52 protein-coding genes and 2 tRNA genes are annotated in these 57,365 nt (G+C 59.1%); 19 read left to right on the top strand and 35 right to left on the bottom strand.

Annotated features, from left to right (window positions below):
• The first annotated feature begins 93 nt into the window (after positions 1-93).
• Positions 94-168 (top strand) — tRNA-Glu (locus DTW90_RS30140).
• A 57-nt stretch (positions 169-225) separates the two neighbouring features.
• Here the strand turns inward: DTW90_RS30140 and recJ are convergent.
• From recJ to DTW90_RS30120, 4 genes are all read right to left on the bottom strand, one after another.
• The gene (gene recJ, locus DTW90_RS30135; RefSeq protein ID WP_149343175.1) at positions 226-2,028 is read right to left on the bottom strand and encodes a single-stranded-DNA-specific exonuclease RecJ; all 1,803 of its coding nucleotides are present in this window, start codon (positions 2,026-2,028) and stop codon (positions 226-228) included.
• A 448-nt stretch (positions 2,029-2,476) separates the two neighbouring features.
• Positions 2,477-3,799: a homoserine dehydrogenase gene (locus DTW90_RS30130; protein WP_149343174.1), complete on the bottom strand. Its 1,323-nt coding sequence runs from the start codon at positions 3,797-3,799 to the stop codon at positions 2,477-2,479.
• A gap of 62 nt (positions 3,800-3,861) precedes the next feature.
• Complete coding sequence (locus DTW90_RS30125) at positions 3,862-5,082, bottom strand: LL-diaminopimelate aminotransferase (protein WP_132523932.1); 1,221 nt, start codon at positions 5,080-5,082, stop codon at positions 3,862-3,864.
• 229 nt (positions 5,083-5,311) lie between these two features.
• Positions 5,312-5,725, bottom strand: a complete 414-nt coding sequence (locus DTW90_RS30120) for a hypothetical protein (RefSeq protein ID WP_132523933.1) — start codon at positions 5,723-5,725, stop codon at positions 5,312-5,314.
• A 155-nt stretch (positions 5,726-5,880) separates the two neighbouring features.
• On the opposite strand from DTW90_RS30120, the gene phaC reads away from it, so the two are divergent.
• The 6 genes from phaC (at position 5,881) to sthA (ending at position 12,516) form a co-directional block, all read left to right on the top strand.
• A complete protein-coding gene (gene phaC, locus DTW90_RS30115) occupies positions 5,881-7,725 on the top strand; it encodes a class I poly(R)-hydroxyalkanoic acid synthase (protein WP_149343173.1) in 1,845 nt (614 codons plus the stop codon).
• A 45-nt stretch (positions 7,726-7,770) separates the two neighbouring features.
• A complete protein-coding gene (gene sfsA / locus DTW90_RS30110; protein WP_149343171.1) occupies positions 7,771-8,520 on the top strand; it encodes a DNA/RNA nuclease SfsA in 750 nt (249 codons plus the stop codon).
• A 3-nt stretch (positions 8,521-8,523) separates the two neighbouring features.
• Positions 8,524-9,354: a type I methionyl aminopeptidase gene (gene map / locus DTW90_RS30105; protein ID WP_149343169.1), complete on the top strand. Its 831-nt coding sequence runs from the start codon at positions 8,524-8,526 to the stop codon at positions 9,352-9,354.
• 8 nt (positions 9,355-9,362) lie between these two features.
• On the top strand, positions 9,363-10,214 hold the full coding sequence (gene radC, locus DTW90_RS30100; protein WP_149343168.1) for a DNA repair protein RadC: 852 nt from the start codon (positions 9,363-9,365) through the stop codon (positions 10,212-10,214).
• A gap of 197 nt (positions 10,215-10,411) precedes the next feature.
• Positions 10,412-11,008: a dual specificity protein phosphatase family protein gene (locus DTW90_RS30095; RefSeq protein WP_149343167.1), complete on the top strand. Its 597-nt coding sequence runs from the start codon at positions 10,412-10,414 to the stop codon at positions 11,006-11,008.
• Positions 11,009-11,109: 101 nt separating this feature from the next.
• Positions 11,110-12,516, top strand: a complete 1,407-nt coding sequence (gene sthA / locus DTW90_RS30090) for a Si-specific NAD(P)(+) transhydrogenase (RefSeq protein ID WP_132523939.1) — start codon at positions 11,110-11,112, stop codon at positions 12,514-12,516.
• A 38-nt stretch (positions 12,517-12,554) separates the two neighbouring features.
• Here the strand turns inward: sthA and DTW90_RS30085 are convergent, their stop codons facing one another.
• Positions 12,555-12,926, bottom strand: coding sequence for a VOC family protein (locus DTW90_RS30085; RefSeq protein ID WP_149343165.1), 372 nt, complete (start codon positions 12,924-12,926; stop codon positions 12,555-12,557).
• Between the two features lie 207 nt (positions 12,927-13,133).
• On the opposite strand from DTW90_RS30085, the gene DTW90_RS30080 reads away from it, so the two are divergent.
• A complete protein-coding gene (locus DTW90_RS30080; protein ID WP_149343164.1) occupies positions 13,134-13,937 on the top strand; it encodes an endonuclease/exonuclease/phosphatase family protein in 804 nt (267 codons plus the stop codon).
• 332 nt (positions 13,938-14,269) lie between these two features.
• On the opposite strand, the gene tig is transcribed toward DTW90_RS30080, so the two are convergent.
• From tig to DTW90_RS30060, 4 genes are all read right to left on the bottom strand, one after another.
• Positions 14,270-15,772: a trigger factor gene (tig, locus tag DTW90_RS30075; protein WP_149343162.1), complete on the bottom strand. Its 1,503-nt coding sequence runs from the start codon at positions 15,770-15,772 to the stop codon at positions 14,270-14,272.
• Positions 15,773-15,955: 183 nt separating this feature from the next.
• Positions 15,956-16,040: transfer RNA gene (locus DTW90_RS30070), tRNA-Leu, on the bottom strand.
• Positions 16,041-16,184: 144 nt separating this feature from the next.
• The gene (locus DTW90_RS30065) at positions 16,185-16,790 is read right to left on the bottom strand and encodes a GDYXXLXY domain-containing protein (RefSeq protein ID WP_149343161.1); all 606 of its coding nucleotides are present in this window, start codon (positions 16,788-16,790) and stop codon (positions 16,185-16,187) included.
• A complete protein-coding gene (locus tag DTW90_RS30060; protein WP_149343159.1) occupies positions 16,787-17,890 on the bottom strand; it encodes a DUF2157 domain-containing protein in 1,104 nt (367 codons plus the stop codon). The genes DTW90_RS30065 and DTW90_RS30060 overlap by 4 nt, the downstream gene beginning before the upstream one ends.
• Positions 17,891-18,759: 869 nt before the next feature.
• Between DTW90_RS30060 and DTW90_RS30055 the strand changes: the two genes are divergently transcribed.
• From DTW90_RS30055 to trmFO, 3 genes are all read left to right on the top strand, one after another.
• Positions 18,760-18,906, top strand: a complete 147-nt coding sequence (locus DTW90_RS30055; RefSeq protein ID WP_132516450.1) for a DUF1127 domain-containing protein — start codon at positions 18,760-18,762, stop codon at positions 18,904-18,906.
• Positions 18,907-19,205: 299 nt separating this feature from the next.
• Positions 19,206-19,349, top strand: coding sequence for a DUF1127 domain-containing protein (locus DTW90_RS30050; RefSeq protein WP_132516452.1), 144 nt, complete (start codon positions 19,206-19,208; stop codon positions 19,347-19,349).
• A gap of 97 nt (positions 19,350-19,446) precedes the next feature.
• Positions 19,447-20,880: a methylenetetrahydrofolate--tRNA-(uracil(54)-C(5))-methyltransferase (FADH(2)-oxidizing) TrmFO gene (gene trmFO, locus DTW90_RS30045; protein WP_149343158.1), complete on the top strand. Its 1,434-nt coding sequence runs from the start codon at positions 19,447-19,449 to the stop codon at positions 20,878-20,880.
• A gap of 12 nt (positions 20,881-20,892) precedes the next feature.
• Here trmFO and DTW90_RS30040 read toward each other — a convergent pair whose 3' ends face one another.
• The 5 genes from DTW90_RS30040 to yajC all read right to left on the bottom strand — a co-directional run bounded on the left by DTW90_RS30040 (position 20,893) and on the right by yajC (position 25,675).
• Positions 20,893-21,357: a hypothetical protein gene (locus DTW90_RS30040; RefSeq protein WP_149343156.1), complete on the bottom strand. Its 465-nt coding sequence runs from the start codon at positions 21,355-21,357 to the stop codon at positions 20,893-20,895.
• Between the two features lie 73 nt (positions 21,358-21,430).
• A complete protein-coding gene (locus DTW90_RS30035; RefSeq protein WP_149343155.1) occupies positions 21,431-22,291 on the bottom strand; it encodes a phytoene/squalene synthase family protein in 861 nt (286 codons plus the stop codon).
• Positions 22,292-22,308: 17 nt separating this feature from the next.
• The gene (locus DTW90_RS30030; protein WP_132516460.1) at positions 22,309-22,695 is read right to left on the bottom strand and encodes an Mth938-like domain-containing protein; all 387 of its coding nucleotides are present in this window, start codon (positions 22,693-22,695) and stop codon (positions 22,309-22,311) included.
• Between the two features lie 4 nt (positions 22,696-22,699).
• Complete coding sequence (gene secDF / locus DTW90_RS30025; protein ID WP_149343153.1) at positions 22,700-25,261, bottom strand: protein translocase subunit SecDF; 2,562 nt, start codon at positions 25,259-25,261, stop codon at positions 22,700-22,702.
• 63 nt (positions 25,262-25,324) lie between these two features.
• Complete coding sequence (gene yajC, locus DTW90_RS30020; protein ID WP_149343152.1) at positions 25,325-25,675, bottom strand: preprotein translocase subunit YajC; 351 nt, start codon at positions 25,673-25,675, stop codon at positions 25,325-25,327.
• Between the two features lie 202 nt (positions 25,676-25,877).
• Between yajC and DTW90_RS30015 the strand changes: the two genes are divergently transcribed.
• On the top strand, positions 25,878-26,750 hold the full coding sequence (locus DTW90_RS30015; protein WP_149343150.1) for an ATP-binding protein: 873 nt from the start codon (positions 25,878-25,880) through the stop codon (positions 26,748-26,750).
• 207 nt (positions 26,751-26,957) lie between these two features.
• On the opposite strand, the gene DTW90_RS30010 is transcribed toward DTW90_RS30015, so the two are convergent.
• Positions 26,958-27,728: an alpha/beta hydrolase gene (locus DTW90_RS30010; RefSeq protein ID WP_149343260.1), complete on the bottom strand. Its 771-nt coding sequence runs from the start codon at positions 27,726-27,728 to the stop codon at positions 26,958-26,960.
• Positions 27,729-27,898: 170 nt separating this feature from the next.
• Here DTW90_RS30010 and DTW90_RS30005 point away from each other — a divergent pair, with 170 nt between their 5' ends.
• Together DTW90_RS30005 and DTW90_RS30000 are read left to right on the top strand one after the other, a co-directional pair.
• A complete protein-coding gene (locus tag DTW90_RS30005) occupies positions 27,899-28,879 on the top strand; it encodes an AraC family transcriptional regulator (RefSeq protein ID WP_149343149.1) in 981 nt (326 codons plus the stop codon).
• Positions 28,880-28,987: 108 nt separating this feature from the next.
• Positions 28,988-29,224, top strand: coding sequence for a hypothetical protein (locus tag DTW90_RS30000; RefSeq protein ID WP_149343258.1), 237 nt, complete (start codon positions 28,988-28,990; stop codon positions 29,222-29,224).
• Between the two features lie 46 nt (positions 29,225-29,270).
• Here the strand turns inward: DTW90_RS30000 and DTW90_RS29995 are convergent, their stop codons facing one another.
• Both DTW90_RS29995 and DTW90_RS29990 read right to left on the bottom strand, forming a co-directional pair.
• The gene (locus DTW90_RS29995; RefSeq protein ID WP_149343148.1) at positions 29,271-29,543 is read right to left on the bottom strand and encodes a hypothetical protein; all 273 of its coding nucleotides are present in this window, start codon (positions 29,541-29,543) and stop codon (positions 29,271-29,273) included.
• Entirely contained in the window at positions 29,492-30,346 is an 855-nt protein-coding gene (locus DTW90_RS29990; RefSeq protein WP_149343146.1) for a PHB depolymerase family esterase, read from the bottom strand. The genes DTW90_RS29995 and DTW90_RS29990 overlap by 52 nt, the downstream gene beginning before the upstream one ends.
• A gap of 43 nt (positions 30,347-30,389) precedes the next feature.
• Between DTW90_RS29990 and DTW90_RS29985 the strand changes: the two genes are divergently transcribed.
• Entirely contained in the window at positions 30,390-30,998 is a 609-nt protein-coding gene (locus tag DTW90_RS29985; protein ID WP_149343145.1) for a TIGR00730 family Rossman fold protein, read from the top strand.
• Between the two features lie 152 nt (positions 30,999-31,150).
• Here the strand turns inward: DTW90_RS29985 and DTW90_RS29980 are convergent, their stop codons facing one another.
• The 13 genes from DTW90_RS29980 to DTW90_RS29920 form a co-directional block, all read right to left on the bottom strand.
• Positions 31,151-32,794, bottom strand: coding sequence for a peptidoglycan DD-metalloendopeptidase family protein (locus DTW90_RS29980; RefSeq protein ID WP_149343144.1), 1,644 nt, complete (start codon positions 32,792-32,794; stop codon positions 31,151-31,153).
• Positions 32,795-32,964: 170 nt separating this feature from the next.
• On the bottom strand, positions 32,965-33,618 hold the full coding sequence (locus tag DTW90_RS29975; RefSeq protein WP_149343142.1) for a protein-L-isoaspartate(D-aspartate) O-methyltransferase: 654 nt from the start codon (positions 33,616-33,618) through the stop codon (positions 32,965-32,967).
• Positions 33,615-34,388 carry a 5'/3'-nucleotidase SurE gene (gene surE / locus DTW90_RS29970; protein WP_132516478.1) on the bottom strand — a complete coding sequence of 258 codons (774 nt, stop codon included), beginning with the start codon at positions 34,386-34,388 and terminating at the stop codon, positions 33,615-33,617. The genes DTW90_RS29975 and surE overlap by 4 nt, the downstream gene beginning before the upstream one ends.
• A gap of 13 nt (positions 34,389-34,401) precedes the next feature.
• Positions 34,402-35,685, bottom strand: a complete 1,284-nt coding sequence (gene serS / locus DTW90_RS29965; RefSeq protein WP_149343141.1) for a serine--tRNA ligase — start codon at positions 35,683-35,685, stop codon at positions 34,402-34,404.
• 112 nt (positions 35,686-35,797) lie between these two features.
• On the bottom strand, positions 35,798-36,625 hold the full coding sequence (gene tatC, locus DTW90_RS29960) for a twin-arginine translocase subunit TatC (protein WP_149343140.1): 828 nt from the start codon (positions 36,623-36,625) through the stop codon (positions 35,798-35,800).
• On the bottom strand, positions 36,622-37,284 hold the full coding sequence (gene tatB, locus DTW90_RS29955; RefSeq protein ID WP_149343139.1) for a Sec-independent protein translocase protein TatB: 663 nt from the start codon (positions 37,282-37,284) through the stop codon (positions 36,622-36,624). The genes tatC and tatB overlap by 4 nt, the downstream gene beginning before the upstream one ends.
• A 55-nt stretch (positions 37,285-37,339) precedes the next feature.
• Positions 37,340-37,549: a twin-arginine translocase TatA/TatE family subunit gene (locus tag DTW90_RS29950; RefSeq protein ID WP_132516486.1), complete on the bottom strand. Its 210-nt coding sequence runs from the start codon at positions 37,547-37,549 to the stop codon at positions 37,340-37,342.
• 204 nt (positions 37,550-37,753) lie between these two features.
• The gene (gene scpB, locus DTW90_RS29945) at positions 37,754-38,458 is read right to left on the bottom strand and encodes an SMC-Scp complex subunit ScpB (RefSeq protein WP_149343257.1); all 705 of its coding nucleotides are present in this window, start codon (positions 38,456-38,458) and stop codon (positions 37,754-37,756) included.
• A 28-nt stretch (positions 38,459-38,486) separates the two neighbouring features.
• Positions 38,487-39,332, bottom strand: coding sequence for a ScpA family protein (locus DTW90_RS29940; RefSeq protein WP_149343137.1), 846 nt, complete (start codon positions 39,330-39,332; stop codon positions 38,487-38,489).
• A gap of 30 nt (positions 39,333-39,362) precedes the next feature.
• Positions 39,363-40,376: a beta-N-acetylhexosaminidase gene (gene nagZ, locus DTW90_RS29935; RefSeq protein ID WP_149343135.1), complete on the bottom strand. Its 1,014-nt coding sequence runs from the start codon at positions 40,374-40,376 to the stop codon at positions 39,363-39,365.
• Between the two features lie 228 nt (positions 40,377-40,604).
• Complete coding sequence (locus DTW90_RS29930) at positions 40,605-43,898, bottom strand: SPOR domain-containing protein (RefSeq protein WP_149343133.1); 3,294 nt, start codon at positions 43,896-43,898, stop codon at positions 40,605-40,607.
• A gap of 63 nt (positions 43,899-43,961) precedes the next feature.
• Positions 43,962-45,722 carry an arginine--tRNA ligase gene (gene argS, locus DTW90_RS29925; RefSeq protein WP_132516496.1) on the bottom strand — a complete coding sequence of 587 codons (1,761 nt, stop codon included), beginning with the start codon at positions 45,720-45,722 and terminating at the stop codon, positions 43,962-43,964.
• A gap of 52 nt (positions 45,723-45,774) precedes the next feature.
• On the bottom strand, positions 45,775-46,992 hold the full coding sequence (locus DTW90_RS29920) for a deoxyguanosinetriphosphate triphosphohydrolase (RefSeq protein ID WP_149343131.1): 1,218 nt from the start codon (positions 46,990-46,992) through the stop codon (positions 45,775-45,777).
• Between the two features lie 211 nt (positions 46,993-47,203).
• Here DTW90_RS29920 and erpA point away from each other — a divergent pair, with 211 nt between their 5' ends.
• Together erpA and xth are read left to right on the top strand one after the other, a co-directional pair.
• Positions 47,204-47,536 carry an iron-sulfur cluster insertion protein ErpA gene (erpA, locus tag DTW90_RS29915; protein WP_132516500.1) on the top strand — a complete coding sequence of 111 codons (333 nt, stop codon included), beginning with the start codon at positions 47,204-47,206 and terminating at the stop codon, positions 47,534-47,536.
• A gap of 152 nt (positions 47,537-47,688) precedes the next feature.
• Positions 47,689-48,480 carry an exodeoxyribonuclease III gene (xth, locus tag DTW90_RS29910; RefSeq protein WP_132516501.1) on the top strand — a complete coding sequence of 264 codons (792 nt, stop codon included), beginning with the start codon at positions 47,689-47,691 and terminating at the stop codon, positions 48,478-48,480.
• Positions 48,481-48,496: 16 nt separating this feature from the next.
• Here xth and exoR read toward each other — a convergent pair whose 3' ends face one another.
• From exoR to DTW90_RS29890, 4 genes are all read right to left on the bottom strand, one after another.
• Entirely contained in the window at positions 48,497-49,300 is an 804-nt protein-coding gene (gene exoR, locus DTW90_RS29905; RefSeq protein WP_149343129.1) for an exopolysaccharide production regulator ExoR, read from the bottom strand.
• A gap of 697 nt (positions 49,301-49,997) precedes the next feature.
• A complete protein-coding gene (locus tag DTW90_RS29900; protein WP_149343127.1) occupies positions 49,998-51,272 on the bottom strand; it encodes an OmpP1/FadL family transporter in 1,275 nt (424 codons plus the stop codon).
• A gap of 421 nt (positions 51,273-51,693) precedes the next feature.
• Positions 51,694-54,537, bottom strand: a complete 2,844-nt coding sequence (locus tag DTW90_RS29895; RefSeq protein WP_149343125.1) for a valine--tRNA ligase — start codon at positions 54,535-54,537, stop codon at positions 51,694-51,696.
• A 118-nt stretch (positions 54,538-54,655) separates the two neighbouring features.
• A complete protein-coding gene (locus DTW90_RS29890; protein WP_149343124.1) occupies positions 54,656-55,585 on the bottom strand; it encodes a DUF2497 domain-containing protein in 930 nt (309 codons plus the stop codon).
• 84 nt (positions 55,586-55,669) lie between these two features.
• On the opposite strand from DTW90_RS29890, the gene DTW90_RS37325 reads away from it, so the two are divergent.
• Positions 55,670-55,807 (top strand): hypothetical protein, encoded by a 138-nt coding sequence (locus tag DTW90_RS37325; RefSeq protein WP_188080102.1) that lies wholly within the window; start codon positions 55,670-55,672, stop codon positions 55,805-55,807.
• 16 nt (positions 55,808-55,823) lie between these two features.
• Here the strand turns inward: DTW90_RS37325 and DTW90_RS29885 are convergent, their stop codons facing one another.
• A complete protein-coding gene (locus DTW90_RS29885) occupies positions 55,824-56,495 on the bottom strand; it encodes a protein-L-isoaspartate O-methyltransferase (RefSeq protein ID WP_188080105.1) in 672 nt (223 codons plus the stop codon).
• A 353-nt stretch (positions 56,496-56,848) separates the two neighbouring features.
• On the opposite strand from DTW90_RS29885, the gene DTW90_RS29880 reads away from it, so the two are divergent.
• Positions 56,849-57,202: a hypothetical protein gene (locus DTW90_RS29880; protein ID WP_246665111.1), complete on the top strand. Its 354-nt coding sequence runs from the start codon at positions 56,849-56,851 to the stop codon at positions 57,200-57,202.
• Positions 57,203-57,365 lie beyond the last annotated feature (163 nt).

The raw sequence follows: 57,365 nt of genomic DNA, 5'->3' as shown, positions 1-57,365 counted from the left end.
CAAGTCTCACAAAAATCTCGCTAATCGGCGAATTTTTTCTCGTTTTTGCGCTTGCAGCATCCAAGGACCCTGACTATAAGGGCGCCACAGCACGCGCCCTTCGTCTATCGGTTAGGACGACAGATTTTCATTCTGTAAAGAGGGGTTCGACTCCCCTAGGGCGTGCCACTTTCTTCAAGCAAATTTCTGCAGCTTTGTGCTCGAAGAGCGTCCGTGCTCTACGAGCTATGGGGCCTTTGCCGCGTCTGTGACGCGCAGCTGGACGCGCCGCGAACCCTGCCAGTGATCGGCTCCGAGCGTGCCGGCGACATGAAGCTGTGCGCCACGGGAATTGAGCAGCAGATCGCCGAGCGGCGTCTCGGCAGAGCGGAATGCTATACCTTCCAGCCGGCCGCCATCCTGGGCCTCCAGCGTGATCTTGATGTGAGACTGGCCGACCAAGCGCGAATCGCGCAGGCGATGGGCGGGAATGGCAAATATTGGCTGCGGATGACCGGAACCATAGGGACCAGCCGTTTCCAGTTGATCGACCAGTTCGACTGTCGCACCGCTCGCACCGAGAGCGCCGTCGATCTTCAGGGTTTCGTTTGCCACAAGACCGGATACCTGCTTTTCGGCCTTCTCCGTGAAAAACGCGCGCAGCTTGCCGAGATTTGCACGCTCTACCGTCAGGCCGGCTGCCATCGCATGCCCGCCGCCTTTGACAAGTAGCCCGGCATCGACTGCAGCGCGCACCATGCGACCCATGTCAAAGCCATTGATCGAGCGGCCGGAGCCCGTTCCCTTCCCCGAGGGATCGAAAGCGATGGCGAAAGCCGGACGCCGAAACTTGTCCTTCAGCCTCGAGGCGATAAGACCGACTATCCCCGGGTGCCAGTTGTCCCTTGCCGTGATGATGACAGCGGCGCCGTCGCCATTGCCATATTCCGCCAGCGCTTCTGCCTCGGCTTCTTGCAACATGGCGGCCTCCATGGCCTGGCGCTCGCGGTTCAGGTCGTCCAGTCGCTCGGCGATCGCTTCCGCCTCGCCATTGTCTTCAAGCGTCAGAAGTCGGCTTCCCAGCGCTGCATCGCCAATACGACCGCCGGCGTTGATGCGCGGGCCAATCATGAAGCCGAAATGATAGGGCGTAACGGGGCCGCCGAGCCCCGCCTTGCGAAACAGTGCGGACAGGCCGGCATTGCCCTGGTGCCGCGCGGCAATCAGGCCCTTGACCACATAGGCGCGGTTCAGCCCTTTGAGTGGAACGACGTCACAGACTGTCGCGAGTGCGACGATATCGAGCCATGCGAGCAGGTCGATGGAGCGGACACGCGGATCGCCCGCTTCGCGAAGCATGCGCAGCGCCGCCACGAGCACGAGAAAGACGACGCCCGCAGCGCAGAGGTGCCCCTGCCCGGACAGATCGTCTTCGCGGTTGGGGTTGACCAGCGCATGGCATGGCGGCAGCTCGTGACCAACCTGATGGTGGTCGATGACGACGATATCGACGCCCCTCGCCTTCGCCGCTTCCAGCGCCTCGAAACTGGTGGTGCCGCAATCGACGGTTACGATCAGCTGGGCGCCATTGTCGATAAGCTGGTTGATGGCGACGGGATTGGGTCCATAGCCTTCAAAGATGCGATCCGGAATGTAGATGTTTGCAGCCACACCAAAATGGCGCAGGAAACGATAGACGAGCGCGGAAGACGCGGCGCCGTCCACATCGTAGTCGCCAAAGATGGCCACTCTCTCGCCCCTCTTTATTGCCTCAAGCAGGCGAAGGGCTGCCTTTTCGCAATCGGTCATGCTGTGGGGATCAGGCATCAGATTGCGGATCGTCGGATCGAGAAAAGCCATGGCTTCTTCGGCAGCGACACCTCGTCCGGCCAGTACGCGGGCGATCAAATCCGGCAAACCAAAGGTCTGGGCGATTGCCAGGGCTCTATTTTGCCCTGCCTGATCGAGACGCGATATCCAGCGGTTCCCCGAAACGGAACGCTCCACGCCCAAAAAAGCCCTCTGAACAGGATCTACCGCTTCAACCATTCCAGAATTCCGTTCGCATTGCTTCCTTTTTACAGGAGCGAAGCGAATAGAACAGGGGCGGTTTGCCTATTCAAAGCTTTATCCAAAGACCGACCATATCAGGAAGACGAGGCCGATAGCCCAGGAAACGATGATGGCGGTCAATATGAGCAGGACCGCCCAGTTGCGACCCTCGTGATATTCGTCGTCCACGGAGTCGCCCAGGATCTCCGTGCCCCGTTTTTGCCCATCACAATCGTTTTTCCTGCTCCCGGCAGGTGGCTCAGCATACGCTTTCATTCGATGAACGCCCCAACAAGCTCGAACAAGCCCGAATAAGGCATAGCCTATATTTTCGGAAATTGTAATATACAACTTATGGGGTATGGTTCATGCAAAAAAGTGCAGTCCGCCCGAAAAATTCAGGCGAACTTTCGTAAAATCAACCGTAATCGGACAGAATTCGCCCTTAACCGGCTTTCGGACGCTCGATCCGGATGACCTGTGGTTCGCCGACAAGATAGCCTTCCGTCTTGATCGCGGAAACGGCTTTGCGGATCGAATCCTCGGTGGTTGCATGCGTGACGAGGATGATCGTCTGATGCTCCGAGGGCGAGAGATGTTGCTTGGAGCGCTGTACGATTGATTCCAGCGAGATATGGTTTTCCGCCATACGCGTTGCGACGCTGGCGAAGACGCCGGTGCGGTCCTGAACCGTCAGACGGATGAAATAACCGCCCTCGTGGCTTTGCATCTGCGCCTTGCGGTAGGGCTCCAGCGCGGCAGCGGGATGGCCTAGAGCGGGCACACGCTGGGCGCCGGGCTGGCTCTTGGCGATGTCGGCGATATCGCCGAGCACCGAGGAGGCCGTTGCATTGCCGCCGGCACCGGGGCCGACCATCAGCAGTTCGCCGAGGATATCGGATTCGATCGCCACCGCATTGGTCACGCCATCGACCTGCGCGATCACCGAGTCCTGTGGAACCATGGTCGGATGAACGCGCTGCTCTATGCCTGTTTCAGTGCGTTGCGCGACGCCCAGGAGCTTGATGCGATAACCGAGATCTGCGGCCGCACGGATGTCGTCGATCGAAATATTGGTGATGCCTTCGAGGTAGATGTCGTCTGCCGCGATGCGATTGCCGAAGGCAAGCGTCGTCAGGATGGCCAGCTTGTGAGCGGTATCATTGCCTTCGATGTCGAAGGCCGGATCGGCTTCGGCGTAACCGAGACGCTGCGCTTCCTTCAGGCAGTCGGCAAAGGACAGGCCCTCCTTCTCCATCCGGGTCAGGATGTAGTTGCAGGTGCCGTTCATGATCCCGTAGACGCGGGAAATCGTGTTGCCGGTCAGTGACTCGCGCAGTGCCTTGATGACGGGAATACCGCCGGCAACAGCCGCTTCGAAATTGAGGAGCGCGCCCTTCTCTTCCGCGATCGTAGCAAGTTCGACGCCGTGATAGGCAAGCAGGGCCTTGTTGGCAGTCACCACATGGAGACCGCGAGCGAGAGCAGCCCGCACGGAGGCATTGGCCGCACCTTCGGCGCCGCCCATAAGCTCCACGAAGACGTCGATATCGGCCTTCTGGGCAAGATCGACCGGACCGCCATACCACTCGATACCGGTGAGATCGATGCCGCGATCCCTAGTGCTATCACGCGCCGTAACGGCAACGATCTTGATCGGACGCCCGCAGGTGACGGCAAGTTCATTACTGCGCTGCTGGATGATACGGACGAGCGAGGCACCAACGGTGCCCAGGCCCGCAATGCCGATTTTGAGGGCGTCTGCCATGGAATGATCCTGATAGTTCTGATGCGGCAGCCGCGAAAACGGCTGCCGGGAGTTTGATCGTCTTATGAACGGTGGGCGTTGAGCGAGATGACGTTGTGCATCGTCTCGTCGGCCGTCGAAAGGAATTTCTTGATATTGCGAGCAGCCTGGCGGATGCGATGCTCGTTTTCGACGAGCGCTAGGCGCACATAGTCATCACCCATCTCGCCGAAACCTATGCCCGGAGCGACGGCAACGTCAGCCTTTTCTACGAGCAGCTTGGAGAATTCCAGCGAGCCGAGATGACGGAACTTTTCCGGGATCTTCGCCCAGGCGAACATGGTCGCCTCTGGCGGAGGAACCTCGAAGCCGGCCTTGCCGAAGCTCTCAACCATAACGTCGCGACGACGCTTGTAGACGCTGCGCACTTCCGCGATGTCGGAGCCGTCACCGTTCAAGGCGTGGGTTGCCGCAACCTGGATCGGCGTGAAGGCTCCGTAATCGAGGTAGGACTTAACACGGGTGAGCGCTGCGATCAGCCGCTCATTGCCGACCGCAAAGCCCATGCGCCAACCGGGCATCGAAAATGTCTTGGACATCGAGGTGAATTCGACCGTCACATCGATCGCGCCCGGCACTTCGAGAACAGACGGAGGCGGTGCGTCGTTGAAGTAGATTTCCGAATAGGCCAGATCCGAAAGCACGATGATGTCATGCTTCTTCGCGAAGGCGACGACTTCCTTGTAGAAATCGAGCGTCGCCACATAGGCGGTCGGATTCGACGGGTAGTTGAGAATCAGCGCCAGCGGCTTCGGGATCGAATGACGTACCGCCCGCTCCAGCGGAGGGAAGAAGCTGTCGTCGGGCTCGACTGACAGGGAGCGGATAACGCCGCCCGCCATCAGGAAGCCGAAAGCGTGGATCGGGTAGGTCGGGTTCGGGCAGAGAATCACGTCGCCAGGAGCGGTGATCGCCTGCGCCATGTTGGCGAAGCCTTCCTTGGAGCCGAGCGTGGCTACGACCTGCGTGTCGGGATTGAGCTTCACGCCGAAGCGGCGTGCATAATAGGCCGCTTGGGCCCGGCGCAGTCCCGGAATGCCCTTGGAGGATGAGTAACGGTGCGTACGCGGATCCTGAACCACTTCGCACAGCTTGTCGACGATCGCCTTCGGAGTCGGAAGGTCCGGATTGCCCATGCCGAGGTCGATGATGTCAGCCCCACCCGCTCGCGCGCTGGCTTTCAAACGGTTGACCTGTTCGAAAACGTAAGGCGGCAAGCGTCGGACTTTATGAAACTCTTCCATCTCTTTCCTCATGGGACTCAGCCACTATGGCTGCAACGAAGTTCGTTCGTCTCCCGAACAGCCGCGACACGAACTTCGAAATCGCGGCGCCCGTATTCTCACCTGATGCAAATGGATGCGGTGAATCTGAGGCAGTCAGCCCTTCAGATTCGTCGTGAACCAGCAGGATACATCAAATTCAGCCTGTCGGAACGCTTTGCGTCCAAATTGCCGGAAAGGCAAGGCTATTTTACTGGCTCTGTTGCTTGATCTGATCGAGCGTATCCTGGCCATGTTCCGCGGCAAGCTTGCGCATCTCGGCGACGCGCTTGTCGTATTCGGCCTGGCTGATCGCACCGGATTTGTGCGCGGCGCCGAGTGCCGTCAGCTGTTTTTGCAGATCGGTGGCCTGATCGTTGCTGATCTGGACATTGGCGGCCGTCGGCGGATTGTTGAATGTGGGGAAACCATCCGAGGTATGATCGGTCGTCGATTCGTTCAGCGGCTTCCCGCTTGCCGACTTTACGATGACGGCCTGTGGCGCCTGGCGCTTTGCGGCCCAGGCCGCTCGCTCCGCCGGCGTCGAGCATCCCGCCAATGCCAGCATCAAGACGCCGCATACCAGGAAATATCGGTCGAACCCCGTCACCATACCGCCGCTCATAAATCGCCCTATCTGTCCTGCGCCCGCGTCGCAAACTGTTAGAGTTGTCGGCGCGGCAAAGCAAGAGTGTCAACTACCCGTCTTGGAACTTGTATTCCGTTTCCAGCAAGATGTACAAATAGAAAACAGACTGAGCTGCCGCCGGAGGAAGATGCGTGACCGACAGCAAGCGGGATTCAAGTGAGGGCAAAAGCTCCGATTTCGATTCGAAATCGCTTGAGGCCTATATCGTTAAAGATCCCGAAGCGATGGCCATGAATTTCGCGCGCGCGCTCGAAAATCTCGGCCAGGCTGCGTCCGCTTGGCTCGGCCCGCGCGAACGCGGGGAGCGGCCGGAAACGCTGGCCGACCCGATGACCGACATGGTCAAGACCCTTTCAAAGGTTGCGGAATATTGGCTCTCCGATCCCCGCCGTACCCTGGAGGCGCAGACCCATCTGCTATCCGGCTATTTCGGGCTCTGGACCCAGACCATGCAGCGGCTGGCGGGCAATGACACAGCATCCGAGGCAGACGAACCTTCCGTCAAGGACAGGCGGTTTGCCGACGAGGACTGGCGGAAAAACCCCTTCTTCGCTTTCCTGCGCCAGACGTACCAGTTAACGTCCGGCTGGACCGAGAAACTGGTCAATGATGCAGAAGGGCTTGACGATCACACGCGCCATAAGGCCTCCTTCTACGTCAAGCAGATTACCGCGGCACTTTCACCAACCAACTTCGTCGCCACCAATCCGCAGCTCTATCGCGAGACCGTCGCTTCCAATGCGGAGAATCTCGTCCGGGGCATGAAAATGTTTGCCGAAGATATCGGCGCCGGCGGCGGAGACCTTCGGCTGCGGCAGACCGACATGAGCAAGTTTGCGATCGGTACCAACATGGCGCTGACGCCGGGAAAGGTTATCGCGCAAAGCGACGTCTGCCAGATCGTCCAATATGAACCCTCCACGGAAACGGTGCTGAAGCGACCACTGCTGATCTGCCCGCCGTGGATCAACAAGTTTTACATTCTTGATCTCAATCCGCAGAAGTCCTTCATAAAATGGTGCGTCGAGCAGGGACACACGGTCTTCGTCATTTCCTGGGTCAACCCGGACGCCCGGCATGCCGAGAAGGATTGGACGTCCTATGCAAGGGAAGGTATCGATTTCGGACTTGAGACCGTCGAGAAGGCGACAGGCGAAAAGGAAGTCAACGCCATCGGCTACTGCGTCGGCGGCACGCTGCTCGCGGCGACGCTTGCTCTTCATGCCAAGGAAAAGAACAAGCGCATCAAGACCGCAACCTTCCTGACGACCCAGGTCGATTTCACCCATGCCGGCGATCTCAAGGTCTTTGTCGATGAGGAGCAGATTTCAGCGCTGGAAGCCCAGATGAGTGTGACGGGCTATCTCGACGGCTCGAAGATGGCGACGGCCTTCAACATGCTGCGCGCCTCGGAACTGATCTGGCCCTATTTCGTCAACAACTATCTCAAGGGCCAGGAGCCCCTGCCCTTCGACCTGCTTTTCTGGAATGCCGATTCGACCCGCATGGCGTCAGCCAATCATTCCTTCTATCTGCGCAACTGCTACCTCAACAACACGTTGAGCAAGGGAACGATGGAACTGGACGGCAAGAAGCTGTCGCTCAAGGACGTCAAAATTCCCATTTACAATCTCGCTACCCGCGAGGACCACATAGCCCCAGCGAAATCTGTCTTCCTCGGCAGCGGCCTGTTTGGCGGTCCGGTCGAATTCGTTGTAACCGGGTCGGGACATATCGCCGGCGTCGTCAATCCCCCGGACAAGCTCAAGTACCAGTTCTGGACCGGCGGCAAGCCGGCCGGCGACTATCAGCAATGGCTGGAGGAGGCGAAGGAGACGCCGGGCTCGTGGTGGACGCATTGGCAGGCGTGGATCGAAGCGCAGGATGCCAAGCGCGTGCCGGCCCGCAAACCCGGTGGCGGCGCATTGAACGCCATCGAGGAAGCGCCGGGCTCCTACGTCATGGAACGCGCCTGAGGCGCATTCTTTCGGTCATGCTCGCGCAAAACAGCAAGATATTTCATGCTCTTCGATAAGCCCCTCGTCCCTGCCCGTCTCATCTCCCGCTACAAACGCTTCCTCTTCGATGCAGAACTCGAGAGCGGCGAGATTATTACGGGCTCCTGTCCGAATACCGGCTCGATGCAGGGGCTGACGACACCCGGCTCGCGGATCTGGCTTTCAGAACATGACAGTCCAACGCGGAAATATCGCCATGTCTTCGAGATGATCGAAGCCGATGGAACGATCGTAGGCGTCAACACCGCAATGCCCAATCGGGTGGCAGCCGAGGCGATCACCCTGAGACAAGTTGCGGATCTCGGGGACTACACGACCGTCCGGCGCGAACAGAAATATGGCCGCAATTCGCGCATCGACCTTCTCTTGACCGATCCGCTCAGGCCCACCACCTATGTCGAGGTCAAGAACGTGCATTTCATGCGCACACCGGCTCTTGCGGAGTTTCCCGATACGGTGACAGTGCGCGGGGCCAAGCACCTGGAAGAGCTCGGCGACATGGCAGAGGCAGGTCACCGGGCGGTGATGCTCTATGTCATACAGCGCCATGATTGTGATCGCTTCCGGATATGCTCCGATCTCGACCGCGTCTATGCCAACGCATTCGATCGGGCGCTTGCACGCGGCGTTGAAGCCTATGCTCTCAAATGCCAGATTTCGCCGCGCGAAATAATACCTGCGGGATTGATACCGATAGACGAACCCGGCATAGCTGCATTATGTAAAAGTGTAGAAAAGACTGCTGAAAGCTGATCCATGGTGAATTACATCGAAGCGTCGACGGCGCCGTCTAAAAATACAGGTGCCATCCGCCTCTACGGTCCGGATGCGTTTGAAGGGATGCGTAAGGCGTGCCAGCTTACGGCGCGTTGCCTCGACGAACTCGCCGCACTGGTGCAGCCGGGTATGCCGACCGACGATATCGACCGTTTCGTCTTCGAGTACGGCATGGATCACGGCGCCTATCCCGCGACCCTCAACTATCGCGGATACACCAAATCGACCTGCACCTCGATCAATCACGTCGTCTGTCACGGCATCCCCAATGACAAGCCGTTGCGCGAAGGCGATATCGTCAACATCGACGTCACCTTCGTGCTGGACGGCTGGCACGGCGATTCCAGCCGCATGTATCCGGTCGGCCTCATCAAGCGTTCGGCGGAACGGCTGCTGGAAGTGACCTACGAATCGCTGATGCGTGGCATTGCCGCCGTGCGCCCCGGTGCGCGGACGGGAGCCATCGGCGAAGCGATCCAGATCTATGCGGAGGCGGAGCGTTGCTCGGTCGTGCGCGATTTCTGCGGACATGGCGTCGGCAGCCTTTTTCACGATTCGCCGAACATCCTGCACTATGGCCGGGCTGGCGAAGGACCGGAACTGCGCGAGGGCATGATCTTTACCATCGAGCCCATGATCAATCTCGGCCGGCCCCACGTCAAAGTGCTCGGCGACGGCTGGACGGCCGTCACCCGGGACCGATCATTATCGGCGCAATACGAACACACCGTCGGTGTCACCGCCACGGGCTGCGAGATATTCACATTGTCGCCCGCCGGTCTGGATCGGCCGGGCCTGCCTCCTCTCTAGGGTGACCCATGGCCAAGAGCCCCGCTCCATCTGCGGACTACGGCGACCAGCCGATCGACGATAGCGGGATTTTGGAAACGGAGGGCGATAAGCCACTCTTTGACGAGCGGTCGTTCTTTGCAGAGCAGGCTCCGAAAAGCAGCAGCCTGAAAAGGCCGGCAAAGCTTTCGGCTGCCCCTGCCGACATGGCCAACCATTATCACGGCCACCGCGAGCGCCTGCGCAATCGCTACCGCGACGGGGGCGAAGCTGCACTTGCAGACTACGAGGTCCTTGAGCTGCTGCTCTTCCGGCTTATCCCTCGCCGAGATACCAAGCCGATCGCCAAGGCGCTCATCGACCGTTTCGGAACGCTCGGCGGTGTCATTGGAGCACCGGCTGTGCTGCTACAGGAAGTCAAGGGCGTCGGCGAGGCAGTGGCGCTCGATCTAAAACTCGTGGCGACGGTTGCGCAGCGCATGCTGAAGAGTGAACTTCGCGGCAAGCAGGTTCTGGCTTCATGGTCATCTGTCATCGACTACTGTCATACGGCGATGGCCCACGAATCGCGCGAGCAATTTCGCCTCCTATTTCTCGACAAGCGAAACGCGTTGATCGCGGACGAGGTGCAGGGCCTTGGTACGGTCGATCATACACCGGTCTACCCACGCGAAGTGGTCAAGCGTGCGCTGGAGCTGTCGGCGACAGCTTTGATTCTAGTGCACAACCATCCATCAGGCGACCCGACACCGTCCCGCGCCGATATCGACATGACGAAGATGATCATCGACACCGCGAAGCCTCTCGGCATTACCGTCCATGATCACATCATCATCGGCAAGGACGGACATGCGAGCCTTAGAGGCTTGCGTCTGATCTGAAGATCAGATGTGCCGCGATCGTTATCGCGATAGCCTTCTCATCCTCACCTCATTTAAGTTTCAGGTATTCGTCAGCATGCTTTGGCATAGACTGGATGCTCCCGATCCGGTCCCATCCCGCCCCTGATGCTGGCAACCGACGGAAGCAACTACTGTGACCGTCGCCGGCTGTTTGGCGTGGTCTGCCCGGAGCTTCCATGCCCAAGACTGCGTCACGCCCTGCTTCGTCTGTCCGCCTTCTTCGCCAGGGGCTGCTTTGCACGCTTGCGCTGCTCGCGCTTCTGGTTGGCGGTTTCTATGGCTACATGCTCGCGACCACAAACTTCCACGCCGTCGTTCCAGGAGAGGTCTATCGCTCGTCGCAGCCATCCGCTTCGACGATCGCCGAATTCCAGAAGGACTACGGTATCAAGACGATCATCAACCTGCGCGGCGACAATAGCGGTAGCGACTGGTACGATGATGAAGTGGCAGCCGCCAGGAAACTCGATATAAACCACATCGATTTCGGCATGTCTTCCGGCCGGGAACTGACACAGCCGGAGGCCGCACGTCTCGTCGAACTGATGCGCGATGCGCCGAAGCCCCTCTTGATCCATTGCCAGGCCGGGGCGGACCGCACGGGTCTCGCCTCCGCTCTTTATCTCGCCGCGATTTCGAAGCGTAGCGAAACGGTTGCCGAAGGACAGATGTCGATTATCTACGGTCACATCCCGCTTTCGATCAGCCGCGCCTACGCCATGGACAGAAGTTTTGAAAAACTCGAGCCCTGGCTCGGCTTTTCCAGCTCTTGAGCTACCAACGTTAGACAATCTGTAACATTGACCGGCTACCGATTGATGAGCGACATTTACTGTCGCGATATTGTTCCAATTCAATCATTCGGGGCTTTTCGATGTATCAATACGATCTCGTCGTCGTGGGCAGCGGTCCGGCTGGACGCAGAGGCGCCATACAGGCAGCCAAGCTCGGCAAGCGCGTGCTGGTCATCGAGCAAGGCAAGCGCGTGGGCGGTGTCTCCGTTCACACAGGCACGATCCCCTCCAAGACCCTACGCGAAACCGCGCTCAACCTTTCTGGCTGGCGCGAGCGCGGCTTCTATGGCCGGGCCTATCGCGTCAAGCAGGAGATCAGCGCCGAAGATCTGCGCCGCCGGCTGCTCATCACTCTCGACCACGAAGTCGAGGTACTCGAGCACCAGTTTGCCCGAAACCGGGTCAGCCACATCAGGGGCAAGGCGAGCTTCGTCGACCCGCAGACGCTTGAGGTAACCAAGGACGACGGTGAAGTTCTTCATGTCAGCGCAGAGAGCATTCTTCTCGCCGTCGGCACGAAGCCTTTCCGCCCGGACTACATGCCTTTCGACGGAGAAACCATCCTCGACAGCGACGAGATTCTTGAGATGAAGGCGCTGCCGCGGTCGATGGTCGTCATCGGCGCCGGCGTCATCGGCATCGAATACGCGACCATCTTCAGTGCACTGGACACACAGGTGACCCTGCTCGACCCCAAGTCGACCATGCTCGATTTCATCGACAAGGAAATCGTCGAGGACTTCACCTATCAGCTGCGCGACCGCAACATGAAGCTGAACCTTGGCCAGAAGGCCGAGAAGGTTGAAAAGCTTCCTGACGGCAAGGTGGAGCTGACGCTGAGCAACGGCCGGCGCATCGTCACCGACATGGTACTCTTCGCGGCCGGGCGCATGGGCGCGACCGACACGCTCAATCTTCCCGCGGCCGGTCTGGAAGCAGACAGCCGCGGCCGCCTCAGCGTCAATCCGGAAACCTTTGCCACCAGCGTTCCCCATATTTTCGCCGCAGGCGATGTCATCGGCTTCCCGAGCCTTGCCTCCACCTCGATGGAACAGGGTCGTATCGCGGCCCGCGTGGCCGTCGGCGCGATCGCCAAGGAGCCGCAAAAATACTTCCCCTACGGCATCTATGCCGTTCCGGAAATCTCCACCTGCGGCCTGACCGAGGAAGAGGTCAAGGAACGCGGCATCCCTTATGAATGCGGCATCGCCCGGTTCCGCGAAACCTCGCGCGGCCATATCATGGGCCTGGATACCGGCCTCCTGAAGATGATCTTCTCTCTGAAGACCCGCCGCCTGCTCGGCGTCCATATCGTCGGCGAAGGCGCCACCGAACTCGTCCATATCGGCCAGGCGGTCCTGAACCTCAAGGGCACGGTCGAATACTTCGTCGAGAACACCTTCAACTACCCGACGCTTGCCGAAGCCTACAAGATCGCCGGCCTCGACGCCGGTAACCGCATGGGCGACATCAAGTCGGAGCTTTGACGATCAGTCAGTCTACACGGTGCCCATCAAGCCTAAGCCTAGTCGGCGGCAGCGCGGCAGACGGCCTCAACGTTGTGACCATCGGGATCGAGAACAAAGGCACCGTAACAGTCGGGATGATAATGGGCTCGGATACCCGGCGGCCCATTGTCTCGGCCTCCCGCGGCGAGTGCGGCTTCGTAAAATCGATCAACCATCGCTCTATTCTGGGCCGAGAAAGCTATGTGAACACTGGTTTGAGGCCCGTTTCGATGTCCTATCCAAAAGAAGGCCTTCGGCTTGATCCCATACCCGGCAAAGGTCTCTCCCTCGGCATAGAGGCGTTCTATACCTAGCGGATGTAACACTGTGTCATAGAACCCTTTCGATCGTTCCACGTCGGTTACTCCGATTGTGATGTGATCCAGCATATCTGCTCCGGGATTTCCGAGATAACAACTCGGGATCGATGCTGCATCTGTCATCAAAACCGAGTCAAGGACCTCTCAGGATTGATCATCTGCATGCGCACCGATAATCTTTCCACCATAACGATCTATTCTCGGTATCGCTTCGGGCTTCTTCACGCTCGGCTGACGGCGCCAACTCCGCATCTGGAAAAAAGGAAATAGACGGCGGTGCGAATAATCTCTCTGAACGCATGGGGCGGCAAGCTTCATGAGCCGCTCTTGCAATATATCGCTGATGTCGATCCCGATATCCTGTGCCTGCAGGAAGTCACGCGCACCATCTCGGCAAAGCAGGATTGGCATCTCTATCGCGACCATGATGTCGAGCTTCCGCAGCGCGCCAATCTTTTCGCAGAGGTCGGCGCGGTCCTGTCAGGACACGACGCTTTTTTCAGCCCGACCGCAAGAGGCGAGCTTCTCGAACGCGATGAGGCGGTTTTCTCAGAGTTCGGGTTAGCAACCTATGTTCGCCAGTCACTGCCAGTCATTGCGCAAGCGTCCGGCTTCGTGCACGGCGAATTCTCGCCTGACGGATGGGGCGCACATCCGCGGTCCCGCAACGCTCATTGCATCCGGGTCTTCGATTACAAGCGGCGCTTTCCGCTCACCGTCACCCAGTTTCACGGGCTGCGTGATATCGCCGGCAAAGGCGACACCCCTGCCCGTCACGCCCAGGCAGATGCTGTTATCGATCTCATAAAGCGTGTCTGGCCCGGCCACGAGCGGCTGGTCGTCTGCGGTGATTTCAACGTGCTGCCTGACAGCGTGACTTTCGAAACGCTCGGCAAGCTGGGCCTGATGGATCTCGTCACATCGCGCGGCTTCACGGACACAAGGACGTCCCACTATCTAAAGGACGGGCGCTTCGCAGACTATATGCTGGCGAATGAGGCCGTCGGGATCGTCGATTTCGATGTCGTTGCCGCGCCGGAGGTCTCCGATCACCGAGCGCTATTGCTCGATATGGAGTGATTGTTTTGGCGAAACTTCGCGGCGGAGGTCGGGCTGCGGGTCGGTGATGACACCGTGCCGAAGGAACCCCTCATCCGCCTGCTGGCACCTTCTCCCCAAGGGGAGAAGACGGATGCCGCACCGCCGCCGCTACTCCGCGACGTTCAAGTTGGGCGAAGCGTAGCGGCTCAACTCTTCTCCCCTTGGGGAGAATGCCGGAGCGACAGCGAGGCGATGAGGGGTTCCCACGCCACCCACCGCTGACGCTGGATGCACACACCGGAATGATCCGAGCAACGAAAAAGGCCCCGCCGGATGGCAGGGCCTCTTTTGCATTCGATGGAAGGAACCGATTACTCGGCGCTGTCTTCAGCAGCCTTCTTCTTCGGAGCAGCCTTCTTCTTCGGAGCAGCCGCTTCCGCTTCCTCGTCCTCGGCAGAGGCTTCGGTTGCTTCAGCCTTGGCAGCAGCCTTCTTCTTCGGAGCGGCCTTCTTCGTCTCTGCCTTCTCGGCACCTTCTTCGCTGTCGTCAGCGAGGAGTTCTTCCTTGCTTACAGTCTTGTCGGTGACATCGACTTCGGAGAGCAGATGGTCGATGACCTTTTCTTCGAAGATCGGAGCGCGCAGGTTGGCGGAAGCGCCGGGTGTGTTGCGGAAGAACTCGAGGATTTCCTTTTCCTGGCCCGGGAACTGGCGCAGCTGGTCGTAAAGGGCGCGCTGCAGCTCGTCTTCGCTGACTTCAACGCCGGCCTTTTCGCCGATTTCCGACAGAACGAGACCGAGGCGGACGCGGCGTTCAGCGAGCTTCAGGTATTCTTCGCGAGCCTTTTCTTCGGTCGTGTCTTCGTCTTCGAAGGTCTTGCCAGACTGCTGGAGATCCGTCTGGATCTGGCGCCAGATGCTGTCGAATTCAGCTTCGATCAGCTTCTGCGGCGAGTCGAACTTGTACATCTCGTCGAGCTGGTCGAGGATCTGACGCTTGACCTTCTGGCGCGTGACCGAGCCGTACTGGCTTTCGATCTGGCTGCGAACGACTTCCTTCAGGCGGTCGGCAGATTCGAGGCCGAGCTTGGTGGCGAGATCGTCGTTGATTTCGACTTCGCCCGGTGCAGCCACTTCCTTGACACTGATGTCGAAGGTGGCTTCCTTGCCGGCGAGGTTCTTGGCCGGATAATCGGCCGGGAAGGTTACGGTGATGACCTTTTCATCGCCAGCCTTGACGCCGACGAGCTGGTCTTCGAAGCCCGGGATGAAGCGGTTGGAGCCGATGACGAGCTCAGCGCCTTCGTCCTTGCCGCCGTCGAATGCTTCGCCGTCGACCTTGCCGAGGTAATCCATGGTGACGCGGTCGCCTTCGGCGGCCTTGCCCTTCTTGGTCTCGTAGGTGCGGGCGCTTTCTGCGATCTTCAGGATCTGCTCGGTGACTTCTTCGTCAGCGATTTCAGCGACTTCGCGGGTAACCTTGATGCCCTTGACCGACTTCAGCTCGATCGCCGGGATGACTTCGTAGGAGAGCGTGAATTCGAAATCGGCTTCTGCAGCCAGGATCTTTTCTGCTTCATCCTTGTCTTCGGTCATGGCGACTTCCGGCTGGGTCGCAGACTTTTCGCCGCGCTCCGTCAGGATCGCCGGCGGCTGGTCACGAACGATCTCGTTGACGAGATCAGCCATGATGGACTTGCCATAGACCTTCTTCAGGTGGGCGACCGGCACCTTGCCAGGACGGAATCCGTTGATGCGAACCTTGTCCTTGACCTCGGCCAGACGCTCATTCATCCGGCCCTGCATTTCTTCGGCCGGAACTACGACCTTGATTTCGCGCTTCAGCCCTTCAGCGAGCGTTTCGATAACCTGCATCTTCCTACCTTCATTTCATGCGGCCGTGCTCCGACAGCCGTCTGTTTCTATGAGCACGACGCCGGATCAACGACCGGACGTGGCTTTCATGCAATTCTGATCATTTTGCCAGGCAAAATGGCGCATCGTATCCGCGGGCGACCTGGGCAGACCGATGTCTAGCCCCTCGCCCGCAAGGCAGCTTGGTGCGGGTAGAGAGACTTGAACTCCCACGCCTTTCGGCACCAGAACCTAAATCTGGCGTGTCTACCAATTTCACCATACCCGCGTTCCCAAAACCGCATGGCAAATGCCTGCGCATGAGGCCTTCCGGAGCGCGGCGTCTCTATATCACCCGTTTTAAACCACGCAAAGGAAAAATGACGGTTCCACGACCGTCCCGGCGGGATAGATGCGCTTTATCGCTCGGTCGCTAGTAAAGCGGTTCTTCATAGACCGGTTTGCCGTCGATCATGAGGGTGCGGATCTGCGCCTCGCCACCGCCTGAAATCCGTGCGGCAACCGAGACGCGTCCATCGGTGCGCACTGTTTCGATGTCATGGCCCTTGCCCTCCGGCACGTAGAAGCGCTCGATGCCGTAATCGACCTGAAACGACTGATCTGCCTCGACGGGATAATAGTTGAAGGGCAAGCTTTCTATGAGAACGGTGTCGGGCTTGGGTTGCAGTGGGCTGAAGGATGATTCGGCAATGCCCCAGAAACCGTCACCCTGTTTCTGCAGCCGCACCCACAAGGTCCTCTCTCCCGCCTCGGTGGGCATGCCGCCGACGACCGTGCTCGCCGGCACGCGGGAAATGTCGTAATTCAATGTCACGTAATCACCGCGCAGCAGATCGCGCGGGTCCACCGGCGCCGTCTTCAGGAGGACTTCGGAACCGCTTTCGAGGATCGAGGCGCGGCTCTCGATCACGTAGCCGATGGCGATCGTCTGCAGCGCGGCCATGACCACCGCCGCAATCCATGCCCTGCGTCTGCGGGAGGCGTCGAGTGTCACGCCGAGATCAGTGAGAAAGCTCATGAGCGTGCCTCCTGGTTTCGGTCGCCGAAACGGCGCTCCAGCCGAATGACGAGCCAGGCAACAACGGCCACCAGGAGGCCGCAGATCAGGAAGAAGCCTGATGTGCCGATGATCGATCCGATCGTTTGCGAAGCCAGATACAGGATTTCCGATGCGAAAACGGCGTAGGCAAGATAGCGGACCGCGCCATTATCCCGTCCGCAAAGGCCGATCGCCGCGACCGATGCGGCCAATGTGACAACACCGAGGACGACAAAACGAGGACCGGTTTCGATCTCGACATGCAGCATGAAGAAACCGATGACAGCCACAAGAAACGTATAGAATGCCGGCGCAGCGCCCGCATCGCGGGTCAATCGCTGAAGCGGCGAGCCGGGTATGCTGACCGCCAGGAAGGCAATCATTCCGCCAGCGGCAAACAGGACGGCGGTCGATAGCTGCTGGTTCAGCGAGTAGAGCCATGTCAGCCAGGCTATCAGCAACAAATAGGCAAGATGGCGTGCCCTGTTTGCGCCGACATAGCGGACGAGCGCGATAACAACCGCTGCCATCAATGGCGGAGCCCAGGGCGACCAACCGATCCAGTGAACGTCATTTTGCTCGAGATACAGGCTGAAATAGGCCCAGGACAGAAAGCCGGCCAAGGCGACAAGACTGCCCGATCGAAACAGCGCTGCCGCCAGGCAGGCTATCAGGAACCATGTCAGCATCATCGCCAGTTCGTCGCCGGATATATGATACATCTGCCCCACCAGCGACATGGCGCCGCCGAAACTCATCGTGCCCAGCAGCAACAGGCCAGCGGCAAGCGATGTCTGGCCGCGCACGGTGTAGAAGGCCCCGCCCAGATAGAAGGCCCAGATCAATGCAAGGAGAGCACCGACGCGCAGCGGGCGTGGTATCAGCTCCCAGTTGGAGGCCACTAGCAACAGGATGGCGGCAGCCACAAGCAGCGCTGCCAGAATGGAGAGCACGCGGCCCAGGCTGAAGCTGGTCGGTCGGCTATCATACTCGGCCATGATGGCTGACGCCTGCGGCGGCTCGATAAAGCCCTTCTCCACCCAGAGCGAAAGATCTCGCTGGAGCCTGCCCCGATACATCCTCACCTCTTCGCGTTGAGCATCTAAAAAAGTCTGGCGTCAGTATCCATATATTCAGCATCCGGAGGCAGGCGCAAACAGCTCGTCGCAGCCTCACTCCCAAACCATACCATGCATAAATTCGGCACAAATATTAAGCGCGCATTAAAGCTTTACGTATTATGAATATGACATGGAATGGAACCAATTCCAGACATGCGTAATAAGCATAGCATCCATGAAATTATCGCACTGCACAATTTTCAAAAGTCATACTATTTTAATTTCAACAGATAGCGGCGATGGCGTTCCGCGGCGGATAATCCGCAAGAGCCCGAGGAAATGATTTCCTGGCATAGAATTCGGAGACGCACACTCCTCCTCCCAGTGCTCTCCGATGGACTGGCAACACTCCTCCTCCCAGTTGCCGGTCACTGTAAATGACGCCCACCGCACCTCCTCCCGCGGTGGGCGTTATTTTTTACCCCTTGTTAAATATCCTTATTTTCCGGTATCGGCCCCGCGCTGATGGTGATATTGCGGGCCAGCGCCCTGCCCCGCACTCGTGTCCGCCGGTGCAGTCTCCCGGCTGATTGCCGGCTACACATTCGGCCAAAAGCTGAGCCAACCCAAGGACAAAGGCGCATCGCTGCGGGCTCCCTAAATGCCGTTTTCAAGCAGAATCGACGGTTTTCACGCCCTTTTGATGCGCACATAATTTAATCATCACTTAAGGCAAAAAAGCCAAAAGGAATGCAGATGACGCATAGGTGTCATGATGCTTTGGCGCTTTTTAGTTCTCGCAGCGCAACATATATTAGCGGTCATCAGATGAAGGCCAGCGCCAGGGGGCACTGGAATATCGACGAACCCTAGGAAGGGGATTTAAAATGAACATCGCACGCTCTTTCAACAATTGGCGCAAGTACCGTCAGACCGTTTCTGAACTCGGCCGTATGACCACCCGCGAACTGCACGACCTCGGCATCGACCGTTCGGACATCCATCGCGTTGCTCGCCAGGCTGCTGGCCGTTAATCGTCTGCAGCTCGGCTTCGCAGGATACTTGCGATAGCCTATCCAACGCCCGTTGCGGTTTCCGCGGCGGGCGTTCTTTTTTGCCCTGCAACATGCATATGCCCATCTCCTGACCGTCCCGCTCAGCGCATACCGCTCAATATTTAACTGATGGTCGATTTTTAGGCGTCACACTGCACAATTGCATAGCAGTCGCCTTTTATTTGCACTGCAAAATATTCATGTTCTCTCTTATATGAATGTCATCCGCTGATGTCGGCAATAACGCCGCTCGCGAACATGATCTGAGGAATGACATCATGAACCCGCTTCGCATTGCCAAGAGCTGGATTAGCTATCGCCGCACGCTCAACGAACTCGGCAACCTGTCCAACCAGACGCTTTCTGATATCGGCATCAATCGTTATCAAATCCGTTCGATCGCATCGCGCTCCTTCCGTTAATATCGGACTGATGAGCGTACCCAAGACGGCACCTTGATGGTGCCGTTTTTGATTCCGGGTGATTGGAACCAGCGACGCCTCGTGATAATCACCGGCCATGAAAAACAGCTCTCCCTATTCCCCTATCCATGTCATCGGCGGCGGCCTTGCCGGTTCCGAGGCAGCGTGGCAGATCGCCAGCGCCGGTGTGCCTGTTGTCCTGCACGAGATGCGCGGCGTTCGCGGCACAGACGCACATAAGACCGATGGCCTTGCCGAGCTTGTCTGCTCGAACTCCTTCCGCTCCGACGATGCGACCAGCAATGCCGTCGGCGTCATCCATGCGGAGATGCGCATGGCCGGCTCGCTGATCATGGCCTGCGCCGACAAGCATCAGGTCCCGGCCGGTGGTGCGCTCGCGGTTGACCGTGACGGCTTCTCGGACGCTGTGACGCAGACTATCGAGGCAAATCCGCTGATCACGGTGGTTCGCGAGGAGATTTCCGGCCTGCCGCCGAAAGAATGGGATCTGGCCGTCATCGCGACCGGGCCGCTCACCGCTCCGGGTCTCGCAGCCGCAATCCAGGCAGAAACGGGCGCCGATTCGCTTGCCTTCTTCGATGCGATTGCGCCGATCGTCTATCGCGAGAGCATCAATATGGATGTCTGCTGGTATCAGTCGCGCTACGACAAGGTCGGGCCGGGCGGAACCGGCAAGGACTATATCAACTGCCCGATGGACGAAGCGCAGTATAACGCCTTCGTCGACGCCCTGATCGCCGGCGACACCGTCGGCTTCAAGGAATGGGAAGGCACGCCCTATTTCGACGGCTGCCTGCCGATCGAGGTGATGGCGGAGCGCGGCCGCGAAACGCTGCGTCACGGACCGATGAAGCCGATGGGCCTCACCAACGCCCACAACCCGACGGTCAAGGCCTATGCCGTGGTCCAGCTGCGCCAGGACAATGCGCTCGGCACGCTCTACAACATGGTCGGCTTCCAGACGAAGCTGAAATACGGGGCGCAGGCCGAGATATTCAGGCTGATTCCCGGCCTGGAAAACGCCGAATTTGCGCGGCTCGGCGGCCTGCACCGCAACACCTACATCAATTCGCCGACGTTGCTCGACAGGTCTCTGACACTGAAGTCACGGCCGGGGCTGCGCTTTGCGGGCCAGATCACGGGTTGCGAAGGCTATGTCGAGAGCGCCAGCGTCGGCCTGATGGTCGGACGTTTTGCAGCCGCAGAGCGCAAAGGCGAACCGGTCCTGCTGCCGCCGGACACGACGGCGCTCGGCTCCCTGCTCAACCACATTACCGGCGGCCACATCGTCAACGACGAAGAACCGGGAAAGCGCTCGTTTCAGCCGATGAACATCAATTTCGGACTGTTTCCGGAGCTCGAGCCCGGCTCGATCCAGAGACCCGAGGGCGTCAAGCGCTTCCGGGGCAAGGACAAGACAATCATGAAGCGACAGCTTATCGCCAAACGCGCTTTGAAAGATTGCGCCGAATGGCTGGGTGTTGCTCCCGCCATGGCGGAAAGCGCGTGATCGCGAGCTGGATTAGCCGTTGTTTGCTGCTGGCCCGGGCGCCGGCAGATCCAGATCCGCGTCGCTGACATAATTGCCGAGCAACCAGAGCGAAACTTCCGCGGCTTCCGCGGGCGTGGCGAATTCGAATTTGCCGTTGTGGTGCGGCGCGTCCAGAAACTCGATCACCAGTCCGCGCCCGGTGCCTGAATCCGTGACGCGGACTCTGCCCGGCTGGATCAGGTGGCAGGCGAAGTGATTCCTGTTGTTGCGTATGAAGCCGGCCTTGTTGTCGTGCAGCCGCACGAATACCGCCTGGCCGTCCGCCGTCTTCTGAAGCTGGCGGATCGCTTCTGCCGGAAAGGCGCGGCCGAATTGCAGGATGGCCAGCCCCGTATCATGCAGGCCGTCTTCCTTTTCCTGTGACGTCCAGCGCGTGACGGCGAAGGCAAAGAGGATTACGAGGGCAAAAATCACACCCCAGACGATCAGGCCCATAGCGATCTCTCCTTCGATTCGGACAAACTCGCAGTAATTATAACGCCCAAGACTTGCGCGAATTTAAACTCGATCAGAATTTTCTGGTCGTCGCAGCAACCGCCATGCGCATCTGCCGGCGCCATTGCGGCGATTGGATCGGCTCGTCGAATAGACGGCTACCCAATTTTTGCGCCTTGAGAAGCATAGATTCGGCAAGCGCCACCGTTACGAAAGCGGGAAAGACGCTTGGGGCAATCTTGCCAGCCGCCCTCGCCTTTGCCAGATGCTCTCGCCCGAGGCCGGCGAATGCTTCAATCGCTGCCGAGATGCGGTCCTTGTCGTTTCCGGCCAGGAAAGCTTCCCGATCCAGCCCCGTCGCCGACAATATCTCCGTCGGCAGGTAAAGCTGGCCGCGGCGGCGATGCAATGGCATCAGCATCAGCAGTCCGGCTATCGCCTGCGCGACGCCAGCATGGCCGGCGGCTTCGGCCGAGCGAGGCGCGTCTTCAGCCGACAGGATCAGGCTTGCAAGCTGGATGAGCGCCGATGCGGTCTCGCCGGCATAGCCTTCCAGTGAATTGCGGGTCTCCATCGGATCGTTGTAGAGATCGAAGATACGCGCCTCTGTCATGTCGATCAGGGACTTGCGCGGCAGTCGATATTCGACAACGGCTGCGAGCAGGCCTGCAGCGATCGGATTGGCCTCGCTTGCGCCATGTGCCTGGCCTTCCAACAGATCGCGCCAATATTGCAGCCGGACTTCGCCCGGCAGCGGTTCATGGACAAGATCGCGAATACGCGCCAGCTCTGCATGGAAGGCATAAAGTGCAGCCAGAGCGCCACGCTTGTCTTCCGGAGACAGAAGGCAGGCGAGATAGCGGTCGCGATCGGTCTCACGGAGCGTCGCCAGGCAAATGTCCTGGTTGCTGCGTCCTGCGCCCTCAGATGCCATGTTCGGTCGCTTCCCTGTCAGACGGCGATCAGCGCCGCGGCGACGGCGCGCGACTCGGACAGCATGATGTTGAACGTCCGCACAGCCGCGCCGGTGCTCATCGGATCCGACGAAATCTGCTCGGCGCGCAAGGCCGCCTTCAGCGCGGCCGGCAATGGGCGCATCTCCGTGCCGGTGCCGACAAGCAGGACTTCAATCTCGGCGGCTTCAGCGATCACTCTTTGGAAATGCTCCGGCGTCAGCGCATCCTCCATGGTCATGTCCCATCCATAGATGCCTGAGGGCAAGCAAAGCAACGAGCCGCGATGCGACATGTCCGCAAAGCGGAATCCGCCGTTTCCGTAAGCGTCGATCGGGGCGCGGCCCGGGAAGTGCGCCTGTCGAATTTCAATGCCTTTTGCCAATGTCTTATACCGCTGGTTTATTGGGCTGAACGTCCGCAGCCGCCTTTTGTTTCTTGTCCCCGCCTGTCTGGAACCGATCGGGACGAAGTTTGAAAACGATCAGGAACGGCGCGGCAATATATATCGAAGAGAAAGTGCCGACCGCCACGCCGAATAGCATGGTGAAGGCAAAGGCGCGGATGACTTCGCCGCCGAAGAGGCAAAGTGCAAGCAGCGCAAGCAATGTCGTCGCGGCCGTCAGGATCGTGCGCGAGAGCGTCTGGTTGATCGAGGCGTCTATCAGGATCGGCAGCGGCATCTGGCTGTAGCGCTTGAGATTTTCACGCATGCGGTCGTAGACGACCACCGTATCGTTCAGGGAATAGCCGATGATCATGAGGACGGCCGCGATACTCGTCAGGTTGAACTCGATGCCGGTCAGAACGAATAGGCCAAGGGTCAATATGATGTCATGCAGCGTCGCAACGATGGCGCCGATGGCGAACTGCCATTCGAAGCGGAACCAGATATAGATCAGCACCACGGCAAGTGACGCCAGAACGCCAAGCGTCGCCGAGCGGGTCAGTTCGCCCGAAACCGAAGGGCCCACCACCTCGACACGGCGGAAATCATAGTCATTCCCGAGTTCATCGCGAACGAGCGTGACAGCGGATTGTTCGCCATTCTCTCCGCCCTCCTGCGACTGGATACGGATCAATGCCCCTGCCCGGTCGCCGAAGCTTTGGGCCTGAATTTCCCCGAGGTTCAGTTCGTTCAGCCGGGTGCGAATATCGGCGAGGTTCGCCGCCCCCTGCTTTGCCCTCACCTCGATGATGGAACCACCGTTGAAATCGATGCCGAGATGCATGCCGACGGTCGCGAGCGCGATCATCGCGCAAAGCGACAGCGCAGCCGAGGCAGTGAAGCTGAAACGGCGAATTCCCATGAAACGGATATGCGCCCGGTCGAATATGGACGTGCGGACATCCTTCGGAAGATGCTTCAGCCGTCTGCGCTTTATCCAGGTTACGATGATCCACTGGGTCAGCGTAAAGGCGATGAAGACTGTCGTCAGGATGCCGATCGCAAGCGTCACGGCAAAGCCGCGCACAGGCCCGCTGCCCATGTAAAAAAGGATGACAGCCGCGATCAGGGTCGTGATATTCGCGTCGATAATGGTCCAGAAAGCGCGTTTGAAGCCGGCGTCGCAGGCCTCCGGCAGCTGTCGCCCGGCCTTCAATTCCTCGCGGATGCGCTCATAGATCAGCACGTTGGAATCGACCGCCATGCCGATGATCAAAACGATGCCGGCGATGCCAGGCAGGGTCAGCGTGGCCCCCGTCAGGCTCAGGATCGCCAGGATCATCAGGATGTTCACATAGAGCGCGACGGTGGCGACGATGCCGAGGAAGCCGTAGAAATAGACCATGCAGGCAATGACGGCGATTGCGCCGATCATGCCTGCAATGATGCCCGATCGGATAGAATCCAGGCCAAGCCCCGGGCCTACCGTCCGCTCCTCGACAACCGTCAGGGTTGCCGGCAGCGCGCCCGCCCGTAGAAGGACCGCGAGATCGCTCGCCCCCTGTTCCGAGAAGCCGCCTGAAATCTGGCCGGCTCCCGTCGTATTCGCTTGTGCGATCGGCAAGGCTGCAATGACCTGATCGTCCAGAACGACCACGAAGGAGCGACCGACATTCTGCTGGGTCGCCTGCGCAAAAGCTTTGGTGCCGTCTGCATCCAATTGGAAGGTCACGACCGGCTCGTTGGTCTTGGGGTCGAGGCCCGCCTGGGCGTCAGCGATCCTGTCGCCGGACAGAATGGCGCGCTTTTCGACCAGATAGGCCGCCGGGGGATCGTCCTGCGTATAGAGCACGTCCGAATTCATCGGCGCGGAGCCTTGGATCGCCTGCTCGACGGGCATGCTTTGATCGACCATGCGGAAGGTCAATTGCCCAGCCTGGTTGAGCAGGTTCTTGATCCGCTGTGGATCGGCAACGCCCGGCACCTGCACCAGGATGCGATCCGAACCCTGCCGCTGGATCAGCGGCTCGGCATTGCCAAGCTGCTCGACGCGGCCGCGCACCACGTTCATCGATGTCGCCAGCGCAGACGCTATGCGGCGATCGATACCTTCATTGGTGATGCGGATCGTCAGCAGGCCGTTGTCGCTTGGCGTGATCGTCGTTTCCTGCACCAGACCGATGGTTCCGGTGCCTACCCTGTTGGTAATCGACTTCAGGGCGTCGATGGCGGTCGGGACCTGTGCGGGGTCTGTGATGCTGACCCTTATGGTCTGCCCCGTGCCGGTCAAACCGCTGTAGCGGATCGAGGCTTCGCGCAGCTTGGTGCGAATGCCGTCGACGGTCGTTTCAAGACTGTTGCGAAGAATGTCGTCACGCTCGACCATGAGCATGAGCTGCGAGCCACCCTGAAGATCAAGCCCCAGCCTGACCTTCTTGAGGGGCAGCCAGCCTGGCAATGCGGCAAGCTGCTGGTTGCTGAACAGGTTCGGCGCGACGAAGATGACGCTCAGGAGAACGGCACACCAGATGACTATGGTCTTCCACCGTGAGACGTTCAGCATGGGCCTCTCGAGTTCGGGTCTTCGTCGCGACGCAACCTTTGAGGCCCGCCGTTATGACATTGCTTAGGCGGCGTCGGCCTTGACGGGTTCGCCCTTGACACGGACCTCGGAGATCGCGCTGCGAACGATGCGAACCTTCACGCCTTCGGCGATTTCCACATCGAGTTCCTTGTCGTCGACAACCTTGACGACCTTGCCCACGATGCCGCCGCCTGTCACGACCTGGTCGCCGCGACGAATGTTCTTCAAGACGTCTTCCCGCTTCTTTGCCTGCGCACGCTGCGGCCTGATCAGGAGAAAATACCAAACGACCATCAGCGGCACAAAGAGGAAAAGCATCTCCATTCCGGAGCCGCCAAAGCCGCCAAGGCCGGAATCTGTTGCGCTCTGCGCATACGCGTTGGTGAAAAACATCGGAAACTCCTAAAAACTTCAGGCGGAAAGGCCCACCTCAGGCCGCCGGAATATAGTTGCGATCATGGCGAATGCAACAGAAACAGGAGCGGACCGTACCGTTTCCCCAGCCTCTTAGCCTTTCCGCCATCGAAAGGCCATGATACCCCGCAGCGAAAGGGCGAACAGAGGTTCGCAGCCGATTATTTTCGGAGGAAACACCATGGGCGAAGATCAGAATACACTAATCCTGGCCGAGTTGCGCCGCCTGACCGCAGCGGTCGAGCGTCTCGCGGGACCCGCCCCGGTTGCCAATGATTGGTCGGCTGCAGATTGCTTTGTGTGGGGCCCAGTGCGCTCGCACCTGCAGCCCGTGCCACGGCCGAACCGCGTGGCGCTGGCTCTTATCCGCGGTGTTGATCACGTCCGCGATATCCTGCACGAGAATACCTTGCGCTTCGCCGAAGGATTTGCCGCCAATAACGTGCTTCTCTGGGGTGCGCGGGGCATGGGCAAGTCCTCGCTGGTCAAGGCCGTGCATGAAGATGTGCGGCGGGCGACGGGCGTGTCGCTCAAGCTCATCGAGGTCCATCGCGAGGACATAGCCTCGCTGCCGGTTCTTCTCGACATCCTGAAGAGTGTGCCCCATCGCATCATCGTTTTCTGCGACGACCTTTCCTTCGATCACGACGATACCGCCTACAAGTCGTTGAAGGCAGCGCTGGATGGCGGCGTTGAGGGACGCCCGGACAATGTGCTCTTCTATGCCACGTCCAATCGACGCCACCTGCTGCCACGCAACATGATGGAAAACGAGCAATCGACCGCGATCAATCCGTCGGAGGCGGTGGAAGAGAAAGTCTCGCTGTCGGATCGCTTCGGGCTCTGGCTCGGCTTCCACAAATGCAGCCAGGAAGACTACCTGCAGATGATCGATGCCTATGCCGACCACTTCAAGCTCGGTATGGACCGCGCCCAGATGCACCATGAAGCGCTGGAATGGTCAACGACCCGCGGCGCCCGCTCGGGCCGCGTTGCCTGGCAGTACATCCAGGATCTCGCCGGCCGGCAGCGCATCGTTCTCGAACGGGATTGAGGGCGTTGCTGGGCCGAGGGTTGCGGGGGGCGCTTTTGGCCCAAAGCGGAGATTCTCGCCGCGCCCAAAAGTCCTGACGATTTTTGCGACGAGAACGTCGAGCTTTTCCGGTGACCGCCGCTTGTCACGGGCTGGGATTGGCGCACCAAACTACGAGGGCCACCCAACCGAGTGGGCGGCCATGCATCTTGGAGAGCCTGCGCGAGGCTACTTCGCCAGTGCAGCTTTTTCGATGACTGCGGCTACCTCCTTGGGGAACACGACCAGTGATGCGTGACTGCCGGGGACTTCGGTGACCTTGGCCTTGATCCGCGCTGCCATCATTCGCTGAGCCTCTGGAGCATTCACGCGGTCCTTTGTGCTGATGACGAAATAGCTCGGCTTGACATGCCAGGCGGCTGTATCCACCGGGGCTTCGAACGCTGTGTGATTCAAGGGCAACTGATTGGCAGCAAGTTTCTCGGCAATTTTCAGCGGCAGTTCAGGGGCGACAAATTCGGGAAAGGTCTTTTGATCCAGATAGAGATTACCCTTGTCATCAGGATGGATGGACTTCGCGCCGTCAGTCGCTGGCCCAGACTTGGAGAGTGAAGCCAGGGACTCGCCGACATCCGGCGCAAACGCCGATACAAACACCAGCGACTTTACCTTCGGATCGTTACCAGCTTCGGTAATGACAACGCCGCCCCACGAGTGCCCAACAAGAACGGTCGGACCATTCTGTGCCGCTAGTGCCTTTTTGGTCGCCGCGACGTCATCAGCGAGCGAGGTGAGCGGATTTTCCACCAAAGTGACCTTGTACCCTTTGGCGGTAAGAATGTCGGCAACAGGCTGCCAGCTTGTCTGATCGACGAAAGCGCCGTGGACGAGGACAATATTGTGCGCCGCCCCCTTGGGAACTTCGCCTGCATTGGCAGACATGGCAAAAGCAGTGCCCGCAAGCAAAGTTGCGGCAGCCGTCATGACGAGAGAACGCATTTCCAATTTCTCCTTGAGCAATGCACGCTTCCAAGAAGGAAACGAAGGTTTGAGCAAATTCGCGATCGCGCCGTTGCGGCAGATTGCCAGCTCGATCCAATCGGCGTAAATAATTGAAATCGATGGCAGTTTTGTTTTAGCGCTCGCGGTCGAAACTAGAGGAGATTGCTTTGGCGCCCCATGACAGCAACAATGGAGTTCTTGCTCCAGCGTCCGATAATCAGACGCCCACAGATCTGCTGTCGGATATTCTGCGTTTCGTGCAACTGAAAGGCGAGCGGGTTTTTACGACGGAATGCGCGGATGGATTTCATATCCTTTTTCGACCCAGTTCGGCATGTCTCCACGTCGTGCAGGAAGGCGAGATCGATATCTATCTCGAAGACGAGCTGCCGCTGCGATTGTCCCAGGGTGACGTTTTCGTGCTGCTACGTCCGATCAGGTACGCCTTGGCCTGTCCTAGCAAAAGTTGGCGCCAGGCCAACCACGAACTTGGAGTCGACGGATCGGGCGTAGGAGTGGACGTGCTTCGAGATGGTATCGGGCCAGTGCGTGCAAGAACGCTCAGCGCGACGTTTCAGTTCGAAAACGGTTGTGGCTTGCAGCCTACCATGAGCTTGCTGCCGAACTATATCCATGTCGAGAAAAACACCGATCAATCCGCCGTTCTCATCCGCGACGTCGCCCAATTCCTGGTTTATGAAAAGGAGGCACAGGAGCCGGGCGCGGCCCTTATGATCTCACGCGTCATCGATATTCTTGTCATCCGATCTATCCGCAGCTGGTCGAAATCGCAGGGAGGCAAACAGGGCTGGATCGGCGCCTTGGCCGACGCGAGGGTATCCAGGGCATTATCTGCAGTTCATCGTAATCCGAGTCGGCCCTGGTCAGTGGGAGACCTGGCTTCAATTGCGGGAATGTCACGTTCTCGGTTCGCAGAGGTATTTTTGGCTGCGGTTGGTGAACCTCCTCTGCGATACGTTCACGGTTGGAGATTGGCCGTCGCGTCAGACTTATTGCGGAAATCGAACTTGCGTATCGGAGATATCGCTCGCCATGTCGGTTACGATTCCGAGGCGGCTTTTAGCCGGGCATTCAAGACTTTATACGGCTTGTCGCCGAGCCATGCCCGTTCAAGCGGAACGAATTGATAGGCTACTGCAGCAACCCATCGTCCCCCATTGACGAGGGTATTTTTCACAGCAATAGGGTCGGGCCGAAAAATCTGGCAACGCCGGACCAATAACATCAGGAGTGCAATAGTGAGCGAACCGACCGTAGCAGATGCAATAGAGCGCATTTATCAATCGCTTCAGGCAGACAATGCCGACATTGACACGCATATCGCAACACTGAAGGCAGCGTTGGCACGGGCGGGTTTGAAAGAGGCCGTATTTGACCCTGCGAGGCTCGTACAGAACAATCGTTCTGGCAGGAAGCTGATGCAGGCCTACTTTCGCCAGCGCGGCGTGACGGTCAAATTCTCGGCTTCGTGAGGGCCTCCCAACAAAGTAAGTGGGCCGCTTTCGCCCCCCTTTCCTATCATGCGCCGTGATACTGTCTGAAGAAGTTCCACACTTCGACCGCTGTCTCGATATCGCCGCTGCATCCACCGAAACGCGGGCCGTCCACCGGATCATCGTTACCGGCGCTGGCATTGGGCTTGGCAAGACGGGGCCAGCAATGGCCGCCGTTTTCGATGCGATAGAGTTCAACCCCAGTCTCGGCCCGGCATCCGGTCCATTGGACCAGGCTCGCGCGGGTCAGGTCATGCGGATCAAGATGGGGCAGCGGCGTGACATTTTCCCGGTGCATCCGTCGATCCGGCGCCAATATTCGGTTGCCTCGGGAACTGAAAGCAGCCTTCCGAATGACTTGATATAGCCGTCGTAACGTTGCACGTCGTCGCTCGTGCCGTTCACCATCATGACTGGCATGGCGTGGCCGGGCTTGCAATCTTCGACCTGTGCTTCGTTAATCGCGCTGGCGACCGGAGCAATCGCGGCGATCCTGTCAGGAAGCGCGCAAGCCAAGGTATAAGTCATCAGCGCGCCAAACGAGAAGCCGGTGGCATAAACTCTTGCCCCGTCGGCAATCTTCCGGCTCACCAGATCGTCGATCATGGTGCGGAAAAAACCAATATCATCGACCGGCTCGCCATTGAGGACGGGTCTCCTGGATTTGATGTTCCAGGCACCATCGATTGCTTCCGGATAAAGAGTGATGAAGTTCTCCCGATCGGCGACGGCATCAAATCCGCTGTTTTTCTGAAAATTGACGGCCTTATCGTCGGAGCCGTACATCACGATGACGAGTGGTGCGGCATGTCCAGCGGCACCCTTGGGAATATGCAGGATCGCGGTGCGGTCGACGCCCTGCCATTTGTAAGTCAGGACTTCATCAGCATGAGCGGCTGTCCAGCCGAAGGCGGCAAATGGCAGGCGTAGCAATGCGCAGAACATGAAACGTCCCCGCTTTCTAACAAAAATACGGGGCGGAGCATAAGTCATTCTGTGCCAGTGGCAATGATCGAAAGAAGCGACGCCTGCGGGTGTCGTGATCGCTTCTGGCGCAGTGAGGGCGCGATGCCGTGACTGCTCTCGGGCCAAACGCGCCATCACCTCTCTTGACTAGAGTTGCTGCCTTAATGTTTATGACGCAATGACAAACATTGCTTCACTTTGTGTATATTGTGGTTCTTCGACGGGTAACGATGTTGCTTTCGTTGAAGCCGGTGAAAAGCTGGGTGCGGCCATCGCTAAGGCGGGACTGGAACTAATCTATGGGGGTGGCACCAGCGGTGTGATGGGCGCTGTCGGCTTCTCGGCGCTGAAAAACGGTGGCAAGGTCGGCGCGATCATTCCAAAGTTCCTGACAAACCGTGAATCTACCACGGATGCACTGAAGATTTTCGATGATTTGACCGTCACCGAAACGATGCATGAGCGTAAACACGCCATGTTCCAGCGCTCCGATGCCTTTGTCGCTCTGCCGGGTGGAATAGGAACTGTCGAAGAGATCGTCGAGATCATGACTTGGGCGCAGTTAGGGCAACATCGAAAGCCCGTGGTCTTCGCCAATATTTTGGGCTTTTGGGATCCAATGCTCTCCATGATCGAGCACATGGAAAAAGTCGGATTTCTACATAGCCGACATCTGATCCAGCCAATAGTTGTTGATCGCGTTGAGGACATTATTCCGGCTATTCAAAACGCCGCACGACTTCCCGAGGCATCTGAAGGCGTGCCGTCGATCATCGACAAAATGTGAGGTCGTGCCTGCCAATTGGTTTTGCCCGCCATTGGCGCGTAGCTGTCACACCAATGCTTCGTCGCCGTTAGTCGTATCTGCCGTCGAATGCGCCTAAAACGACAAAAAGCCCGGGTTGCCGGGCTTTTTGCAGACTCCATGAGACGCTTTACCTACTCAAGGAATGTCATCGGGTTGACCGGAGATGCGTTCTTGCGGACTTCGAAGTGGAGCGTCGGCTGCTTGGCGTTGCCGCTCATGCCCGAGGTTGCGACGGTCTGGCCGCGCTGGACTTTCTGACCGCGGGTGACGCTCAGCTGGTCTGCGTGACCGTAGACGGTGACGGTACCATCGTCGTGACGCACCAGAACCGTGTTGCCCAGTTCCTTCAGACCATTGCCTGCGTAGATGACCACACCGTTCTCCGCAGCCTTGATCGGCGTGCCTTCCGGTACCGAAATATCGATGCCGTCGTTACGGTTGCCGTCGACATTCGCGCCGTAGCCCGCAACGACCGCGCCGCGTACCGGCCAGCGATATTTGCCAATGCCGGTCGATTCCGGTGCAGCGGCTGCGACATCCGATTTCTGTTCGGCGTCGCCGACCGACTGGGTTGCGACAGGCGCCGGACCGGCGTCAGCCTTCACAGGTGTCGGCTGTGGGTTGCTAGCTGGGGCCGTCGTTGCAACAGCCTTCACCACCGGCTTCTGCGGGGCGATGGATGCCGTCTTGATCGGATCGGCAGGCTGCGTGCCGCCATGAGGCAGCTTCAGCGTCTGGCCGATGCGGATGCCGCCCTTGTCGATTTCATTTGCGGCCTTCAGATCATCGATATGGACGCCGGTTTCCTTAGCGATCTTCGCAAGCGAGTCACCCGGTTTGACCACATAGGTGCCGCCGGCGGGTGCCGGTCCCTTGCCTGCGCCGGCAGCGAGCTTGTCGCCCGCACCGCTCGGACCGACCTGCCACTTGTCGCGCTGAGCGCCGCCATTCGGCAGCACGGCCGCATCCTGTTCCGGTGCCTTGGCGGGAGCAGGCATCTTGCCGCCCTTGGACAGATCGACCGCCTGGGATGCGGTCTTTGCCGGGGCGACAGGGGCGCCGCCATTCATGGTCGGGATGATGATCCGCTGGCCGGGCGCTGCCGACGTAGAAGTCTTCAGGCCGTTGGCCTTGAGAATTTCCTTCTCCGGCACGCCATAACGGCGCGAGAGCGTCGTAACAGTCTCGCCGGCACCCAGCGTGACGCTCGGCGCATTCATCGCGGTCCAGCCCGATGTCTGTGCCGCAGTCTTCGGCGTGGTGCCTGTGGACATCGGATCAGGCGCAAGACGCGGCGCAGATGCCCGGGCGCTCTCGTTCCTGCTTGCGGGGAATGGCTGAGCAAGAGCCTCCCGTTCGGCGCGGGACGCAACCGGGGCCGGAGCAGGCGAAGAGGAAACGCTCGGCGCAGCGAGCTCGGAGCGCTGGACTACGACGGGCGCGGAAGCCACGCGAGCGCTGGAATAGGCCGGCTTATAGCTCTCCGGCGCTGCCGGATAAGGCTGGTTCATTGCCGTGTTGCGCGAGGAATAATCCTGTTGCTGCCGATAGCCGCCTCCCCCTTGGGAGACATCGGCGCGCGGCACCGGATCGCCGTCGAGACCATTCAGGTTCCGATGAGGGATCGAATTTGTGGTGAGCTGATCCGAATTTGAAAAGAGGCCCCCGAAACGCGTTGCGTCGGAGCTGCAAGCCGTCGCGGCGCTCGCCAGAAAAGCCGCCATAAGGACTTTACCCGTCGATTTACCGAACTGTGACGAAAGACTGAAACGCATGACTCGACCCACTTAAGACGCAACCATTTGTGGGTCTAATTAGAACGCGTTAATCTTACCATGCGGTTAAAGCACTGGGGTCACATGCGTTTTTTTGAGGAATTGCTAACCATAGAAGAAATTTCTACCGCCGCTGCAAAGGCTGAAGGGCCGGCGATCAAATTCCTGCCTCAGAGATAGGAGGCAACCAGCGGCACGACCGGAAGATAAGGAACCTGGAACAGCTCCTCGCGCTCGAAGCGGCTTCCGGTCTTGGTCAGCCGCACCATGCGGCAGTAGTTTTCGGAAATCATCAACGGCGCGAGCATCGAGCCGCCTGACACAAGCTGATCGGCATAGAAGCGGGGCATGACGTTGAAGGCTGCCGTCACCAAAATCCGGTCGAAGGTACCCTCGCCCTGCAATCCCGTGCTGCCATCGGCCTGCCGGATGATGACATTGCGCAGGCTCAGCGCATCCATCCGTTTCTGTGCTGATGTCACCAGCGTCTTGTATCGATCAATCGTCAGGACGCGTTCGGCCATGCGCCCCATGACGGCGGCGGTAAAGCCGCTGCCGGTGCCGACTTCCAGCACCCGATGCCCGGGCTTCACCTTCAGATGATGCAGCAGGCGCACGACGAGATCGACGCCCTCCATGAAGGAGCCGCAATCGATAGGGATCGTATGGCTGGAATAGGCGTCATCGGAGAATTGTGGCGGTACAAACAGGGATCGCGGCGTCTGTTCGACGGCGGTGAGGAGATCGATGTCTGATATGCCTTCGGCGCGCATTCGCAGGACCACGGCTGCGAAGCCTTCCTTCTCCACCAATCGAGGTGTCAATCCGCTACTCCATACCCGAGCGCCCGCGCCACGCGGTCTTGCACCGAATAATCCGTCAGATCGAGTTTCAAAGGCGTTACCGAAATGCGGTTTTCTTTCAGGGCGTGGATATCGGTGCCCGGCCGGAAATTGCCGCTACGCTCGCCGAAACGGAGCCAGTAATAGGGGAAGCCTCGACCGTCGGCGCGTTCCTCAACCTGCAGATTGAAGGCAAGGTTACCCTGCGCCGTCACTTCGACGCCATCGACCTCGTCGGGACGACAGTTGGGGAAATTCAAATTGAGGAAGGTGCCATCGGGCAGATCGAGATCGATGAGCTTGGTCAGGAGATCCGGCGCATGCGCCTCGACGACTTCCCAGGGGACAACCCTGGTTCCACCGTCATAGGAATAGGCCTGGCTGAGGGCGAAGGAGCGAACGCCCTGCAACGTCCCCTCGATCGCCCCTGCGATCGTTCCGGAATAGGTCACGTCATCGGCGACGTTGGATCCGGAATTGACGCCTGACAGCACCAGATCCGGCTTGATATCCATCACCTGGCGGATGCCCATGATGACGCAATCCGTCGGTGTACCGCGCAAAGCGTAATGCTTGTCCGCAACCTTGCGCAGGCGCAACGGTTCCGAGAGACTGAGCGAGTGCGCAAGGCCGCTCTGATCCGTCTCAGGTGCTACGATCCAGACATCGTCGGAAAGGGTGCGGGCAATGCGTTCAAGGGCAGCCAGCCCCTCGGCGTGGATGCCGTCGTCATTGGTCAGAAGGATGCGCATGCCCTAACCCGCCTTAAGCTGCCCGTTCGATCTTCTTCAGACCACCCATATAGGGCAACAGGACGTCCGGAATAGTAACGGAACCGTCTTCGTTGAGATAATTCTCCAGCACCGCGATAAGGCAGCGACCGACGGCTGTGCCCGAGCCGTTCAGCGTGTGAACAAACTTCGTCGCCTTGTCGTCCTTGCCGCGATAGCGGGCATTCATGCGGCGGCCCTGGAAATCTCCGCAGACGGAGCAGGACGAGATTTCGCGGAAGGTGTCCTGACCCGGCAGCCAGACTTCCAGGTCGTAGGTCTTGCGCGCGCCAAAGCCCATGTCGCCGGTGCAGAGCGTCATGGTGCGGAAATGCAGGCCGAGACGTTTCAGGACTTCTTCGGCACAGGCCGTCATCCTTTCGTGTTCCTCGATCGCGCTTTCGGCATCGGTGATGGAGACCAGTTCGCATTTCCAGAACTGGTGCTGGCGCAGCATGCCGCGCGTATCGCGGCCAGCAGAACCTGCTTCCGAGCGGAAAGACGGCGTCAGCGCTGTGAAGCGCAGCGGCAGCTTATCCTGTTCAAGGATCTCTTCGCGTACGAGGTTGGTCAGCGTCACTTCGGCGGTCGGGATCAGCCAGCGGCCATCCGTCGTCTTGAACAGGTCTTCGGCGAATTTCGGCAGCTGGCCCGTGCCGAACATCGCTTCGTCGCGGACCATGAGCGGCGAAGAGACTTCGGTATAGCCGTGTTCGCCGGTGTGGAGGTCGATCATGAACTGGCCCAGCGCACGCTCGAGACGAGCAAGCTGCGAGGTCAGCACGGTGAAACGCGAACCGGAAAGCTTGGCGGCCCCCTCGAAGTCCATGTAGCCGAGCGCTTCGCCAATTTCGTAGTGTTCCTTGGCCGGATGGTTCCAGCGCGGCTTTTCACCGACGACGTGCTTGACGACGTTGTCGTGTTCGTCCTTGCCAACCGGCACGTCATCCAGCGGAATGTTCGGGATGCGCGACAGGGCGTCATTGAGCTCAGCGGTCAGCTGCCGCTCTTCATCTTCGGCAGCGGGAAGCGTGACCTTGATGTCAGCGACCTCGGCCTTCAGTTTTTCGGCAAGCTCGGAATTCTTCTGCGCCATCGCCGCACCAATTTCCTTGGAGGCGGCGTTACGGCGGGACTGCATGTCCTGAACAGACTGGATGACGGAACGGCGCTTCTCGTCGAGCGCGATGAGGCCTTGCGACAAGGGCTCCGCGCCGCGCTTGGCCAGCGCTGCATCGAGGGCCTCGGGATTCTCACGGATCCATCTGATATCAAGCATCGTCGTTCCAGGTCGTTGCAAATAAAACGGCTCCGGCCGAAGCTTGGGTCAAAGCTTCAACCGGAGATCGGATCGGCAATTGCCGCTATGGAAGGGGTGTCAGGCCGGCGGTTCAGCTATTGTCCGTATGGGCAATCTCTGTCGACCCTTCATTCTCTTCGAGCGCTTGCCGACTGCGCTGGCGCTCCACAAGTCGCGCTGCGTAGATGGAAATCTCGTAGAGAAGGATCGTCGGCAGTGCAAGGCCGATCTGGGACATGGGATCGGGCGGCGTCAGCACCGCAGCCACGATGAAAGCGAAGACGATCGCGAACTTGCGCTTCTGCCGAAGCCAATCCGAGGTCAGCAGACCGACACGCGCCAGAAGCGTGGTGATGACCGGCAGCTGGAACACGAGGCCGAAGGAGAAAACCAGCGTCATGATCAGGCTCAGATATTCCGAGACCTTGGGCAACAGCGAGATGGCCACCTGCCCATCGGCCGGCGCCTGCTGCATCTTCAGGAAGAACCACATGACCATGGGGCAGAAGAAGAAATAGACGAGCGCAGCCCCCATCAGGAACAGGATCGGCGACGCAATCAAAAACGGCAGGAAGGCCGAGCGCTCGTTCTTGTAGAGGCCGGGCGCCACGAACTTGTAGATCTGGGCTGCAATGATCGGGAAGGAGATGACCAGAGCACCGAACATGGCGACCTTCACCTGCGTGAAGAAGAATTCCTGGGGCGCAGTGTAGATCAGCTCGGACTTTGCGAGATCAAGATGCGCCCAGACAACCGCCCATTTGTAGGGATAAACCAGATAATTGAAGAGATGCTTGGCAAAAGCAAAGCAGCCGATGAAGGCAACGAAGAACGCCGCAATCGACCACATCAGCCGAGTGCGCAGTTCCATCAGGTGTTCGATAAGCGGCTGCGGCTTATCGTCGATGTCACCGGTCATGCATTGTCCTTTTTCTTGGCTGTCGTGCGCTTCTTCGGCGCTGCTGCAGGCGCATCAGCCGCTACCGGAACGGTAACCGACGGCTTGCGAGGTGCGCGCTTCGGCTTTTCCGCGACAGTCTCGGAGACGGCTGCGGCTGCTTCCGTCTTTGCCGGCGCCTTGGCGCGCGGCTTGCGAACGACTTTCGCCTTCACGACCTCTTCGGTCACGACCGCGGGAGGCGGAGCGACGACAGGAGCCGGGGGTACGACCTCTGCAGCAGGAGCGGACGAAACAATCTCCGTCATCAGCGGCGTTTCCGGCAAGCCCATGGAAGGCTCGGACACCGTCACGGCAGGCGTTGCAGTTGACGTCGGCGTGGACGCCCGCTGCAGATCAGCCTTGATATCATTTCCCATCTGCCGAAGCGGATTCATCGCTTCCCGCAAACTGTGGACCGGATTGAGCTTCTGCGCATCCGAAATCGTCTGACGCACGTCGTCGAGTTCTGCCTCCCGCAGAGCCTCGTCAAATTGCGCCCTGAATTCGCCTGCAACCTTACGGGCCCGGGCCGTCATCTTTCCGAACGCCCGCAACATCGGCGGCAAATCCTTCGGACCAACGACCACGATCAACACAACTGCAATGATGAGCAGTTCCGACCAGCCTACGTCGAACATAGAAAGGCTCCCATGCAGAGATGGCCCTAATCAAGCCAACTGCACCCAAACGTGGTTATTTCGTTTCGTCAGCCTTATGGTCGACAGTCCGTCCAAGGTCAGAACGGCCCGCTTCCGGGGTAGCGTCGTCGTCGCTCATGCCCTTCTTGAAGCTCTTGATGCCTTTGGCAACATCGCCCATCAGTTCCGGGATCTTTCCACGACCGAACAACAACAGCACGATGGCCAGAACGATCAGCCAGTGCCACATGCTAAAAGAACCCATTACGTCACTCCCTGTTACGTGTTACCCCGATGTAAGACGTTTATCGAACTTTTTCAAACACGAAAATGTCTCACATCAGGCTGGTTGCTTTGTTGAATGAAAACGATGCGGCCGCCAGTTCTGAAAAACGGGCCGCCCAGCATCAATATTCGTCCTTGCTAATGGCAAAACCAAGACCCGAAACGGCCAATCGGAAGTCAAGGATCAATCTTCCGAAGCGCCGCCCGGCGCCAGGAGGCCTAGCTCTTCGAGATCCATCTGCGTGATCGGATCCTCGTCCTCGGTCAATTCATCGCTCATCAATGGCGAGGGCATGTTAAAGTTAGCTGGAATTCGGCCAGATAGCAGCCCCGCGCCCTTCAATTCTTCGAGACCGGGCAGATCACGTATCTCTTCAAGCCCGAAGTGATCAAGGAAATCCCGGGTCGTTCCAAGGGTGACCGGCCTGCCGGGCGTGCGCCGCCGGCCGCGAAAACGCACCCAACCCGCCTCCATCAAGACATCCAGGGTTCCACGAGACGTTTGGACACCTCTGATATCCTCGATCTCGGCGCGCGTCACCGGCTGGTGATAAGCAATGATCGCAAGAACTTCGAGGGCCGCTCGGGACAGCTTCTTGACCTCGTTCTCGTCGCGGCGGATCACGAAGGACAGGTCGGCGGCAGTGCGAAAGGCCCAGGCGTCATCGACCTGCACGAGGTTGACGCCGCGCGATGCGTAGTCTTCCCTCAGCCGCAGCATGATCGAGCGCACGTCCATGCCTTTCGGCAGACGCTCGGCTATAAAACCTTCCGATACCGGCTGTGCAGAGGCAAATACCAGTGCTTCGGCGATGCGCTCCGCCTCCCGCAGACGGTTGTCGTCAACCGCCTGGTTGGTGCGACCTGCGTCTGCGTCTTCGATGTTCATCTGGTCCGGATGGGCCACCTGCCCTCCCCTATTCCGCCACATGGAGCGTCGAATGTTTCGGCCCCCGTCGCATGTAGAGAGGCTCGAAAGCACCGTCCTGCCGGATTTCCAGCTTGCCCTCGCGCACAAGCTCCAGCGATGCGGCAAAGGCGCTGGCAATCGCGGTCACGCGCTCTTCCGGAGAAGTCATGTACCGCAGCAGGTAGTGCTCCAGTGCCGTCCAGTCAGTAATGTCGCCTATCATGCGCGTCAGGATCGTACGGGCATCAACGAGCGACCACACGCGCCGCCGCTCGATGGTCACCTGCGTGATGGCTTGGCGCTGGCGCAAACCTGCATAGGCGGTCAGGAGATCATAGAGACTGGCGTCATAGTCCGATTGGCGACGATAGGGGATATGCTCGGGCTCGCCGCGAGCATGAACGTCACGTCCCAGCCGATTGCGGTTGACGAGGCCGTTCGCCGCCTCGCGCATGGCCTCAAGCCGTTTCAGGCGGAAGGCGAGCGTTGCCGCCATCTCTTCGCCCGTCGGCCCGTCGTCCTTGGCCTGCTGGGGGATGAGCAGCCGCGACTTGAGATAGGCAAGCCATGCCGCCATGACCAGATAGTCGGCAGCAAGCTCTATGCGGATGCGCCGGGCGCTCTCGATGAACAGAAGATATTGCTCAGCCAGCGCTAGTACGGAAATGCGCGACAGGTCGACCTTCTGGTTGCGGGCAAGATGCAACAGAAGATCGAGCGGGCCTTCAAAGCCAGCGACGTCGATGACGAAGCCGGGCTCATGTGTTGCGCGCTCCGATCCATTTTCCTGCCACAGCCGGTCCATCGGCGTTGCCGCCGCCTGTACCTTCTCTGTGCCATCGATCCTGTTCAAACGTCAGTTCCCCCGGGCAAGCCCTACCAGTCAGGCCACGGCCAGCATCGCATCAAATTCCGCGCGAATGGCAGCCTCGTCTGCGCCGTCATGGCCGCCGAAGGCTGCCTCAACCTTCTTCGCCCGAGCAAGCGCTTCTCCCGCCAATGGCGGAACGTTGCGGACAACCTGAAGCATCTCGTCCATCACGCCATTGCAATGCAGCACAATATCGCATCCGCCCGCAACAATATTCGCAGCCCGCTCCGCAATCGTGCCTGAAAGGGCGTTCATCGACGTATCATCCGAGAGCAACAGGCCCTTGAAACCGATATGACCGCGGATGATCTCGTCTATGACCTTGCGCGACGTTGTTGCCGGATTGGTGGGATCGATGTCGGTGAAAACCACGTGGCAGGTCATGGCCATCAATTCATCCTTCATCGCGATGAAGGGCGCAAAATCATGCGCCTCGAGCTCGGCTCGGGGCACCGTCACCACTGGAAGCTCGTGATGGGAATCGGCAAAGCCCCGACCATGGCCGGGTATGTGCTTCATGACCGGAAGAACGCCACCAGCCTTGAGCCCCTCAGAGGCCGCCCGTCCCATTTCGGTGACAGTCAGGGGATCGCCGCCATAGGCGCGATTGCCGATGACGTTGCTGCTGCCTTCGACAGGCACATCGAGCACCGGCAGGCAATCGACATTGATGCCGAACTTCAGGAGATCGAAGGCATGCAGCCGCGACATCAGCCAGGCTGCGCGCAGACCCCGTTCGCGGTCGCGGCGGTAGATATCACCCAGCGCCTGGCCCGACGGATAGTGCGGCAGGATCGGCGGACGGATGCGCTGCACCCTTCCCCCTTCCTGGTCGATCAGAACAGGCACGTGGCGGCCGACGCTATCGCGCAGCGAGGCGACCAGATCGGATATCTGGTTGGGATCCGCGATATTTCGTCCGAAGAGGATAAAACCCCAGGGCTGTTCACCCTGATAAAAGGAACGCTCTTCCGCTGTGATGGTGAGGCCGCTACAGCCCAGGATCATTGCTTTTGATTCGGTCATATCCGAATCATAGAGGCCCGCTGGCGAAATGCGAGTGAGGTCAAGGCAGCATTCACAGGAAAGCTGGAGCAATTCCAGAAGAAGTGTGAAGCGGTTTTGCGTCCGGACTTGCGCCAAATCAAAGCGATAGAGCGTTTCCGTGCTTCGAAGAAAAGCGGAAAGCTCTAAAGCAAAAAGAACGGCGAGTGTCGCCACCCGCCGTTCCTTAATCCTTGACCCACTGCGTCGTTATTTCGAAATCAGGCAGGTGCCCCCGGCCTGTCGATAGCGCACGCAAAGGTCGGCTGCCTGGTCCTTGGTGCCGGCGACGACGCGGACGCGATAGTATGTGCCCTTGCCGGCAATATCGAACCTCTTGACCTCGATCGGATGGACGCCGATGACGCTGGCGAACTTGGCCGAAAGGTTAGCCTGAGATTTCTTTGCATCCGCTTCCGAAGGCAGGGAGGCGATCTGCATGACATAACCGCCCGCCCCCGCGGCAGCTGCCGGAGCAGGCTTTGCAGCCGGGTTGACGGAGGCGACCTGCGTCTGAGCCGGTGCCGGATGCGTATCGACCTTGGCCGGCTGAGCAGGACGCGACGTCGGAACCGGCGCGAGGTCCGAAGCGGCCGGGGCATTGTTCGCCGCATCCTGTGCCGGAGTGGAAACGGCAGGTACAGGCGTCGGTGCAGCTTGAGCGGCGACCGGCGGATTGGATGCGCTTGCGACCGTCGCGGCAGCAGGTGCCGCAGCGGATGGAGTGTGCGTTTCAGCAAGCGGCGCAGTCTTCACAACACGGATCGGTGTACTTTCCGCGCTCGGAGCATCGCCTTCGGACGCGTTATGGATAGCCGAAGCGTGAGCATCCGCAACCGCCGTCTGGTTAGCAGCCGCCGGCTTGATCGGAGCGGCAGAAGAGGCCGGAGCGAGCTTCGGCGAGGTGGCAGCCGTCTTGGCAGTATTGTCTGTTGCCGGCGCGCTGTCGTCGCGAGCAACCAGCGTGCCGTCCGCCTTGACGATCATCGTGCGAACCTTGCGCGGGGATACCGACGGGACACTATCCTGATCGTCCGCATTCGCGCTGGCCGTGTTGCTGCCCTGGTTCGGCAGCAGGCGCGGATCCTCGGTCTCACCAACCGGCGTAGAAGCTACCGGCGCATCATCGCCACCGTCGCTGTCATCCGGCGACACTTCAGGGACAAGCGTCTTCTGAACGACGTCGACCGGCTGTTCGTTGGACGATACCAATTCCTTCTGTTTCGGAGCGGGAGCGGCATCACCGGTCACGCGGTCATAGACCGCCTTATCCTGGTTCGGCACAACCTTACCGCCCGGATTCTCCGGAACGACCTTGACCGGATCCTTGTCAGCCGTGATCACGCGCGGTTCGCCCGAGGCGATAATGGGCGAACCATGGGAGACCCATTTGTAGGCACCATAGGCGCCAGTGCCGACAACGATGACGGCAACAGCAGCAACCGCCAATCCACGCATTGACCGCGCCCGCCGGCGATCCGCCGTAATGCTGGAAGCCTCAAACGTCATCCGCGCGACATTTTCCGGCGCGTGTGAGGCCTCGCGAACGCTGCGCCGGAAATCTTCCTCCAGCGCACGCTCGAATTCGTCGAGTTCATCGACGGGTTTCTTGACCTCTGCGGCCTTGGTAGACGTCACCCTTGCCCAGCTTGCCGCTGCAGCCTCGACAGCGGAATTAGCGGGCTCCGGCGCACTCTCCTTTGCGGGAGTGTTAAACAGGCTCGCCATCTCCGCATCGATGTCGAAATCGTATTCCGGAGGCATAGCGACCGGCTCTTCCTTCTCCACCGGCGGCAGAGTGGGAACGTGCATCCCTTCGAAGGTTTCGATGCGTTCGTCCGTATCGGAAATCTCAGACGGATCGAAGGGCAACATCTGCTCTGCATCGACAGTCGGCTGCGGCGCGCGTTCTGCAGCGACCGGAGCAGCTGGGGCCGAAGCGACGACGGGTGCCGGCGCCTGCAGAATGGGGGCGAATGCCGGACGTGCTGCCAGCTCCGGGCGTGGCGCGGGGACTGCCCGAGGAGTGGGAGGCGGCGAAACCGGGACCGCAGACGTCGGCCCGCGAGTCTCGGTCTGCACAGCTCTTTCGGCAACGACCGGTCGCGGCGCAACGGCGACGGGTGCAACAACCGGCGCGGCTTGAGGGGCCGGCTGCTGAGGCGCGGTTTCACGCGTATTCGATTCGGTGAAATCGAAATCCGCCAGTTCAAGCTCGATACCTTCGAGGTCAAAATCGAACTCGTGATCCGCAAACGGATCATCGATATCCAGTTCAGGCGCCTTGGCTTCCGTCGCCTTGGGCTCTTCCCGTGGCTCCGGGCGAGCGACCGCGACTGACGCAGGCGCGACAGCCATGGGGGTCGGCGCGATAACCGGCGCTGGGGCAACGACGGCTGCCTGCTTCGGCTGAAGCTCGAGTTCTGTGGAAACGGCACGCTGGGGAACAGGATAGCGCGAAACATCGTCGAGCAGGTCATCGATATCGAGCGAAGGGGATGTTTCGGCATAGGCTGGTTCGGTCAGCGCAGCATCCGAGGGTACATCGCCGTCTCTCGCTGCGGCAGCCAGATCGAAGCCCGAAGCAGCGGGTTCCAATTCCGGGAATGCTTCGAAAGCCGGCCCAGCATCCGCGCTCCGACTGTCGGACGGAAACTCATGCCGATCCTGCTCGGCGGGAAAGCCAAGCTCGGGAGCCAGAGACACGTCAGCCTCGGCAAACGGGGCATCCGCCACTTCCGCTACCGGAGCGACGGGGATTGCAGCAGCGACCGGCGGCTTTACAACTTCCGGCGCAATATCCTCAGGCGCCGTATCCTGGCGACGCGGTGCGTTGAAATTGGCAAGCGGCAGGCGAATGCTTGCTGCAGCCCATTGCGGCACACGGGCAACCGGAGCCTCGGGCTTCGCCGACGATTCTGCGATCGACAGTTCCAGCTCGTCAGCGAGATCACGCGCTTCTTCTACCGCCGGTGCGGCAGGTTCGTATGCCTGAGGCGCTACGTATGCCTGCGGCGCGACGGGTGCTGCAGCGACCGGTCCATATTGGGGCAGCTCGAATTCGGCCGCATGCAAATCTTCGGCTTCGACCGGATGAACCTCTTCCTGAGGCCAGCCTGCATCGCCGGTTTCGTAGGCGTCCACCAACGCTTCCGGCTCGGGCTGCAGCTCCGAGAACTCCGGTTCGGTCCTCCGATGGTCCGCATGCGGATCATTGCTGTTGCCAGGTTGTGAATAGACGGCCTCGCCGTGGAACGGCTCGTCCTCGAGCGACAAGGGAATATCGTCTACTGGGCTAAGGCGCGGTGCGTCGTAGCGTTCGAATTCGCGCAGGAGCTCGTCTTCGAGATCGAAGGCGGGCTCATGGCGTCTCGTTACGGGAGCTGTCGTGGCGGCTGACCGTGGTTCGAAACCAACAATGCGTGCGAGTTCTGCAAGCGGATCATCATCCGCAAAGAACTCTTCCTTTTCGCTTGCGCGATACGCCAACTGTTTTTCCGCCATTACCCAATCCACTCGCAATTGCAACAGGCTACATGCCAGCGCATTGTGGGTAAATGGTGACGTTTATCGCATCTCAGCCGGGGCTTCGGTCCCGGTTATACCAAGACCTGACTTCAAAACCGACGCGACGGCGTACACCAGCCCAAGTCTGGCAATGCTCAATTCTCGGTTTTTATCATTAACAAATCGTAATTCCGGTAAATCTTTACCTTTGTTCCAGTGTCCGTGGAAGGAACCGGCCAAGTCATACAGATAAAAAGCAATGCGATGCGGCTCTTGCGATTGGGCTGCAGCTTCTATGACTCGCGGGAATTCTGCAAGCTTCGCGACAAGCTGCAATTCGGCCGGATCGGAGATCGCGCCGGCAATGGCTTTCGACAGATCTGCCGGCCCGACGTCGAGGTCCGGAAATGCCTCTTTTGCCTGTCTAAACACGGACATGCAGCGGGCGTGCGCATATTGCACGTAGAAGACCGGATTGTCCTTGGACTGCTCGGTGACCTTCGCGAAATCGAAATCCAGCGGCTCCGAATTCTTCCGATAGAGCATCATGAAACGGACGGGATCGCGGCCGACTTCATCGACCACGTCACGCAGCGTAACGAAGTCGCCGGAGCGCTTCGACATTTTCACCGGCTCGCCATTCCGGAACAGCTTGACCAGCTGGCAAAGCAAGACCGTCAGCTTCGACTGACCGTCCGAAACCGCCCGCGCCACGGCTTCCAGACGCTTGACATAGCCTCCGTGATCGGCGCCGAGCACGTAGATCATCTCGCTGAAGCCGCGGTCGTACTTGTTCTTGAAATAGGCAACGTCGGCGGCAAAGTAAGTATAGGAGCCATCCGACTTGATCAGCGGCCGATCGATGTCGTCGCCGACCTCCGTCGAACGGAACAACGTCTGTTCGCGATCTTCCCAATCCTCCGGCAATTGTCCCTTCGGCGGCGGCAGCGCCCCCTTGTAGACATATCCCTTGAAGGTCAGATCGTTGATGGCTGTTCTGATGGATGCTGCGCCATTGGCATGCAGCGTCCGCTCGGAAAAGAACACGTCGTGGCGAACGTTCAGCGCCGCCAGATCTTCGCGGATCATCGCCATCATCGCATCGATGGCCCGCTCCTTCACGATGGGCATCCACTGCTCTTCCGGCATGCCGCGCAGCTTCGTGCCGAACTCCTCCACCAGCGCCTTGCCGACGGGAACAAGGTAATCGCCCGGATAAAGGCCGGAAGGGATTTCTCCCACCTGTTCGCCGAGCGCCTCGCGATAACGAATGAAGACGGAACGGGCCAGCACATCGATCTGCGAGCCGGCGTCGTTGATGTAATATTCCTTGGTGACGTCATAGCCGGCAAAGCCGAGCAGGTTTGCAAGCGCATCACCGACCACGGCGCCGCGGCAATGGCCGACATGCATCGGTCCCGTCGGATTGGCGGAGACGTATTCGACATTCACCTTGTGACCGGCGCCGACCTTGGAGCGACCAAAGGTTTCGCCTTCGTTGATCATGGTGGCAAGCAGGCCCTGCCAGTAACGGACGGACAGACGGATGTTGATGAAACCCGGCCCGGCCACCGAGACGTCGGCGATGTCGGCATCTTCCTTCAGCTTGGCGCTGATGATGTCGGCAAGGGCGCGCGGATTGGTTCCGACCGCCTTGGACAACACCATGGCGGCATTTGTTGCAACATCGCCATGGCTGGGGTCGCGTGGCGGCTCGACAGCGATGCGGCCGAAATCGAGCTCGGATCGCTTTTCCTTGACGATATCAATCTGTTCAAGGGCGTTCTTAATTCTGGCTTCGAAGTCGGTAAAGAGGTTCATCGTTGTTTCCATGCAAAGGCTGTGCCGAGCAACGTCGTCCGGCGACCGCTGCCTATCGCAAATCCGGAGTCTGGTCAAACAAGCGCCTGTGGGCACTGATGGCATAAGTATCGGTCATGCCCGCAAGATAGTCGCCAACGTGGCGGGCTTTGGCTGCATCGGCGAGGCCGGCGATATGATCGACCCAGTAGTGGCTCTGCATCTCACGCGGGTCATTCATGTAGGCCTGAAACAGGTCGGTGACGATCTGGGCAGCGCCTGCGCGTATGCGCATAATATCAGGATGACGGTAGATGCGCTTGAACAACATCTGCTTGATCAGCTTGTCCGTCTCGGCCATGGCCGGCGAAAAGGCGGCGACGACTCGGTCCGCGCTGCGGATCCCCTTCACATTCTGAGGCCGGATCTCGGCCAAAGCGGCCTGGGAGACTGAAATCACGTCCTCGACCATCCGCGTGATCTGGCGGCGCATGATCTCGTGGGTGAAGCGGCTGGCCTCCAGATTGGGATAACGATCCCTCACCTCGGCCATCAGCCCTGCCAGAAACGGAATATCCTCAAGCATATCGAAATCGAGATAGCCGGAACGAAGACCGTCATCGATATCGTGGGTGTTGTAGGCGATATCGTCGGCGATAGCGGCAACCTGCGCCTCGAGGCTGGCATAGGTCGAGATCTCGAGATCGTGGATTTCGCAATAATCGAGGATGGGTTGCGGCACCGGCCCGCGTGTCCCCTTCCCATCGGCCGTCAACAGCGGCCCATTATGCTTGACCAAGCCTTCCAGCGTCTCCCAGGTCAGGTTCAAGCCGTCGAATTCGGCATAGCGCCGTTCCAGCTTGGTGACGATGCGCAGCGACTGGGCATTGTGGTCGAAACCGCCATAGGGTTTCAGCACGTCGTGCAGCGCATCCTCGCCGGTATGACCGAAAGGCGTGTGGCCGAAGTCGTGCACCAGCGCCACGCCCTCGGCAAGATCCTCGTCGAGCTTGAGCGCGCGGGCGAGTGCGCGGGCGACCTGCGCCACCTCGATCGTATGCGTAAGGCGCGTGCGATAATGATCGCCGTCTTGGGCAATGAAGACCTGGGTCTTGTGCTTCAACCGGCGGAAGGCGGTCGTATGGACGATGCGGTCGCGGTCGCGCTGGAAGTCGGAGCGCGTAGGACTGGATGATTCCGGATAGAGCCTTCCACGCGTTGTCCAGGGATCCGATGCGTAAACGGCCCTCTCGCCATACCCAAAACCCAATGCATGCCTGTCAATCGTCATTCTTCATACCACACTGGCAACGCCCATTGACGTCGCTTCTCAGCCTTCATACCTATAGTCATGAAAAACAGCAAAGCGGCCATGCCTTTCGGCATAAACTGTTCGCTGTCGCCTTCTGTCGGTTCATGATAAAGGCACTGAATATCAGTCGTTTGAAACGCAACGACAAATATTGGTTCTCTCCGGATCTTGACCCCGGCAGGAGGAAAGCATGACAGATACGAATGTAACCCTTTCAGATGCAGCGGCAAAGCGAATCGCGGCAATCGTCGGTGCAGAAGCCGGCAAGAGCGCCCTGCGCGTCGCAGTCGAAGGTGGAGGCTGTTCCGGCTTCTCCTATAAGTTCGATCTCGCGGAAGGGCCGCAGGACGACGATATCGTCGTCGAGAAAGGCAACGCGACTGTCCTGATCGACAAGCTGTCGCTGATCTATATGGCTGGCTCCGAGATCGACTTCGTCGACAACCTTCTTGGCCAATCGTTTCAGATCAAGAATCCGAACGCCGTCGCAAGCTGCGGCTGCGGAACGAGTTTCTCCATTTAACACCATCCTTGCGCATGGATCGAAACGGCCGGACATCGATATGTCCGGCCGTTTTGTCATGACCTATGGAAAGGTGGAGCTTACGCCAGAAAGCGGATAGCCTTGTCGTTTCCATGTGGCTAAAAGGAAAGGCGAATGAGGGAAATTCGTCCATGAAGATCGCTACCTGGAACATCAACGGCGTCAAGGCTCGCATTGAAAACCTTTGCCAGTGGCTCAAGGATTCCGATCCGGATGTCGTCTGCCTGCAGGAAATCAAGACGGTCGACGAAGGCTTTCCGCGGCTGGAGATCGAAGCGCTCGGCTATCACGTCGAAACGCATGGCCAGAAGGGCTTCAATGGCGTAGCGATCCTCTCAAAAGCCAAGCCCGACGAGGTCAATCGCGGTCTGCCCGGTGACGACGCGGACGAGCAGGCTCGCTTCATAGAGGCTGTTTTCTCGGTTCCGGGGAACCGTGCTCTCCGAGTCTGCTGTCTCTATCTGCCGAACGGCAATCCGGTCGATACGGAAAAATACCCCTATAAGCTTGGCTGGATGGAGCGGCTCCGGACATTCGCGGCCAGTCGCCTTGCCTTGGAGGAACCGCTGATCCTGGCTGGCGACTACAATGTCATCCCGGAGCCGCATGACTGCTTCGACCCCAAGGTCTGGGCGAACGATGCGCTGTTTCTGCCGCAAACGCGTCAGTCATTCCGTCGGCTGGAGAATCTGGGTTTCATCGACGCCATCCGCGCGACGACGGATGCCGTGCAGCTCTATTCATTCTGGGATTATCAGGCCGGCGCCTGGCCGAAGAACAACGGCATCCGCATCGATCACCTGATGCTGTCACCGGAAGCTGCCGATCGCATGACGAGCGCTGCGATCGAGAAGCATGTCCGCGCATGGGAAAAGCCGTCCGACCACGTGCCTGTTATCGCGCATTTCGATTTCGCGGCCTGAAGCCGAAGGGCCTGACTTATTCGTTGCCGGCGACATCAAGCTGATGCGCCATGGACACCGCCACGCGGCGGTCGTTTTCGCTTGCCAGCGAGAAGGCCTGTTCCTGCAGGTCTTCCATCCACGGACAATCCTTTGACGCGCACTTGTCGAGCGCAGCCGTCATGAAAGCAAGACCGCGTATCGACTGACCTTCCTGGAAGAGAATGTTGCCGAAGACCGACATTGCGCCGGGATGGCCGCTCTTGCGCGCCTGGTTCAGCCATTTCTTTGCCTGCAAGACATTGGGTGCGCCGCCCTCGCCTGCGAGCATCATCTGTGCAAGCTGGAACTGAGCCTCTGCAACGCCGAAGGTGGAAGCAACCTGGAAGTAGAGTTGCCGCGCCTGGTTCAGGTCAATCTTGACCGGGCTGCCGGGGATGCCGTGCTTGTAGTAGTTCGCAAGCGCCAGGAGGGCGTTAATAAAAAAGCCGGTATCCTCCGATCCCGGCTCGACGCCCTGCTGTGCGATTTCGCTATAGATCTTGAAAGCCTCGAAATCATTCTGCGCGACGCCGTCGCCATCAGCGTACATGTTTGCAAGCGCCCACCGAGAGCCGGTATGGCCCTTCTCCGCCGCATATTTGTAGGCCTCCACGGCCTCTTCCTTCTGGCCGTTCTTGTAGGCCTTGAAGCCGAATTTGAAGAGATCGAAAGGCCCGGATTCCTTGGTGACGCCGGCATTGATGTCGAATGCTTTTGCGGGTTCGGCCACAGCCGCCCCGACGGCAATGGACATGCCCAAAAGCATAAGTCTGACAGATATGAACTCGAACCTAAACATAACAGTCGATTTCTTTCGCTCCATCCGCATCTGCCCCAGTGCGCCCTACTGCACCGGTGGACATCCGGACGTATTCTCCAGAGGCGCGCAAACCAGCTAAGGCTCCGATCAAGGAAGCTCTCGCGGTGCGACCAGCCCATGTCTCCATGAGAGACGAATTGACTTGCACCCCCACCCGCGCTGCAGAAAAGCCGGCTGCAGAGTGTGCATTTCCTGTCGTTCCTGCGGCGTCGACTTCATGTCGCCCGCCACATTTTTCAGCATATCGTGAAATTGTGGCTAAACCTGCGTATGCCCTGCTGGGACGGACTTCCAGCACCGGCAAAGCACGTCCAACCATTTTCAGAAGAAGCGACCGAAAAGCCGTCTGGCACCAATTTTTTGCCTGTTCGGAACCAGATTCCCGCATCATCGAAGCAACGCTGGCTTCGATCGCGAAATGGTATTTTTGTTCCGGTAAAAACTGACCCATTTGACTTTTACGCACTTTCCGATGGCTCGCCCCAAGCCCGCTAATATCGCTGCGCCCTCTTTGTGGCGGGAAATGGACAAATCTGGCGCCGGATAAGCCCCTGCAAACTGTTGGGAATAAGTGTTGCTGAATCGTCACAAGAGTCTAATGGCGCGCAGGATGAGCGGCGGCAACGGAGCCCGATAGCAAGGCTCCGCGCGCGGCCGGAAGCAGACAATTATGGGATCAGAACGTTACCTTCATCGAGGTGGAGAGCGCCCCGACGAAATCATTACCGTAGCTATACGTTACGTCATTACCGTAGGTCACGCCGTTGGAGACGACGGTTCCGGAATGGCCGCTGGTCAGGAGGCCGACTGCACCGGCAAACCTGAACTCGACATGCTCGGTAGGTTTGTAAGAGACGCCGGCGCCGAGCGTCCAGGTGTCGGAGGCAATACCGTAATCCATCGCGGCGGTACCGCGGTCCCATGTCAGGCTGACGGCACCGCTCCACTTGTCATTGAACTGATGGCCGACACCGCCCGTGATCGTCCAGCCATCACGATAGAGCAGATCAAGCGACGTAATCTTTGCGGCGCTGCCAGGCACGCAGGACACGATACCGCGCGTTGCCGTCGCGCAGAAGGGAACGCTCTGGAGAACGCTCCAATTAGTCCACTTGACGGAGCCGAAGGCCAGCCAGTCTGGCGCAATACCGCTCTGCAGCTTCAGTTCGAGAGAATCCGGTGCAGTTGCCTGGCCGTAAACCGGCGTAACGACACCGAAAGGGGCGCCGAGTACTGCCGGAACGCTCGTAAGATCGACTGTTCCGGAAAGACCGTCGTATTTGACCTGACTGTTATAGATCAGGCTGGCGCGGAAAGCATATTCCGGGATCTCATAGGCGAGGCCGCCTCTCCAGCCCCATCCGTGATCCTGAACGTTGAGCGTTCCGGTATCGTCGGAGGGATTGAATATGCCGGGGCCGAGTGGCGTACCGGCAGGCAGAACGACCTGTTCCTTAAAGCCCTCAACCTCCTGATAGAATCCGCCGCCGATCAGGCGGATATCGCCTGGACCGGCATCGAATTTGTAAGAGCACGTCAGGCCGTAGTTATGCGTCTTGAGCTTCGTCTCGACATCGTAATTCGCGCCGGCCCAGTTCGTTCCCGGATTGGAATGCGCGCCGAACGGCTCGGAGTAATCCGCCAAGCAGTCGATATCGTCGGTAAGGCCGATTTTGACGCCGAAATAGGGAACGGCATAATTTTCGGTATCGCGAACCGAACTGGAGCGTCCGTTGAGGTCGCCATCAGCAGGGTTCACGTCGTGGGCGTTCTTCAGCCTGCGATCCGGCATGACATAGGTCACGCCTGCCTCGAAGGCATAGCGCGATTTATCGAACAGGAGATCGATGTCGTAGCCACCGCGCTCAAGCCCGCCGGCAAAGGCCGTATTGGCGAACGCGGAACAGATGACTAGCGTCAATACGCCACTGGACGGTACGCGGTATCCCATTTTTCCCCCACTCGAACTTTTGTTTGGGTCAGTGTTTAAGCCCGTAACCAGAATTGGCAATGTGACGGGACCCTTCGCCGAGTTGCGACATACTGACCGACTTGCGTAAAAAAATGATTTTCACGACTGGAAGTAAAAAAATTTAAACGTTTTTTGCTTCTCTAATACTCAAAACAGGCTCGGACTAGATTCTCATTCTCAGTTACGACCGTTCTGTAACAATCTGACAACACTTTTCTTTTTCAAATCGCCATACCTATTTAGGGGTAATCCCCTGAACATGTGCCAGCCTGAAGCAATGCAGGGATGGATCTGCGCTGCGTGAGTTCTAGCGGGGCTATGGGTGCTTCTCTGCCAGCCAGAATCAAAAGGGCATGAAGCTTTCGCTCCATGCCCTTTTTGAGGAAACTGCGCCGGGAGATCAGCCGGCTTCACTGACCCTGGCAAGCGCAACCTGCAGGCTTTCGCGCTGGCTCTCCAGCTCGACAAGACGATCGCGTTCGGCCGCGACGACTTCAGGGTTGGCGTTGGCCACGAACTTCTCGTTGGAGAGCTTTCCGACGATCCGGGCGATTTCCGCCTCTCCCTTGCCGATAGCCTTTTCGAGGCGGCTCTTTTCGGCGGCAAGATCGATCAGGCTGCCGAGCGGCAGGCAAACCGTCGCTTCGCCAACAACGATCTGAGCAGCACCCTTCGGCGCCGTATCGGCAAGAGAGATATCCTCGACGCGCGCAAGCCGCTTGATTGCCGCATCATGGCGGAACAAGCGTTCGCGCGTCAGGTTATTGCCGCCGATGACGACCAAAGGCGCCGTTGCTGCGGGCGGAACGTTCATTTCCGAACGGACCGAGCGCAGGCCCGAGACCAGGTCGATCAACCAGTTGATTTCGTCGGCGGCGACATCGTCGGCATAGAACGGAGCTGGCCAGTCCGCATGGCAAATCAGGCCATCGCGTTCCTTCCCCTCGCCCGCCGTATGCGCCCAGAGCTCTTCCGTCATGAAAGGCATGAAGGGATGCAGCAGCTTGTAGGTCTCTTCCAGCACGTAGGCAGCGCAGGACTGCGCTTCCGTCTTGGCGCCCTCATCCGTGCCACCGAAGACCGGCTTCAGCAGTTCGAGATACCAATCGCAGAACTGGTTCCAGATGAAGCGGTAGAGCACACCGGCGGCGTCGTTGAAGCGATAGGCTTCCAGCGCCTCGGTCACATCACGCATGGTGCGATTGAGTTCCGTCAGGATCCAGCGATTGATCGTCAGCTCGGCGGCTTCCGGCACGAAATGCGGATCGCTCTTGGCGCCGTTCATCTCGGCAAAGCGCGTGGCATTCCAGAGCTTGGTGCCGAAGTTGCGGTAGCCGGCGATACGCGCTGGATCGAGCTTCACGTCGCGGCCCTGCGCTGCCATGATCGCAAGCGTGAACCGCAGTGAATCGGCGCCATATTCGTCGATGAGTTCGAGCGGATCGATGACGTTGCCCTTGGACTTCGACATTTTCTGCCCGTTCTTGTCGCGCACCAGCGCGTGAACATAAACGGTATTGAACGGCTCGACGGGCTCGCCGTCTTCGTCCTTCATGAAGTGCAGGCCCATCATCATCATGCGGGCAACCCAGAAGAAGATGATGTCGAAGCCGGTTACCAGAACGTTCGTCGGATAATAGCGTTGAAGCTCCGGCGTCTCCTCCGGCCAGCCAAGCGTAGAGAACGGCCAGAGCGCAGAAGAGAACCAGGTGTCGAGCACATCCTCGTCACGCGTCAGGATCTCGCCGGGCTTGAAGTTCTCGAGCAGGTCCTCGACATAGGCCTTCATCGGCCCTTCGTGCGAAAGGTAGTGCTGGATGGCCGCCTGAAGCGCTTCCTCTTCCGTCTTCTCGACGAAGACCTGGCCATCCGGACCGTACCAGGCAGGAATCTGGTGTCCCCACCAGAGCTGGCGCGAGATGCACCAGGGCTGGATGTTTTCCATCCACTCGTAATAGGTCTTGTCCCAGTTCTTCGGAACGAACTTGGTGCGGCCTTCGCGAACGGAGTCGATTGCCGGCTCGGCAAGCGTCTTGGCGTCCACGTACCACTGTTCGGTCAGCCGCGGTTCGATCGGCACACCGCCGCGATCTCCATGGGGAACCATGTGCTTGTGGGGCTCGATCTTGTCGACAAGACCGGCCTCCTCGAAGATCCGAACGACGATTTTGCGCGCCTCGAAGCGATCCTTGCCTTCAAGTTCGTCCCAGGCGCCATGCAGCGCTGCCGGATGATCAAGACCTTCGAGGAATTCTTCGTTGTCCTTAAGCGTAATGCGGCCATCAATGGTCAGAACGTTGACGGCGCGCAGGCCCGCGCGCTTGCCGACCTCAAAGTCGTTGAAGTCGTGCGCGGGCGTCATCTTGACCGCGCCGGTCCCTGCCGTCGGATCCGGATACTCATCGGCAACGATCGGAATGCGGCGGCCGACGATCGGCAGAATGACATGCTTGCCGACGATGGACTTGTACCGCTCGTCATCAGGATGAACCGCGATGCCGGTATCGCCGAGCATGGTTTCCGGACGGGTCGTGGCGACGACGAGATAGTCGCGCGTTTCGAATTCCGTCGGCTTGCCGTCCTCATCGAAAGCGATTGGATGCTTGTAGGTGACGCCCTCTTCCAAGGGATAGCGCAGATACCAGAGATTGCCGTTGACCTCGACCTGTTCGACTTCGAGGTCGGAAATCGCCGTCAGCAGCTTGGGGTCCCAATTGACGAGGCGCTTGTCCTTGTAGATCAGGCCTTCCTTGTAGAGGGTGACGAAGACTTCGCGGACAGCTTCGGAAAGACCTTCGTCCATGGTGAAGCGCTCGCGCGACCAATCGCACGAGGCTCCCAGGCGCTTCAGCTGGTTGAAGATCAACCCGCCCGATTCCGCCTTCCATTCCCAGACCTTCTCGATGAAAGCGTCGCGGCCCATGTCGCGCCGGTTCGGCAACTGCTTCTGGGCCAGTTGTCGTTCAACGACCATCTGTGTGGCGATGCCGGCATGGTCCATGCCCGGCTGCCACAGCACGTCCTTGCCCCGCATCCGTTCGAAACGGACCATGATGTCCTGGAGCGTGTTGTTGAGCGCATGCCCCATGTGCAGCGAACCGGTCACGTTCGGCGGCGGGATGACGATCGTGAAGGTTTCCGCACCCGGCTTGGCGTTCACGCCAGCGCGAAAAGCATCGGCCTCATCCCATTTCGCAGCGATTTTCGGTTCAACGGCGGCGGAATCGTAGGTCTTGTCGAGCATTTTTGGACCGGTTCTGGAGGGTTCTTGGTGCAGGGTTGTAAATAGGATGGTCGCTGGCAAGTCAATAAAAAAGCCGCCCCGGAGACCGGAGCGGCGCATGGATGCCTGGCCGGAAAAATCAACGACGGGGACCGCGCGCCACCCGCTCGATCTCCTCGCGCACGAGACGCTCGACCAGCGTCGGCAGATTGTCGTCAAGCCATTCCTGCAGCATCGGCCGCAGCATTTCCTGCGCAATCTCGTCGAGCGACCGGCGCTCGGCGCCATCGATCGCCGCAACGAGATCTTCGAAGGAGCGAGCCACCTGCTGGCCCGCTGCTTCCGACATCAGCATCTTCGGTAATTCCGGCTGCGCAGGCGAGAAAGCAAGCTCTTCGGCTACCTGCATCTCTTGCTGGACCGGCATCGGGCTTGGTTCGACCACACTCATTTCCGTTGCCGGTAACTGCTCGGAGAGAGGCTCCGAGGGCTCGCTGTCCATCAGCTGCAGCTCGACGATCGCGGGCAGATCAACGACCGGAGCCGGCGCCTGGGGGATTTCTTCGATCGCGGGCGTCGCAACGAGCGACAAGGGCGACGGGAACTCTGGCGTGACGGCGCGCAACGGAGGAGGCGCAATCGGCTCACGGCGAACTTCGGCAAAGCGGGCTGCCATGGCCGGCGGCAATTCCCGCTGCGGCGGCATCTCGCGCACGGCACCCGGCTGAGAGCTGTTCCGTTCGGAAGCGGCACGCACCCGCGCCGCAACATCGGCAAGCGACATCGTACGGGCCGGCTCTTCCGATTCGCGGACAGCACCGGAAGAATTTGCGGCGACGAAGCGCGGATCCGGCATGGATGTTGGGGGAACGTCGTCGAGCGGCATTTCTTCCAGATCATCATCGACAGTCAGGTGGATGCTGTCGTCGTCATTCGACGCTGCGTAGACGGGTGGCAGCGATGCCGAAATCGACTTGCCGGCACCTGGTTCATTGCTTTCGATGATCTTGCGGATCGACGCCAGAATCTCTTCCATGGACGGTTCACGCGCTACATTTGGCTGAGCCATATTCATCCCCGTTGCCCGAAATAGCGACCGAATGCCTAATCAAAAGGGGCGTTCGAATCACCGCCACCTTATGATACCCACCCCATGAAAAAAATGACCGGAAATCAAGTAAATCCGGTGATGCACAGTTTTGTTATCGGTCTATCGAGCCTGCATTACGGCCCAATTGCCGCCTTCCAGAAACGAAAACGGACGCCGAAGCGTCCGATCGTAGAGCGCTGAAAACGCCAAAGAGCGATCAGAAAACGAATTCCTTGACCTTGGTAAAGCCCGGAAGCGGCTTGACGGAGGCGTTGAAGAAGACGTTTTCCGAGAAAGCGCCGCGCTCGCGGGTGAAAACGGTGGCACGGGCGGCATTGCCATAACCCTTGACGACCAGAAGACGTCCGCCGTCACGAAGCTGGCCGAGCAGCGTTTCCGGAACTTCTTCGACGGCTCCGTCGATGAAAATCAGATCATAGGGAGCGACCGCCTGATGGCCCTTTTCCAACTGGCCGGTCACGACGGCGACATTGGCGTAGCCGAGGCTAGTCAGCGTTTCCTTGGCCTTGGCGGCAAGCGCTTCATCGCTTTCGAGAGCGGTGACCGATCCGGCGAGCAGCGAAAGAAGGCCAGCCGTGTAACCTGTGCCGGTGCCGACATCGAGGACGACATCGTCCTTGCCGACGCCAGCCAGCTGAAGAAGCTTGGCAAGCGGCGAAGCCTGCATCATGTAGCGCGGCTTGTTGCCGTAAGCCGCCGGCGCGATCTCGATATCGGTGTCGATATAGGCGAGCGGCTTTGATTTTTCCGGAACGAATGCCTCGCGCGGCACGGTCAGAAATGCGTTCAGAACCGAGTGCGAGGTCACATCCGTCGTCCGGATCTGGTTCTCGACCATCTTCACGCGCGCAGCTTGGAAATCCATCATGTCCTGTAGCCCCATCGGAAAGCCGGGTTGCCTGTTATGGTCCCGTGTCTTAATCGCCACCGGGACAGCTTTCAAGGCATCGCGGCAGGCCAAAGGAAAATTCATGCCGCTGCGTCGCCCCGCAACAACACACAATCTCGCTAGCTGCACTCATTCAGCCAATTGCCGCATGAACGCAGCTTTGGCTATCGAGCTGCTTGAAGCACGCACAAAGATAAAATCTTTGATGGATTTTCCAAAACAATTGCAATTTTAGATAAGCTATTCACTCATCCTTCCAGTACTTATGCGATAGAGCACGAAAACGGAGGTTTTCTATGCGTCGATCGTTCCAAATACTTGCAGTGATAAGCTTGACTGCCTTCGCCCCGTTGCCGGCCACCGCACAGGGCGTCCTGCCATTCAATCCGGGCATCAGATCGGGTCAGGTTCCCGACGGATATATTTCCGTTCAGTCCGGGATTTCGCTATCCCTGCCCCTGAAGGAAGACGGCAATGTCGACGATCAAATCAAGAGCGCCCAGAAAACGCTCTACGGCCTCGCTTCCGGCAGCTGCGCATCGGCCCTGGAAACAATTGCAGATGACTGCAACATCAGCTTCCTGTCTACCAATGTCGACATGAACCAGGATGTACGGAGTGCAAAGATCATGGTTCGCAGTCAGATCACGATGATCATGAAGCTCAAGGCTGCGACCGCGAAGTGAAATGGGAAGGTAGAGTGCAGTTACCAAACTGCATTTGATCTGGAGGCCTCGCCCGGAAGCTCGCAAGAGCCATTATTCAACGGGATACCCGAAATTTCCGCCACACCTGTCTGGAATAATTGTCATGGGAATTCAATGGTGGCTGCCACACCGTGCCACACCT

The organism is Neorhizobium sp. P12A (genome assembly GCF_008365395.1).
GTDB lineage: Bacteria > Pseudomonadota > Alphaproteobacteria > Rhizobiales > Rhizobiaceae > Rhizobium.
Note: the sequence above shows the minus strand (reverse complement) of the source record. Positions and strands in the feature narration are given on the sequence as shown.

Excerpts from the sequence above, each read along its gene's own strand:
- DTW90_RS30040 (WP_149343156.1), bottom strand. The coding sequence starts at position 21,357 with ATGGGCCTGATCGTCTGGGGTGTGATTTTTGCCCTCGTAATCCTCTTT.
- DTW90_RS29995 (WP_149343148.1), bottom strand. The coding sequence starts at position 29,543 with ATGCACCGGGAAAATGTCACGCCGCTGCCCCATCTTGATCCGCATGAC.
- nagZ (WP_149343135.1), bottom strand. The coding sequence starts at position 40,376 with ATGACCGAATCAAAAGCAATGATCCTGGGCTGTAGCGGCCTCACCATC.
- argS (WP_132516496.1), bottom strand. The coding sequence starts at position 45,722 with ATGAACCTCTTTACCGACTTCGAAGCCAGAATTAAGAACGCCCTTGAA.
- DTW90_RS29990 (WP_149343146.1), bottom strand. The coding sequence starts at position 30,346 with ATGGCGCGTTTGGCCCGAGAGCAGTCACGGCATCGCGCCCTCACTGCG.
- DTW90_RS29950 (WP_132516486.1), bottom strand. The coding sequence starts at position 37,549 with ATGGGTTCTTTTAGCATGTGGCACTGGCTGATCGTTCTGGCCATCGTG.
- map (WP_149343169.1), top strand. The coding sequence starts at position 8,524 with ATGGTGAATTACATCGAAGCGTCGACGGCGCCGTCTAAAAATACAGGT.
- DTW90_RS30125 (WP_132523932.1), bottom strand. The coding sequence starts at position 5,082 with ATGGAAGAGTTTCATAAAGTCCGACGCTTGCCGCCTTACGTTTTCGAA.
- DTW90_RS29885 (WP_188080105.1), bottom strand. The coding sequence starts at position 56,495 with ATGATGGATTTCCAAGCTGCGCGCGTGAAGATGGTCGAGAACCAGATC.
- DTW90_RS30060 (WP_149343159.1), bottom strand. The coding sequence starts at position 17,890 with ATGTATCGGGGCAGGCTCCAGCGAGATCTTTCGCTCTGGGTGGAGAAG.
- DTW90_RS30130 (WP_149343174.1), bottom strand. The coding sequence starts at position 3,799 with ATGGCAGACGCCCTCAAAATCGGCATTGCGGGCCTGGGCACCGTTGGT.
- DTW90_RS37325 (WP_188080102.1), top strand. The coding sequence starts at position 55,670 with ATGAAAAAAATGACCGGAAATCAAGTAAATCCGGTGATGCACAGTTTT.
- DTW90_RS30055 (WP_132516450.1), top strand. The coding sequence starts at position 18,760 with ATGAACATCGCACGCTCTTTCAACAATTGGCGCAAGTACCGTCAGACC.
- DTW90_RS29895 (WP_149343125.1), bottom strand. The coding sequence starts at position 54,537 with ATGCTCGACAAGACCTACGATTCCGCCGCCGTTGAACCGAAAATCGCT.
- DTW90_RS29920 (WP_149343131.1), bottom strand. The coding sequence starts at position 46,992 with ATGACGATTGACAGGCATGCATTGGGTTTTGGGTATGGCGAGAGGGCC.
- DTW90_RS30010 (WP_149343260.1), bottom strand. The coding sequence starts at position 27,728 with ATGCGTTCTCTCGTCATGACGGCTGCCGCAACTTTGCTTGCGGGCACT.
- DTW90_RS30120 (WP_132523933.1), bottom strand. The coding sequence starts at position 5,725 with ATGAGCGGCGGTATGGTGACGGGGTTCGACCGATATTTCCTGGTATGC.
- sfsA (WP_149343171.1), top strand. The coding sequence starts at position 7,771 with ATGCTCTTCGATAAGCCCCTCGTCCCTGCCCGTCTCATCTCCCGCTAC.
- DTW90_RS29890 (WP_149343124.1), bottom strand. The coding sequence starts at position 55,585 with ATGGCTCAGCCAAATGTAGCGCGTGAACCGTCCATGGAAGAGATTCTG.
- secDF (WP_149343153.1), bottom strand. The coding sequence starts at position 25,261 with ATGCTGAACGTCTCACGGTGGAAGACCATAGTCATCTGGTGTGCCGTT.
- radC (WP_149343168.1), top strand. The coding sequence starts at position 9,363 with ATGGCCAAGAGCCCCGCTCCATCTGCGGACTACGGCGACCAGCCGATC.
- DTW90_RS30035 (WP_149343155.1), bottom strand. The coding sequence starts at position 22,291 with ATGGCATCTGAGGGCGCAGGACGCAGCAACCAGGACATTTGCCTGGCG.
- tatC (WP_149343140.1), bottom strand. The coding sequence starts at position 36,625 with ATGACCGGTGACATCGACGATAAGCCGCAGCCGCTTATCGAACACCTG.
- DTW90_RS30065 (WP_149343161.1), bottom strand. The coding sequence starts at position 16,790 with ATGAGCTTTCTCACTGATCTCGGCGTGACACTCGACGCCTCCCGCAGA.
- recJ (WP_149343175.1), bottom strand. The coding sequence starts at position 2,028 with ATGGTTGAAGCGGTAGATCCTGTTCAGAGGGCTTTTTTGGGCGTGGAG.
- serS (WP_149343141.1), bottom strand. The coding sequence starts at position 35,685 with ATGCTTGATATCAGATGGATCCGTGAGAATCCCGAGGCCCTCGATGCA.
- DTW90_RS29980 (WP_149343144.1), bottom strand. The coding sequence starts at position 32,794 with ATGCGTTTCAGTCTTTCGTCACAGTTCGGTAAATCGACGGGTAAAGTC.
- sthA (WP_132523939.1), top strand. The coding sequence starts at position 11,110 with ATGTATCAATACGATCTCGTCGTCGTGGGCAGCGGTCCGGCTGGACGC.
- yajC (WP_149343152.1), bottom strand. The coding sequence starts at position 25,675 with ATGTTTTTCACCAACGCGTATGCGCAGAGCGCAACAGATTCCGGCCTT.
- DTW90_RS29900 (WP_149343127.1), bottom strand. The coding sequence starts at position 51,272 with ATGGGATACCGCGTACCGTCCAGTGGCGTATTGACGCTAGTCATCTGT.
- tatB (WP_149343139.1), bottom strand. The coding sequence starts at position 37,284 with ATGTTCGACGTAGGCTGGTCGGAACTGCTCATCATTGCAGTTGTGTTG.
- xth (WP_132516501.1), top strand. The coding sequence starts at position 47,689 with ATGAAGATCGCTACCTGGAACATCAACGGCGTCAAGGCTCGCATTGAA.
- DTW90_RS29985 (WP_149343145.1), top strand. The coding sequence starts at position 30,390 with ATGACAAACATTGCTTCACTTTGTGTATATTGTGGTTCTTCGACGGGT.
- DTW90_RS30085 (WP_149343165.1), bottom strand. The coding sequence starts at position 12,926 with ATGCTGGATCACATCACAATCGGAGTAACCGACGTGGAACGATCGAAA.
- trmFO (WP_149343158.1), top strand. The coding sequence starts at position 19,447 with ATGAAAAACAGCTCTCCCTATTCCCCTATCCATGTCATCGGCGGCGGC.
- erpA (WP_132516500.1), top strand. The coding sequence starts at position 47,204 with ATGACAGATACGAATGTAACCCTTTCAGATGCAGCGGCAAAGCGAATC.
- DTW90_RS30015 (WP_149343150.1), top strand. The coding sequence starts at position 25,878 with ATGGGCGAAGATCAGAATACACTAATCCTGGCCGAGTTGCGCCGCCTG.
- DTW90_RS29930 (WP_149343133.1), bottom strand. The coding sequence starts at position 43,898 with ATGGCGGAAAAACAGTTGGCGTATCGCGCAAGCGAAAAGGAAGAGTTC.
- DTW90_RS30095 (WP_149343167.1), top strand. The coding sequence starts at position 10,412 with ATGCCCAAGACTGCGTCACGCCCTGCTTCGTCTGTCCGCCTTCTTCGC.
- DTW90_RS30050 (WP_132516452.1), top strand. The coding sequence starts at position 19,206 with ATGAACCCGCTTCGCATTGCCAAGAGCTGGATTAGCTATCGCCGCACG.
- tig (WP_149343162.1), bottom strand. The coding sequence starts at position 15,772 with ATGCAGGTTATCGAAACGCTCGCTGAAGGGCTGAAGCGCGAAATCAAG.
- exoR (WP_149343129.1), bottom strand. The coding sequence starts at position 49,300 with ATGTTTAGGTTCGAGTTCATATCTGTCAGACTTATGCTTTTGGGCATG.
- surE (WP_132516478.1), bottom strand. The coding sequence starts at position 34,388 with ATGCGCATCCTTCTGACCAATGACGACGGCATCCACGCCGAGGGGCTG.
- scpB (WP_149343257.1), bottom strand. The coding sequence starts at position 38,458 with ATGAACATCGAAGACGCAGACGCAGGTCGCACCAACCAGGCGGTTGAC.